The sequence below is a fragment of the Paenibacillus aceti genome, from assembly GCF_003614185.1.
GTDB lineage: Bacteria > Bacillota > Bacilli > Paenibacillales > Paenibacillaceae > Fontibacillus > Fontibacillus aceti.
On the sequence record NZ_KZ987724.1, the window covers coordinates 704,660 to 762,330 of the forward strand.

45 protein-coding genes (2 of these 45 running past the window's edge) are annotated in these 57,671 nt (G+C 49.7%); 32 read left to right on the plus strand and 13 right to left on the minus strand.

What is annotated here, in order from left to right; translation table 11 throughout:
* Together BFJ94_RS03200 and BFJ94_RS03205 are read right to left on the minus strand one after the other, a co-directional pair.
* Positions 1-427 carry the start of a sensor histidine kinase gene (locus BFJ94_RS03200; protein ID WP_120461134.1) on the minus strand. It extends 1,037 nt beyond the left edge of the window, so the window shows 427 of its 1,464 coding nt (coding positions 1-427); its start codon is at positions 425-427; its stop codon lies beyond the left edge, outside the window.
* Positions 424-1,413: a sugar-binding protein gene (locus tag BFJ94_RS03205; protein WP_120461136.1), complete on the minus strand. Its 990-nt coding sequence runs from the start codon at positions 1,411-1,413 to the stop codon at positions 424-426. The genes BFJ94_RS03200 and BFJ94_RS03205 overlap by 4 nt, the downstream gene beginning before the upstream one ends.
* 258 nt (positions 1,414-1,671) lie before the next feature.
* Here BFJ94_RS03205 and BFJ94_RS03210 point away from each other — a divergent pair, with 258 nt between their 5' ends.
* On the plus strand, positions 1,672-2,127 hold the full coding sequence (locus tag BFJ94_RS03210) for a MarR family winged helix-turn-helix transcriptional regulator (RefSeq protein ID WP_229717095.1): 456 nt from the start codon (positions 1,672-1,674) through the stop codon (positions 2,125-2,127).
* Entirely contained in the window at positions 2,117-3,637 is a 1,521-nt protein-coding gene (locus BFJ94_RS03215; RefSeq protein WP_120461140.1) for a DHA2 family efflux MFS transporter permease subunit, read from the plus strand. Before BFJ94_RS03210 ends, BFJ94_RS03215 begins: the two co-directional genes overlap by 11 nt.
* A gap of 645 nt (positions 3,638-4,282) precedes the next feature.
* On the opposite strand, the gene BFJ94_RS03225 is transcribed toward BFJ94_RS03215, so the two are convergent.
* The 4 genes from BFJ94_RS03225 to BFJ94_RS03240 all read right to left on the minus strand — a co-directional run bounded on the left by BFJ94_RS03225 (position 4,283) and on the right by BFJ94_RS03240 (position 11,886).
* Positions 4,283-8,725 (minus strand): family 10 glycosylhydrolase, encoded by a 4,443-nt coding sequence (locus tag BFJ94_RS03225; RefSeq protein ID WP_120461144.1) that lies wholly within the window; start codon positions 8,723-8,725, stop codon positions 4,283-4,285.
* Between the two features lie 432 nt (positions 8,726-9,157).
* The gene (gene tnpA, locus BFJ94_RS03230) at positions 9,158-9,631 is read right to left on the minus strand and encodes an IS200/IS605 family transposase (RefSeq protein ID WP_120460925.1); all 474 of its coding nucleotides are present in this window, start codon (positions 9,629-9,631) and stop codon (positions 9,158-9,160) included.
* A gap of 198 nt (positions 9,632-9,829) precedes the next feature.
* Entirely contained in the window at positions 9,830-10,732 is a 903-nt protein-coding gene (locus tag BFJ94_RS03235; protein ID WP_120461146.1) for a molecular chaperone DnaJ, read from the minus strand.
* 230 nt (positions 10,733-10,962) lie between these two features.
* Positions 10,963-11,886 (minus strand): C40 family peptidase, encoded by a 924-nt coding sequence (locus BFJ94_RS03240; protein ID WP_120461148.1) that lies wholly within the window; start codon positions 11,884-11,886, stop codon positions 10,963-10,965.
* 189 nt (positions 11,887-12,075) lie between these two features.
* On the opposite strand from BFJ94_RS03240, the gene BFJ94_RS03245 reads away from it, so the two are divergent.
* Entirely contained in the window at positions 12,076-13,083 is a 1,008-nt protein-coding gene (locus tag BFJ94_RS03245; protein WP_120461150.1) for an aldose 1-epimerase, read from the plus strand.
* 88 nt (positions 13,084-13,171) lie between these two features.
* Here BFJ94_RS03245 and BFJ94_RS03250 read toward each other — a convergent pair whose 3' ends face one another.
* On the minus strand, positions 13,172-13,543 hold the full coding sequence (locus BFJ94_RS03250; protein WP_120461152.1) for a LytTR family transcriptional regulator DNA-binding domain-containing protein: 372 nt from the start codon (positions 13,541-13,543) through the stop codon (positions 13,172-13,174).
* A 158-nt stretch (positions 13,544-13,701) separates the two neighbouring features.
* On the opposite strand from BFJ94_RS03250, the gene BFJ94_RS03255 reads away from it, so the two are divergent.
* Positions 13,702-14,781, plus strand: a complete 1,080-nt coding sequence (locus tag BFJ94_RS03255) for a lactonase family protein (RefSeq protein ID WP_120461153.1) — start codon at positions 13,702-13,704, stop codon at positions 14,779-14,781.
* Here BFJ94_RS03255 and BFJ94_RS03260 read toward each other — a convergent pair.
* Positions 14,767-15,840 (minus strand): bifunctional 3-deoxy-7-phosphoheptulonate synthase/chorismate mutase, encoded by a 1,074-nt coding sequence (locus BFJ94_RS03260; RefSeq protein ID WP_120461155.1) that lies wholly within the window; start codon positions 15,838-15,840, stop codon positions 14,767-14,769. The genes BFJ94_RS03255 and BFJ94_RS03260 overlap by 15 nt on opposite strands.
* Before the next feature lie 557 nt (positions 15,841-16,397).
* Here BFJ94_RS03260 and BFJ94_RS03265 point away from each other — a divergent pair.
* Entirely contained in the window at positions 16,398-17,465 is a 1,068-nt protein-coding gene (locus tag BFJ94_RS03265) for an AI-2E family transporter (RefSeq protein ID WP_120461157.1), read from the plus strand.
* 56 nt (positions 17,466-17,521) lie between these two features.
* Here BFJ94_RS03265 and BFJ94_RS03270 read toward each other — a convergent pair whose 3' ends face one another.
* The gene (locus BFJ94_RS03270; RefSeq protein WP_120461159.1) at positions 17,522-18,031 is read right to left on the minus strand and encodes a hypothetical protein; all 510 of its coding nucleotides are present in this window, start codon (positions 18,029-18,031) and stop codon (positions 17,522-17,524) included.
* 154 nt (positions 18,032-18,185) lie between these two features.
* Between BFJ94_RS03270 and BFJ94_RS03275 the strand changes: the two genes are divergently transcribed.
* The 8 genes from BFJ94_RS03275 (at position 18,186) to BFJ94_RS03310 (ending at position 28,866) form a co-directional block, all read left to right on the plus strand.
* A complete protein-coding gene (locus BFJ94_RS03275; protein ID WP_120461161.1) occupies positions 18,186-19,220 on the plus strand; it encodes an FUSC family protein in 1,035 nt (344 codons plus the stop codon).
* Between the two features lie 25 nt (positions 19,221-19,245).
* On the plus strand, positions 19,246-21,585 hold the full coding sequence (gene helD, locus BFJ94_RS03280) for an RNA polymerase recycling motor HelD (protein WP_120461163.1): 2,340 nt from the start codon (positions 19,246-19,248) through the stop codon (positions 21,583-21,585).
* 87 nt (positions 21,586-21,672) lie between these two features.
* Complete coding sequence (gene bcbE / locus BFJ94_RS03285) at positions 21,673-22,911, plus strand: bacillibactin exporter BcbE (RefSeq protein WP_120461165.1); 1,239 nt, start codon at positions 21,673-21,675, stop codon at positions 22,909-22,911.
* Positions 22,912-23,023: 112 nt separating this feature from the next.
* Positions 23,024-23,701 (plus strand): DsbA family protein, encoded by a 678-nt coding sequence (locus tag BFJ94_RS03290; protein ID WP_120461167.1) that lies wholly within the window; start codon positions 23,024-23,026, stop codon positions 23,699-23,701.
* A 173-nt stretch (positions 23,702-23,874) separates the two neighbouring features.
* Positions 23,875-24,549, plus strand: a complete 675-nt coding sequence (gene rpiA / locus BFJ94_RS03295; RefSeq protein ID WP_120461169.1) for a ribose-5-phosphate isomerase RpiA — start codon at positions 23,875-23,877, stop codon at positions 24,547-24,549.
* A gap of 22 nt (positions 24,550-24,571) precedes the next feature.
* Positions 24,572-25,015 (plus strand): GNAT family N-acetyltransferase, encoded by a 444-nt coding sequence (locus BFJ94_RS03300; RefSeq protein WP_162944148.1) that lies wholly within the window; start codon positions 24,572-24,574, stop codon positions 25,013-25,015.
* 240 nt (positions 25,016-25,255) lie between these two features.
* A complete protein-coding gene (locus BFJ94_RS03305) occupies positions 25,256-25,714 on the plus strand; it encodes a MarR family winged helix-turn-helix transcriptional regulator (RefSeq protein WP_120461173.1) in 459 nt (152 codons plus the stop codon).
* Positions 25,711-28,866: an MMPL family transporter gene (locus tag BFJ94_RS03310; protein ID WP_120461175.1), complete on the plus strand. Its 3,156-nt coding sequence runs from the start codon at positions 25,711-25,713 to the stop codon at positions 28,864-28,866. Before BFJ94_RS03305 ends, BFJ94_RS03310 begins: the two co-directional genes overlap by 4 nt.
* Before the next feature lie 261 nt (positions 28,867-29,127).
* Here BFJ94_RS03310 and BFJ94_RS03315 read toward each other — a convergent pair whose 3' ends face one another.
* Positions 29,128-29,808, minus strand: coding sequence for a tetratricopeptide repeat protein (locus BFJ94_RS03315; protein ID WP_120461177.1), 681 nt, complete (start codon positions 29,806-29,808; stop codon positions 29,128-29,130).
* A 98-nt stretch (positions 29,809-29,906) separates the two neighbouring features.
* On the opposite strand from BFJ94_RS03315, the gene BFJ94_RS03320 reads away from it, so the two are divergent.
* The 7 genes from BFJ94_RS03320 (at position 29,907) to coaD (ending at position 40,375) form a co-directional block, all read left to right on the plus strand.
* Positions 29,907-30,506, plus strand: a complete 600-nt coding sequence (locus BFJ94_RS03320) for an HD domain-containing protein (protein WP_120461179.1) — start codon at positions 29,907-29,909, stop codon at positions 30,504-30,506.
* Between the two features lie 70 nt (positions 30,507-30,576).
* Positions 30,577-31,326, plus strand: coding sequence for a 2,3-diphosphoglycerate-dependent phosphoglycerate mutase (gpmA, locus tag BFJ94_RS03325; RefSeq protein WP_120461181.1), 750 nt, complete (start codon positions 30,577-30,579; stop codon positions 31,324-31,326).
* A 397-nt stretch (positions 31,327-31,723) separates the two neighbouring features.
* Positions 31,724-36,355, plus strand: a complete 4,632-nt coding sequence (locus BFJ94_RS03330; protein WP_162944150.1) for a polysaccharide lyase family 8 super-sandwich domain-containing protein — start codon at positions 31,724-31,726, stop codon at positions 36,353-36,355.
* Between the two features lie 264 nt (positions 36,356-36,619).
* Positions 36,620-38,791: a 1,3-beta-galactosyl-N-acetylhexosamine phosphorylase gene (gene gnpA / locus BFJ94_RS03335; RefSeq protein ID WP_120461185.1), complete on the plus strand. Its 2,172-nt coding sequence runs from the start codon at positions 36,620-36,622 to the stop codon at positions 38,789-38,791.
* Positions 38,792-38,939: 148 nt separating this feature from the next.
* Complete coding sequence (locus BFJ94_RS26035; protein WP_268238242.1) at positions 38,940-39,065, plus strand: hypothetical protein; 126 nt, start codon at positions 38,940-38,942, stop codon at positions 39,063-39,065.
* A gap of 190 nt (positions 39,066-39,255) precedes the next feature.
* Positions 39,256-39,810, plus strand: coding sequence for a 16S rRNA (guanine(966)-N(2))-methyltransferase RsmD (rsmD, locus tag BFJ94_RS03340; protein WP_120461187.1), 555 nt, complete (start codon positions 39,256-39,258; stop codon positions 39,808-39,810).
* 49 nt (positions 39,811-39,859) lie between these two features.
* Positions 39,860-40,375, plus strand: coding sequence for a pantetheine-phosphate adenylyltransferase (coaD, locus tag BFJ94_RS03345; RefSeq protein ID WP_120461189.1), 516 nt, complete (start codon positions 39,860-39,862; stop codon positions 40,373-40,375).
* Between the two features lie 26 nt (positions 40,376-40,401).
* Here coaD and BFJ94_RS03350 read toward each other — a convergent pair whose 3' ends face one another.
* Entirely contained in the window at positions 40,402-41,637 is a 1,236-nt protein-coding gene (locus BFJ94_RS03350; RefSeq protein WP_120461190.1) for a nucleoside recognition domain-containing protein, read from the minus strand.
* Between the two features lie 116 nt (positions 41,638-41,753).
* Here BFJ94_RS03350 and BFJ94_RS03355 point away from each other — a divergent pair, with 116 nt between their 5' ends.
* Entirely contained in the window at positions 41,754-42,779 is a 1,026-nt protein-coding gene (locus BFJ94_RS03355) for a SepM family pheromone-processing serine protease (protein WP_120461192.1), read from the plus strand.
* On the opposite strand, the gene BFJ94_RS03360 is transcribed toward BFJ94_RS03355, so the two are convergent.
* Entirely contained in the window at positions 42,769-44,016 is a 1,248-nt protein-coding gene (locus BFJ94_RS03360; RefSeq protein WP_120461194.1) for a nucleotidyltransferase, read from the minus strand. The two genes, BFJ94_RS03355 and BFJ94_RS03360, sit on opposite strands and share 11 nt — an antisense overlap.
* Positions 44,017-45,193: 1,177 nt before the next feature.
* On the opposite strand from BFJ94_RS03360, the gene BFJ94_RS03365 reads away from it, so the two are divergent.
* From BFJ94_RS03365 to rnc, 10 genes are all read left to right on the plus strand, one after another.
* Positions 45,194-45,709, plus strand: coding sequence for a YceD family protein (locus BFJ94_RS03365; protein ID WP_120461196.1), 516 nt, complete (start codon positions 45,194-45,196; stop codon positions 45,707-45,709).
* A gap of 143 nt (positions 45,710-45,852) precedes the next feature.
* On the plus strand, positions 45,853-46,026 hold the full coding sequence (gene rpmF / locus BFJ94_RS03370) for a 50S ribosomal protein L32 (RefSeq protein WP_018750828.1): 174 nt from the start codon (positions 45,853-45,855) through the stop codon (positions 46,024-46,026).
* A 277-nt stretch (positions 46,027-46,303) separates the two neighbouring features.
* On the plus strand, positions 46,304-46,900 hold the full coding sequence (gene fapR, locus BFJ94_RS03375; RefSeq protein ID WP_120461198.1) for a transcription factor FapR: 597 nt from the start codon (positions 46,304-46,306) through the stop codon (positions 46,898-46,900).
* Positions 46,884-47,885: a phosphate acyltransferase PlsX gene (gene plsX, locus BFJ94_RS03380; protein WP_120461200.1), complete on the plus strand. Its 1,002-nt coding sequence runs from the start codon at positions 46,884-46,886 to the stop codon at positions 47,883-47,885. The genes fapR and plsX overlap by 17 nt, the downstream gene beginning before the upstream one ends.
* The gene (locus BFJ94_RS03385; RefSeq protein ID WP_120461202.1) at positions 47,882-48,868 is read left to right on the plus strand and encodes a beta-ketoacyl-ACP synthase III; all 987 of its coding nucleotides are present in this window, start codon (positions 47,882-47,884) and stop codon (positions 48,866-48,868) included. The genes plsX and BFJ94_RS03385 overlap by 4 nt, the downstream gene beginning before the upstream one ends.
* A 40-nt stretch (positions 48,869-48,908) precedes the next feature.
* Entirely contained in the window at positions 48,909-49,853 is a 945-nt protein-coding gene (gene fabD, locus BFJ94_RS03390; protein ID WP_120461204.1) for an ACP S-malonyltransferase, read from the plus strand.
* A gap of 158 nt (positions 49,854-50,011) precedes the next feature.
* Positions 50,012-50,761 carry a 3-oxoacyl-[acyl-carrier-protein] reductase gene (gene fabG, locus BFJ94_RS03395; RefSeq protein ID WP_120461207.1) on the plus strand — a complete coding sequence of 250 codons (750 nt, stop codon included), beginning with the start codon at positions 50,012-50,014 and terminating at the stop codon, positions 50,759-50,761.
* Positions 50,762-50,828: 67 nt separating this feature from the next.
* The gene (acpP, locus tag BFJ94_RS03400) at positions 50,829-51,062 is read left to right on the plus strand and encodes an acyl carrier protein (RefSeq protein ID WP_068780664.1); all 234 of its coding nucleotides are present in this window, start codon (positions 50,829-50,831) and stop codon (positions 51,060-51,062) included.
* Positions 51,063-51,187: 125 nt separating this feature from the next.
* Entirely contained in the window at positions 51,188-52,426 is a 1,239-nt protein-coding gene (fabF, locus tag BFJ94_RS03405) for a beta-ketoacyl-ACP synthase II (RefSeq protein WP_120461209.1), read from the plus strand.
* 12 nt (positions 52,427-52,438) lie between these two features.
* The gene (rnc, locus tag BFJ94_RS03410; RefSeq protein WP_120461212.1) at positions 52,439-53,131 is read left to right on the plus strand and encodes a ribonuclease III; all 693 of its coding nucleotides are present in this window, start codon (positions 52,439-52,441) and stop codon (positions 53,129-53,131) included.
* 192 nt (positions 53,132-53,323) lie between these two features.
* Here the strand turns inward: rnc and BFJ94_RS03415 are convergent, their stop codons facing one another.
* Complete coding sequence (locus BFJ94_RS03415; protein WP_120461214.1) at positions 53,324-54,748, minus strand: serine hydrolase domain-containing protein; 1,425 nt, start codon at positions 54,746-54,748, stop codon at positions 53,324-53,326.
* Between the two features lie 173 nt (positions 54,749-54,921).
* On the opposite strand from BFJ94_RS03415, the gene smc reads away from it, so the two are divergent.
* On the plus strand, positions 54,922-57,671 hold the 5' portion of the coding sequence (gene smc / locus BFJ94_RS03420; RefSeq protein WP_120461216.1) for a chromosome segregation protein SMC. It continues 823 nt past the right edge of the window; the window shows 2,750 of its 3,573 coding nt (coding positions 1-2,750); its start codon is at positions 54,922-54,924; its stop codon lies beyond the right edge, outside the window.

The window sequence follows — 57,671 nt, forward strand, 5'->3', positions numbered from 1 at the left end:
CGGCGATTTTCTCCGTCTCTTCATATAGGGCGACATAGGATTGCAGCCCCTGTACATCGGAAGCTTCCAGCACTTCGATTTCCTTCTCCAGGAAGGAGTCGAGCATATTCTCATAGTTCGTAATCTGGGTCAGATTGATGCTCGTGTGCATCTTGCTCCTAAGCGTACGCTGGAGAGCCTGCAATTCCCCCCGCTGCTTCAGAATATCGTGATACGTCGATTCCTCCTGATTGATCAAGTAGTTGCTCAGTGTACGCAGATTGTCCTGGGTCTGGCTAGAGATCGCTTTATAGACGAGAATTCGCTCCATCATCAGGTTATAGCTCTCTTGAATGGTCTTGCTGCTATGAAAAATAAAATAAGTGACACTGCTGACTAGAATGACCAAGATCGGAATGAATACGAATAATTTCGTGCGGATATTCATGGCTGCTGCTCCTTCAGGAGCGGTGGTGCGCTCAATACCTCATAGCTGGTGTAGTGGTTCCCGGCAGGATGTTCGCCCTGTAGTACCAGGTGCAGCAAGCTGAGTGCTTCATGGCCCATCTGATAGGGCTTCTGCACGATAGTCGCCCGAATCTCGCCACGCTGAAGGGCCTCCTTCGTTCCTTCGGAATCATCGAAGCCGAAGATATCGATCTTGCCTTCCAAGCCGGAGTTGCGGACGGCCTGCAGGATACCGCCGGCGTCCAGTTCGCTTAAGCCGACGATAATATTAATGTCTGCATGCATGAATAGCATCTCGGCCGTCTTCTGTGCAGCTTCGATGCGGGATAGGTTCGAAGCACGTATATCTACGATTTGTAAATCCCGCTGTGTGCTGATGACCGAGCGGAAGCCCTCCAGCCGCAGCATTTGATTCTCGGCAAGATTGCTGCCGAGAATGATGCCGATCTTGCCCGGACCAGTATGGGTATCCTTGACCAGGCGTCCGAGCCTCGCTCCTGAAGCGATATTGTCGGAGCCGACATAGGCGATTCTCTTGCTATCCGGTGAGTCGGTATCGACCGTAATGACGGGAATTCCTTGCTCGACAGCTTTATTGATCAAACGGCTGTAGGCGATACTGCGGACACCCTGGAGCAGGATCGCATCGACCTTAGCGGCGATGGCCTTCTCGAGCAGCTTCGTCTGTTCATCCTGATTCAAGCGTAACGGGCCGACGTATTCCAGGGCGATGCCGAGCTGATCGGCTGCGTCCCGAGCGCCCTTCTCCACAGTCCGCCAATAAGGATTGTCAAGCTCCTGGGAGATTAACATGACATGAGGTCTGGAGCGCGGGTTCGTTTCATTCTCGATCAATCTCTGAACAAGAGCTTGGTTCTTATAATTCGACATCATAAATTGTACTAGTAAATAGATGAAGGCCATGAACAGAACGGCTAGAGCCAAGGCCCATTTCTTGTCTGACATTACCATTTTCCCTCCCTCTAATTTGTATGCGTTTTCAAAGATGTATTATAACGCTGAATACTACAGATTTTAAGTACTTACGTGGACAAGCAGAAATAAAAGGAAATTAGCAAAATATGTTAGAAGTATGAAAATCAATCGAGAAATTTCAGAAAAAACTATTGACAATTGGACTTTAAAAAAGTTAAATATGTAATGCAAGATATTTCGTATACGAAATATTAATTTATATAAATAAAATTAAAAGGATGGTTGAAGTTGGAGGAGAGAAGCATAATACAGGAGGTCCTGGACTCTTTTCGCGAGATTAAACGGGGCTCTTATCAATTATTGTCCTCGCAGGCGGATCAGCAGGGAATTACAGCGATTCAATATATGACATTGCGGGCAATCATCAAGCATCCGAATATCGGCATTACAGAACTTGCGGAACGAATGAAGCTGGGCAACAGCACGGTGAGCGGGATTATCGATCGGCTGGTGAAGGCGGGGATGGTGGAGCGCACCCGTTCAGAGACGGACCGAAGATCCGTGATTCTATGCGTCACAGAGAAGGGGAGAGAGGCAGAATTTCAGATAGAAATGAAATATACAGAAGCCGTTTCTGGCATCCTAGATATAGGAGAGGATGATTTGAGGCAGATGTTAAGCACGCATCGCAGGATTATAGAAATTTTTGACAAAATGAGAGAAGGAGCTATAGATGAACAATAAATCAAATACTTCAAATACATCAGGATTACCCTTTAAAAGATGGCCCATCGTCATGGCCTTGATGATCGGGGCATTTGTTGCTATTTTGAATCAAACCTTAATGAATGTGGCACTTCCTAAAATGATGGCGGATCTAAATGTCTCAACGACCACGATCCAATGGCTGACGACCGGCTTCATGCTGGTCAATGGGGTGCTGATTCCGGTCAGTGCTTATTTAATGGAGCGCTTTACGACGCGCGCCTTATTCATTTCAGCGATGAGCTTGTTTGCACTAGGGACGCTGGTGTGCGGGATCGGCTCGAATTTCACCATCGTATTGATCGGACGTCTTATTCAGGCTGCGGGCGCCGGGATTTTAATGCCGATGATGGCGGTCGTCTTTCTGACCATCTTCCCGATTGAGAAGCGCGGACAGGCGATGGGGACGATGGGGATTGCGCTGAACTTCGCTCCAGCCATCGGTCCGACTCTATCCGGTTGGGTCATCCAGCATCAGTCCTGGCATACTTTATTCTGGATTATCTTGCCGTTTGCCATCCTGTCGATTATCCTAGGCATGATCTTCATGAAGAATGTGACGGAGGTTTCTCGTCCCAAGCTGGATAAGATGTCAGTCATTCTGTCGACGCTGGGCTTCGGCGGAGTGCTGTATGGATTTAGCGAGGCGGGAAGCAAGGGCTGGGGATCGCAAATTGTTATTATTACTCTAGTGATTGGCATCGTTGCCCTGGCATTGTTCCTGCTGCGTCAACTTCGAAGCGAGCATCCGATGCTCGAATTCAGGGTATTCAAGTACGATATGTTCTCTCTAACGACGGTGATCAATGTGGTGGTGACGATGGCGCTATATGCGGCTATGATATTGCTGCCGATTTACTTGCAGAATATTCGCGGCTTCACACCGCTGCAGGCGGGGTTGCTGCTCATGCCCGGCGCTTTACTGATGGGGCTGATGTCACCGATTACCGGTATGATTTTTGATAAAATCGGGGCCAGATGGCTGGCAGTTGTCGGTCTGGGAATTACGATCGTGACGACTTGGGAATTCAGCCGATTGACGGATAGCACAAGCTATCTTCATCTGCTGATGATGTATACGGTGCGGATGTTCGGGATGTCGCTGTTGATGATGCCGATTCAGACGGCTGGGCTGAATCAGCTTCCGGCGAAGCTGAACGCCCATGGTACCGCGATGTCCAACACCTTGCGAACCATCGCCGGCGCCTTGGGTACAGCGCTGCTCGTGTCGGTGATGACCGCACGGACGAAGAGCGAGGCGACAGCACAGGTTATCGCTGCAGGCATCGATCCGCAGGATCCGGCGAATGCGCAGCAGCTGGCGCATATTACGAAGGAAGCGACGATTGTCGGCATCGATTATGCCTTCGTAATTGCGACCGGAATTACCGCAGTGGCCTTCATCCTGTCCTTCTTCATCCGCAAGGTGAAGATTGACCGTGGGCAGAAGGGTGCGGAAGGCGTTGCCGCGAAGCCGGCGAGGGCGTAATCGAGCGCCAGATCAATTGGCTCGGCGCGTTTGGATCACGTGGCCCGATAATTCCTGCAAAAATGCAGCTTTTTGCCCGTGGTGAGCGGGTGAAATAGGAAATTCCTGCAGAAATGCAGGCTTTTCATAAAATGGAGCTCGATTCTGGCTGAAAGTGACTAAAAGCCTGCATATTAGCAGGAATTTCATAAAAATAGGCGGTTTGGTGCTCAAAAGCCTGCATATTTGCATCCTTTGGGCTCAGCGAGCGATAAGCAAATGGGGCTGTCTCAAAAGTCGAGTTTCCGACTTGAAAGGCGCCCCTTTTGCGTGCCCTAAAATGTGAACATCCCCCTGTTCTGGCCGGATCACTCGGACACGGACATCATTGTCCGTTAGCGTTGATCCTGTGGCATCCTTTCCCTTGTAACGGACAATGATGTCCATTACAAGGGGATTTGTCGCGAGAAATTGCATTTTGTGCTTCTAAGGGTCAAAAGTGTCCGTTAGAAGAGCGTAGTTGTTGTTTTCATGCTCTAACGGTCATTTTTGACCGCTTGTCAGTGGAAAGTCCTGGCTCGTTCCGTCGGTTCTCCTTGCGGGGGCTAGAGAAGGTTCATACTGAGTTTGGGATTGTGGCTTTGGCCCACAGAAAAGTTACCCCTATTACTCCATAAACTGCAGCATGCGCAAAATCATCACGACAGCCTCTGCGCGAGTAGCACTTTCATTCGGAGCGAAGGTCTGATCGGCTCTGCCCTGAACGATGCCCGCGTGATACGCGGCAGCTACATATGGACGGGCCCATGCTGGAATGGATTTCTCGTCAGTGAATGGCAGCTCTTGCTCTGCCTTCGCATCAGGCTCGATCCCTAATGCCCGAACGATCATAGTCGCCAATTCCGCGCGGTTGATCGCTTGATTCGGCCTGAAGGTATGGTCTTGATAGCCGTTAATAATGCTGGCCTCGATCACTCTGGCTATATGCGGCTTTGCCCAGGCCGCTATTTTGCCCGAATCGGCAAATGAGATATCGGCTCCAGCACCCTCCAGCTTCAAGGCTCGGCTCAGCATAACAGCGAATTCTCCGCGATTGACGCTCTGATCAGGCCTGAAGCTTCCATCATCATAGCCGTTGATCAGTCTCCGTTGAATCGCTTGTTGGATGTACTTCTCAGCCCAGTGGCCAGAAATATCGGATAAGGTGACGCTCGGAGACTCTGGGGACTCACTATCTGGAGATGTGCTATTGTCAGTATCCTCTCCCTCAGGGGGACTTGTAGGCGGATTGGTTGATGGACTGCTTCCAGAGTTATTACCTGAACCTCCTGAACCTCCCGAATTTCCCGAGCCGCCAGAACCGCCGGAATCTCCGCCATCGGTGCCGCTACTTAAGACAGTGAGCTCATAGGAGGCAGACCATGATTGATATTTCACGGTAAGTGTCGTTTTACCTGCGGCGATCGCCTTGACCAATCCGCTCTGGTCGATGGTCGCCACATTCGTATGGCTGCTGGAGAACTCTACATCAGCACTGATCGGCAGCAGCTCTGTTCTATCCTCATATACCGCCTTAATGGATGCTTGATGGGTATTGCCTGGATACAATGCAGGTATCTTTTCAAACTCGACGGATTGAATCGGTTCCTGCTCCTTGGCCTCAACAGTAACAGGCTGGCTTGCGGCGCTTTCCTGATGCGCGCGATTGAGCGATGTAATCCTGTAAGTATAGCTCTTGCCTTGTTCCACTTTATGATCGATAAATTGCTGTTTCTGACTATCGGCTCTATGCACCTGTTGATAAATATGACTCGGATTATCGATATCTGGAGCTTGATCTCCAATACTTCGGTAGATCACATAGTAATTCGCTTCCTCCTGCGTCTCCGGCCAGCTCAGCTGAATTCCTGAGGCTACAGGGGTTCCTGTCACTTCCGTCGGCGCTTCCGGCTTGCCTAGCTTAAGCCAGTTCATCTCGGGAATCAGCGCCGGGGCAGCATAGAGGTCTTCCCGCAGCTTATCCTGGAAGCCTAACGGATTATTGCGCAGGCTTTGCGTCGAGAAGAAGATGCTGCCTTTTACATTGTCAAAATTCCGGTTGAATAGAATCTGATTCGGCATCTGCTCTGGATCGAGCCAGTTCGGATCATCCGCCCCGATTCGATAGGCGGCATGACCGATGTATAAGTGCACATTCTTGCCCTCTACCTGCTGCGCCCACCAATCCGCCAGATTCTCATAGGCGGCAGGCCCATAATTGAAGTACCAGTAAATCTGCGGAGCAATATAGTCAATCCATTCCTCCTGTACCCATTTACGTGTATCCGCATAGATCGCATGGTAGCTCTCGGTGCCTTTAGTATCCGAGCCTTCCGGATCAGAGGACATATTCTTCCAGATGCCAAATGGGCTGATCCCGAATTGTACATAAGGCTTCTCGGCTTTGATCGCTTTGGATAAATGCTCGATCAGCGTATTGACGTTATTCCTGCGCCAATCGTCGCGGTTCATCCCGTTTCCATACTTACTATAGGAAGCATCGTCGGGGAAATTGACCCCTGCGACCGGATAGGGGTAGAAGTAATCGTCGAAGTGCACGGCATCAATATCATAGTTGTGCACGACTTCCAGGATGCTATCGATAATATATTGCTGGGTCTCAGGCAGGCCAGGATCCATAATGAGCTTACCGCCATAGGTAAGCAGCCAATCCTCATGCTGGCGCAGCGGATGCTCCGGAATCAGGCTATTGATATCCGGCTCCATGCTTGCCCGGTACGGATTGAACCAGGCGTGAAATTCCAAATTCCGCTGATGTGCCTCTTCGATCATGAAGGCGAGTGGATCATAGCCAGGGTCCTGGCCTTGCTTGCCCGTCAGCCATTTCGACCATGGCGCATATTGCGAAGGATAGAAAGCATCGGCCGTCGGCTTAACTTGCATGACGATGGCATTCATCCCGTCTGCCTTCAATTCATCGAGGATTTTGATGAAATCCGCCTTCTGCTGCTCAGCATCGAACGCTCCTTTGGCCGGCCAGTCGATATTCTCGACCGTAGCGATCCAGGCGGCTCGAAGCTCCCGCTTTGGTGTCTCCGTCTCTCCATTTACGACCAATACATAGCTGTGGGATTTCCCCTGATAAGTTGATGTAATCATCGTCGCTCCTATACTTTTGGCCATGACCATTCCTTGGGCATTGATGTCCGCCACCGCTGGTTTGCTGCTTTTATAAGTAGTCTCCGCAGTTACGTCCTTATCCAAGTCCTCGCGATATTGATCAAGCACGGTATATTTGGCCGTGACTTTTGCCTGTTGTTCTTCACCTAGCATCATGGCACTCAATTCTGATAGCACAATCTTGTCAAGCACAGGCATAGGCTCGATAACTTCTATAGAATATTGCGCCTGCTGCCCGTTATATTCCGCCGTAATTGTGGTGGTCCCTGGGAGATGTCCCGTCACCTTCCCGCCAGGCTCTATACTGGCAATTTGCGTGTCCAAGCTATTGAACTGCACTTCATCGGTCACATCGATATTCCCAGGATAATTGCTATATCTCGCCAAAACCTGGACATCATCCGTACGACCTTGCTCGATCTGCTCAGGTCCATAGATCTCAATCGTCTCGAGAGGCGGAGTTTCTTCCGTGACGGAGAGCTCGAATAGAGCCGGCTGTCCACTGCCATATAGCGCTACAATGGTCGTCTGCCCAGCGCGATGGGCCTGAACCCGTCCGTTATCATCGATGGATGCCACTTCAGGATGACTGCTCAGGAAGGTAATGCCGCTATCTACTCGTTCCGGCGCGGTACTACCATTTTTCGTAATATAGACCTTAGCTTGCTTCGACTCATTCGTTGTCATGGGTGTCAGACCTTTCAGATCTATGCCCAGGATATCTGTATCAGAATAGAAGGCGCTAAGCCGATCAAAATACAGAACACCGGCATTTTTATTCTCATTTTTCGTCTCTACCAGGTATATGTCGCTGATCTTGAATGGTTCTGTCAGATCATTTGGCAAGATGGCCGTAACATACTTCCATCCTGCCCAAGTGAAGCTAGAAGTCGAAGTAAAGTCAATCGTCGCCACCAATTTATCGCTAACATCGCGAATTCTGGCCCGGAGCCAATGCGCACTCTCATCTCCATATACCCACAGGCCAAGCTTGATCGGATAACCTTCCAGTGGTCGATACAGCGTATCCGTTTCCAGGTTATGCAGGCTGACATAGGCGGCAGAGGTTCCCGAGGTGCCCGACATATCGTATGTAAACCTCGCTGCATGCTCACCGTGCATTACCGGATCAGGCCGGGTGGACAATTCGACGCTGGACGGGTTGCTATTAATGACGCCCGTGGACAAACTTGTTACTCCGTTATGGCTCATCGTCTCGAAATCTTCAATGACGACAGCCACTTTGCCGACCAGGACGAGGGCTTGAGCGGATAGCTCACCATATTTTGCCGTCACATAGCCGTAGTTCACCTGCCCTAACAGGTTATTTGCGGAAAAGAGACCGTCACCCGTGATGTGGCCAATGGCTGGATCAGCGCTCCACTCTAGTCCTTCAGCTACTTGTACTTCCTCACCGTTCTCATCATAGAAGCTTGCTGCAAATTGCTGCTCTGCGCCAGGCTCCATCATGAGCTGATGCGACGAAATCGCGATGTCGCTTACTTCTGCTAAAATCTCGGCGGGTTCTTTCTGTATGTTCCCATCTCCATCATTGCTAGTCTCGGTTTCTGGAGGCAGGGGAGCTTCCTCCGGGGCTTGCGCTTCGGGATCAGGACTTTCCGGGTCGGGCTGAGCAGGGGAGGGGGCTGTGATATCTACGTCGGGATCTTCCTGCTCTGGTGGGGTTCCTGCTTGATCTGTATCTCCCGGGGGTGTTTCGTGATCAACGGGTTCCAGTGCTTCTGGTGTTTCCGGTGTTTCTGCGACGGCAGAATCGGTTTCAGAGATGTCTTGGGCAGCCGTCACTCGTGGGGCAGAATTCGACCTTATTGGTGAAGCGCTTACAAGAAGACTCGTAAACATACTCAGCAATAACAATAAGACAATGATCATGGCCAGTTTACTTTTTAATCGCGGGTAATTGAACAATGAATTCCCTCCTTCATTCTACTGGATAACTGAAAGCTAGCCCTGGTAGCCCTGTAAGTAAAAATCACCCCCTTGCTATAATGAAAAAAGCAGTTCAACACAACGAAGAGAGGAACATATGGCGGTCTAATCCAGCTGTAGAATAGAAGTATAGGTTGTAAATTAATTTCGAATTAAAATATTATATTGAAAATATATTATACAATGAAATTTCATTTCGAATTATACCAGAAGCGTTTAATCTCATCAATATCAAATTTAAATTTTACGGGGACTCCAGCGATAAGAACAATCATGACCACCCGTCCAACGGGTGGTTTGCACTTGGGGTATAACCCCCTGTTGCCAAACTGCGCCTAAAGACGCTAGCCTGACCACAAATCTGTTCAGGCTCAGTGTAATTTGTCACTTTCACTAACCAGTTAAACTGGTTTATTTCTTTTTGCTCCTGTTACTGCTAAACGGATCTTCGTACTCTTTTACACTCAACTTATCTATTGCTTGGTCATGTGCTTCTTGTTCACGAATGTATTTTGCTACGGTTGCTTCATTTAGGCCCACTGTACTTACATAATAGCCTTCTGCCCAAAATTTTCGATTCCCATATTTATACTTTAGTTGCGCGTGCTTTTCAAAGATCATTAGCGAACTTTTCCCCTTCAGATATCCCATGAATGTGGACACGGCTATCTTTGGGGGGATCGCTACCAGCATGTGTACATGATCTGGCATCATATGACCTTCCAGGATGTCCACTCCCTTATACTTACATAAACGTTTGAAAATTTCGATTAAGTCTTTCCTCACTTGATTATAGATCTCTTTCCGTCTATACTTCGGGGTGAACACAATGTGGTATTTGCACATCCACTTCGTGTGAGCTAGACTATAGCTCTTGTTTGCCATCTAAGACCATTCCTTTCAATTGAGCCTGAACATCTCAATTCTATCGGGATGGTCTTATTGGTCAAACCCTCGATCCCTCCACCCGCATAGCGGGTGGTTTTTTGTTTCGCGCGTTTCACGCACTCAACTGGCTAAAGCCATAATAAAAAAACCTGCATGCCTGCAGGTTTCCTCTATATTGCTATTCAAATATATTTTTTACTCAGTTTTTGACTCTTGCAGATAGCGCTCGATGAATTGAATCGCCTTGTCGCGATTTTCAGAATCTACCCGCAGTCCCACATACATTTGCTGTTTAGCGAGTGGAAGCGCGTCGGCAAGCTTGCTGTTTGTCACATCGATCGCATAGATATGATCTTCGGTATCATCCGGGCTACGGCCGAGAATCTTGTTATTCTCCTGCAATAGCGGCTTCAGATCACCGTCCGCATCCGCATCGAGTTTGTCCAGAACACCGCTGCCATCGACCCAATCATAAGAGCCCTGATCCATAATATAAATATCCGGCTTCTCGGTCGCCAGCATAGCCATCGCTTTCTGCTGATAGGCCACCTCGGAACCGCCCATGCTCTGATCGCCTAAAGGCAGATAAGTCATAATCAGCTTGATCCGCTTCCAATCCGGGAATTGATCCAGCATCGCTTGCTCCAAGGCAGCATCGCCGTCATTGCTCATATCAGTCATGAAATTGCCCAGATACATGATCGACAGGTCGATTGGAGGAAGGGCAGCCAGACGCTTCTGCTCCTGACGGTGATTAATGAAGGTGATGGAAGCTGCAGTAAGAACAAGGACTGCAATAATGCCAACAATAATATGGGTACGATAGATTCGGAAGAAATCATCAGCTTTCTCGGCGGTCCCCGCAAACCGACCCCACTTCTGGAACCGTTCGCGGCTCATCTCCTCGATCCTCTTGCGATCCTCAGCCTCGGTAATCAGCTTATAAGCTCTCAATTTCATATCGAACTCATTCTCGCCGTCCTCTGAAGATTTGACGCGCGATTTCCTCAGTTCAATATCGAATACACGCTCAACTTCCTCCCGTGAGGCATCTTCGGGGAGACCCAGCAATTCATAAGCTTTTTTCAAATCACTCATTATTATCTCCTCTAACTTAACTATTATTATGTAGAAACTAGATTAACTCTATTAATTTATTATACTGTGAATCATGGTTGAATGGAATTGTTGGCCCTGATTATCGTAATATGATCTGCTCTGAATGTTCATCGAAAAGTCGTAATTGGCGCAAAATGTAGGCAAAAAATAGCCGGGGATCGATGAAACCTTCGCCGATCCCCGGATAAGAAGTGAATCGTATGATCTTTCTAGGATATTCTGCGCATCGACAATAAATGCTCTTTCCAGTAGCCTTGATCGACCGAGCTGATCTGAACGCCGGGGTCCCCCCAGGTGTGAATCATCTCGCCATTGCCGATGTATATCCCGACATGGCCCACGATCTTATCACTCTCGAATCGTCCCGGGACGCTGAAGAAGAGCAGATCACCGGGCTGAAGCTGACTTCGAGATACGGAGCTTCCCCGCTGGGCCTGTTCTCTGGCCAATCTTGGCAAGGATTCACCGAACTGCTTGAATACATGCTGGGTGAAGGAGGAACAGTCGAAGGTCTTCGATTGCTCGTAGGGCTTGGCCCCAAATTCATAGGGGACACCCATGAATCGCTTGGCATAAGAGATCAGCTCATCCTTATTCTCCGAAATACTGAGGATATTGACACGGTTGAATCTCTCCGGTTCCGTATTTTCTGCATTCGATGAATGCAGGCGGGAAGCATCGTTGCCCAGCGCACCAAGCTTGACATAACGTCCATCCTGACCGTCCGTCCGTACATTAGTGCCGAGCAGCTTGGCCAAGGATTTGGCGGTGACATAGATTTTCCCGTCCTGGCGGATCGGAGCATTCGGCAGGGAGACCGTCTCGCCGTAGGACTGCGCCTGATCATGATCCGCCTCAAGCTCATACATGACATCGGTATAGCCGAGCTTGATCTTGCCGTCAGTCTCTTGCATGCGCAGGCCGAGATCCTTGGCTACCTGCTGCAGTGGAATCCAGTGGATGCCATTCGTATCTTTGACTAGATCAGCCTGGATCCGATGTTCATTTGCGCCATGATCTTGTACTGAGGAAGCCTTTGGCCCGGCAGGTTGTCTCAAACAGCCAATGCTGGCCGTAAGCAAGAGCAATATCGCTGCCGATAGCATCATTTTTTGACTTATGGATCTCTTCATGATTTGCAACACTCCATTCATTGAATGTTTTATCGAGCAGAACAGTGGTGCTTGGCAGGGGGAAAATTCAGTCATTTGAAGTATGTAATTATTGATGACTTTTATGCGCATTGTGGGTGACTTTTAAAGTTTGATTCTGTATAATCCTTACCAGTCAGACTTGTTATCAGCGAAGGAGGATGCATTCAAGTGACGAAGAATCAGGCCTTTAGAGGAGATTATCAAGGTGAGCCAGCGGTTTGGCTTAGATATGGAAAATATGAAGCAGCCTTATTGCCGGGAATTGGCGGCAACTTAATCGCTTTTCGAGATATAGAGCATGGTTACCGGTTCTTGCGTGAGCCAGCAGAGGGGGAGATGGAAGATTTCAAGAGCAATCCCGGCGCTCACGGGATTCCGATACTTTTTCCGCCGAATCGCTATGAAGATGGTAAATTTCCTTGGAAGGGCAAGGTGTATCAGCTTCCGATTAATGAACCGGCGACAGGCAATCACCTGCATGGCTACTTACATACTAGCGCTTGGGAAGTAGTTGATCTGGGACAGACGGCGGAGGAGAGCTATGCGGTTGTGAGAATCACGGTGGATGAGCAGCATTTCATGTATCAATACCTGCCGTTTAAATTCACAGTGAAGCTGAAATATTCGCTGAGTGATGCAGGCTTATCACAGCAGCTATTCGTGAGGAATGAGGGGGAGGCCGAAATGCCTTGCTTATTCGCCTTCCATACGGCGGTGAATGCACCGTTCGCGCCGAACAGCGCAGAGAGCGATTGTTCTATGAAGCTGACGATCGGGGAACGCTGGGAATTGAATGAGCGCCAGCTGCCAACCGGGAGATACCAGGTGTTGACCGAGGGAGAGCAGTTGATGAGAACGAGCGGAGTATTCCCTTATTTCACCTCGTTGGACAATCATTATACGGCAGTGCCGCAGAACGGCAGAAATCGCATGGAGCTGAGCGATGCGAGGCAGGGAGTTACCTTGGTATATGATGTAGGAACCTCCTATAAGCAATGGATGATCTGGAATAATGGGGCCGGCGGGGGCTTCTTCTGCCCGGAACCGCAGATCAACCTGGTCAATGCGCCTAATATGAATTTACCTGCCGATGAAATCGGCCTGTTCAGTCTTGCTCCGGGGGAGATTTGGGAGGAGACAGCGAGATTCTATTTGAAGTCAAATACAGCTCACTAGAGCTGTGAAACGTGAAAACAGCCGGATCACGTCTAAGCTGACGCTTTCCGGCTGTTTTGCTGTCCGTTCCGCTAAGACGGGAACACATTCATCCGACCTGATGGACCGGATCAGTCTCTACGTCTTTGCTGTGGTTACGAGGGATTAGCCGCCTGATCTGTTCCAGATTTCTGCGGGGAACATTAATCGTCTTGATCCCGTGAATTTCATCGCGGAATAACAAGGTGTTATCCCGGATTTCAGAAATCTTGAACAGGTTGACGTAGCAGTTCGTGCTAATCCGATAAAACGAAGAGTCCGAGATCATCGTTGAGGTTTGTTCGGCAGTAAGTCTCTTTTTTATACTGTAGTTTCTGCCATGAAAGCAAACTAAGCCATGACCTCCAATTTTGAAGAAATATGTATCATGGGGATCCAGATCCTCATATACATTCCTTTCTTCCAGTCCGACAGTCATCATTCTAAAACCCCCTTCAGAAGATGTTGTGGAAGCGCTTACAGTATACCATATTTTCAAGCTTTTGAACAGGAAATTTTTTCGGGCAGGACTGGACTTTTTGACCAAAGTGAGAAAAAATAAGAAGATATGTAGGATGATTAAAAGGAGGCGTGTTCTTGATGTCAGAGAAATTATCGTTATTCATAGGTTCATATGCCGAGGCAGCGGACCCCGGAATATATATGTATGAGCTGGACTTGGCTACTGGGGAGATGAAGTACCTCGATAGTGCGTCGGGGTTGAAGAATCCGACTTTTGTCAGTGTGGACAAGCCAGGTAAGAAGCTCTATGCCATTTCGGAGACGAAGAATGAGCATGGAGAGAGAATCGGGGAAGTAGCTGCTTACTCCATTGATCCAGAGCAGGGCAAGCTGACCGAGCTTAATCGGGCTCTTACTATTCAGCCTTCGAGCTCCCATATTCAGATCGATCATCATCATAAGTACTTGGCCGTATCCGGCTATCATGGCGGCAATATCGGCCTGGTTCAGATCGCTGAAGATGGTACAGTCGCCGGGCTGGTCGATGTGCAGCAGCATACAGGCCATGGCGCTGATCCGGTTCGTCAGGATCGCCCGCATCCGCATTCCGTCCAATTTAGTCCGCATAACCGGTTTGCTCTCGTTGCCGATTTGGGTCTGGATTTGATTCGTATCTATGAACTGGACCAGGAGCAGGGCAAGCTGATATACCGCAGTGAGGCAGTCATGAAGCCAGCAAGCGGACCGCGTCATCTGGCTTTTCACCCTAACGGGAAATGGCTGTATTCCATTAATGAGGTAGGTTCTACGATTACCGCCTTTGCCTTTGATGCTGAGCAAGGCAGTTTGACGGAGCTGGAGACCCTCTCATCGCTGCCCGCCGATTTTGCAGGCGAGAATACGACGGCGGAGGTGGCGGTTTCCCAGGATGGTCGATTCCTCTACGGCTCCAACCGTGGACATGACAGCATCGTGCAATTTGCCATTGATCCGGCGAGCGGAAGATTATCCCTCGTGCAATTTGTCTCGTCCGAGGGAGGGCATCCGCGTCATTTCACCATCACACCGGACGGTGAGCATTTGCTTGCCGCTAACCGTGATTCTAACAATCTGGCATTGTTCCGAATTGATCGGGACAGCGGCAAGCTGACGTTCACCGGGCATACAACTGAAGTATCTAAGCCCGTCTACGTAAAAGCGGAATTATTCCGTAAATAAACCGGATTTCCGGATTCCATCCCAGAGCTGTTGGAATTGCGGAATGTCAAGCTGCTGGGCGGCATCGGACAAGGCGGTCTGTGGATCGGGGTGAACCTCGACCATCACACCGTCGGCACCGGCCGCCAGAGCTGCTTTGGCGCATGGGAGCAGTATATCCTTGCGTCCAGTGGAGTGGCTGACATCGACGAGAACCGGCAGATGAGTCTCCTGCTTAAGCAGCGGAACAGCAGAAATGTCCAATGTGTTGCGGGTCCATTTCTCGTAAGTCCGGATGCCGCGTTCGATCAGCATAAGCTGGCTATTGCCTTTAACGGCGATGTATTCAGCGGCATGGACGAATTCCTCCAGCGTCGCGGCGATACCTCTTTTCAGCAGCACCGGGATTTTAGCTTCGCCAGCCGCTTTCAGCAGCTCGAAGTTCTGCATATTGCGTGCGCCGATCTGGATAACATCGATGTATTGCTCAGCAAGCTCGATATGAGCCGGATGCACAATTTCGCTGATCGTCACGAGACCGAATTCATCGGCGACTTCCTTGAGCATCTTCAATCCTTCGACACCAAGCCCTTGGAAATCATAAGGCGAGGTTCTCGGCTTGAAGGCGCCGCCTCTCATGATTTTAATGCCCGCTTCTTTTAGCGCTGCAGCTACGGTTCTCAGTTGCTCGTAAGATTCCACGGAACATGGTCCGGCGATCATGACCTGCGCAGAGCCACCGATCAGCGTCCCTTTGATATCGATTACAGTATTCTCAGGCTGCTTCTTGCGGCTGACCAGCAATTGACGCTTATGCTCCTCCTCTTGCAGATTCAGGGACGCTTTGAATATTTCCTTGAAAATATGCTTGATAGAAGCATCTCTGAATGGTCCAGGATTGAGTTCAGCCAGTTCATCCAGCATTTTTCTTTCCCGTACCGGATCGAATTTAGGCACGCCTTGCTTCTCTTTGATTTCTCCAATCGCCTGAACGACCTCAGCCCGCTCATTAAGCAGTCTTAACAGCTCCTTATTCACAGTATCCAGCTTGGTGCGCAGTTCCTCCAAATTTGTGTTCATGCCTCAACACTCCTTAAATTTTTGTATTTTTACACAGCGTATTTCTAAGAATGATAGGATGCAAGTTGTTCGACAGGCCTCTCTAAAACAAAAAAAGGCAGTCCATCAAGGGACGGATTTCTCCGCGGTACCACCCTTGTTAGACAACCTTATTGTTTCTCAGCTTAGGACACAGATAACGGTGTGCGGCCGGAATTCCCTACTGTCCGAGCATGTCGGTGTTCAGGAACCAACTCCAGAGTGAACTTCAGCAGCGCGGCTCCCGCGGGGTGCTCTCAATCTTCGGCACCACCGTCCCTGTCAGGACGCATCCACTTACTTTTCTCCATCATTGTCAATTAACAGTATATTCTAAAAAGTTATTGTACGAAATTATATGCCTCGGACTATAAAATGGCAAGTACCTACGGTGTCGCGTTATAACTTTATAGTTTTACTTCAATAAATTAAAGGAATGTAAAATTTGCAGCTAAGTTCTTGCTTTGTCGCAGTCGCTGGCTTAAGATTAGTCATATATATTCGCTTTAGTTTACTGGTGAAGGAGCAGGTTGCTTATAATGACGTTCTTTAGAGAATTATTTCAACTCCCCGGATTTCGCAGAGTGATGGCCTTGCTTGTGGCCGTGTTCATCCTCTATTCAGCTCGCAGTATGTTAAATATGATTCTGATTACTTTTATCCTAACATATTTAATTAACCGCCTGCACCGATTCATAACGAGACATGTTGACAAACTGTTCAGAATTAATCGGAAAATTACCGTATTACTTATATATGTACTCATGGTGGGCGGTCTAGCAACCGCAATCTACTATTACTTGCCTGTCTTCATCGAAGAGTTGACGGATTTAGTCAATCAGGTGATCTCTTTCTACAGTAACCCGCCGACCAATCTGCCGGATAATATTATTCTTAATTTGCTGGTGGAATCGATCAGGGACATCGATATTACGAAATATATCGGGCAAGGCTTTGATTTTCTATTAAAGACGGCTACAGATATCGGGCAGTGGAGCCTCAATTTATTCATTGCGATCATATTAAGCTTGTTCTTCCTGCTTGAAAAAGAGAAGGTCACGAAATTTACGTCCAAATTCAAGGAAAGCCGCTTAGCCGGACTGTTCATTGAGCTTGAGTTCTTCGGCAAAAAATTCGTACATTCCTTCGGCAAGGTGATCGAGGTTCAATTTCTGATCGCGCTGGTTAATGCCTCGATCTCTACGGTATTCCTGTGGATCTTCGGGTTTCCGAACTTGTTCGCCCTCGGTATCATGATCTTCCTGCTCGGTCTGATTCCGGTCATGGGGGTCATTATATCGCTGATTCCACTATGTGCGATCGCTTTTAAGATCGGCGGATTGATCAAGATTGTCTACGTGCTGATTATGATCGCTATCGTTCATGCGGCCGAGACGTATGTATTGAATCCGAAATTCATGTCTAACAAGACGCATCTGCCTATCTTCTATACCTTCCTTATCCTGCTCATTTCTGAGCATTTCTTCGGAGTATGGGGGCTCATTGTCGGAGTTCCAATCTTCATGTTCCTGCTTGATGTACTAGAAGTCCCGGTGGAGGGGATATCACCGAAGCGGCTAAGACGCAAGGTCGCAAAGGCGGATTAAAATATAAAATTTGAACAGGGTGCCGATGCTAAATGTCGGCACCCTGTTTTCATGACTCAAGCCTGTGGCGGAATCCAGTTAATTTTGTTATTCTGATAATCTGTGGTCGGCTTGCTGCGAAGCTTGTCCTTCCAGTTGCGATGGACGGCCCTCTTCAACTTGTCAGGCAGCTCCGCCTTAATCCTGTTGGCCTTCTCCTGATTTATTCTGCCTTCGGCCAGAGCTTGATCGATACGAAGCGTTGCCGATTCCGTCAGCCTCTTGACGAGTTCTGCTTCACTCCAGCCTTTGCTGGAATGGGCGATCTGCAATAAGGTCTTGCCCTGCTTAAGCTGTTGAACAAGAGCCTTAGGCTCTAAACCAAGCAGCTTGGCGGCATCCCTCATGATAGAACCGCTATGGCAGCGGCCATGCCGATGAGCATGCGGGCCATGATCCACTCCGGTCAGCGTCTTGCTCTGCCCAACGGCTCCTTCTGGAGCAGCGGCGGATACAGACGGCAGGGAGATGCTCAGCAGTAATAAGCAGACCAACCCGCTCAGCAGCATTGTATGCAGTTGTTTCATAGACTTTTTTCACCCCTTCGTTTAGAATATTTTGGGCCTTACCATTGTTCAGTCTTGACCAAATTGATGAATGATATCTGAAAATTAGCTTAATATCAGCTAAAAATTTGCAGCACACTATATTGGGGTTATGCGTTCGTTAGGAGGAATGTAGATGACATTTGGCGCAAGGATGCTGAAGACAGGACTCGCGGTTACATTGGCGCTATATGTGGTCATGTGGCTTGATTTATCTCCGCCACTAATGGCAGGGATCGCCGCTATTTTCGCTATGCAGCCCTCCATATACCGCTCCTGGAGATATTTAATCGATCAACTGCAGACGAATGTTCTCGGTGCCGTCTTGGCTATGCTCGGGGGGATGCTATTCTCGAATGCACCGATTGCAGTGGGACTAGTCTGTATTATCGTCATTATGATCTGTCTTAAGCTGAAAATGGGAGAGACAATCGGCGTTACCCTGGTAACCGTAATTTCTGTGATGGAAGCTTCAGGACAATGGGCGTTTGCTCTCAACCGCCTGTCGCTCAGCTTGATCGGGATTTTATCCGCATTTATTATCAATATCATCATTTTCCCGCCGAAACCACAGGTTCAGTATGAGGATCAGGTCAAGAAGACCTTCGGGCAATTATCCTTGCTGCTGCGGACTGCGGTCTCGGATGAGATGAAGGAGACGGTCTCCCATCAGGAGAAACGTTCGCTTGAGGATGCGATTAATTCACTCAGTGAGAAGTACAAGCTAATGGAAGAGGATCAGAAGCGACTAAGGACGCCGAAGTTTAGCGAGAGCCGCCAGTTGGTCATTTATAAGCAAATGCTGAAGACCTTGCATAAAGGGTATGAAGCATTGGATGCTATTGAGCAGCATTATTTCCAGGCGGTTCGTTCTCCAGAGCTGAATCAGGAATTCGATACCCATCTGGAGCGCATGATAAAATTTCATGAACATATTATGTTGAAGTTTGAGAATAAATTGAAACCGAATGTGCTGGAGGCGCAGAGATTTGAAGAGCAGAATGACCGCTTCCTCGCCACCATGCTGGAGCATTATGCTGACCATACGGATGGAACACTACGGTTGTCGATCGTATCGGCGGAAATTTATGAATATGGCTATCAATTGCAGAGGCTAAACCGCCTTGCGGAGCATTCTCCGTCTCTGGAGAGTAAAGAGGAAGACAAATAGATATTTCACAAAAGGGGCGACTATTTTGAATAATGATAAGGAATGGCAGGAGGAGCAGCGCCGGGTAGATTATGTTGAAGATCTGATCGAATCTAGAATTTCCCGACTAGAGGCGGAGGTCGGCGCGATCCGTGGCGATGTGGTCTCGATGCGGAAGGACTTCTGGGATGAGGTTACGGTCAATTTCAGTGAAGCGGATGATGTAGGAGAGACCTCGACCAGCTTAAGGCAGCAATCCGAAGTGCTGTCCGAGCGTGAGAAGCGTCACCAGCATGCGTATAATTCGCTGGTTAAGCTAAAGCGGCTGCAGCAGTCGCCCTACTTCGGCCGTATCGACTTTGCCGAGCATGGGGAGAAGAGCGAAGCGATCTATTTAGGAATTGCTTCATTGCTGGACAAGGGGGAGGACGCCTTCCTGATTTATGACTGGCGGGCTCCGATTTCCAATCTGTATTATGACAGCGTTCCCGGCCCCGCCTCTTATGAGACGCCTTCCGGCACGATTGAAGGGGATATGACGCTCAAACGGCAATTTGTCATCCGGGGCCGCAAGCTGAAGGTGATGTTCGATACCGGTGTGACCATCGGTGATGAATTGCTGCAGCAGGTGCTGGGGCGCAGCTCTGACGCGCAAATGAAGAGCATTGTCGCGACGATCCAGAAGGAACAGAATCGCATTATCCGTAACGATACCTCACGCATGCTGATCGTTCAGGGGGCGGCTGGCAGTGGCAAGACATCTGCGGCGCTGCAGCGAGTAGCCTATCTGCTCTATAAGCATCGTGATACACTGCGCGCGGATCAAATGATCCTGTTCTCGCCGAATCCGATGTTCAACAGCTATGTCTCGACCGTATTGCCTGAGCTGGGCGAAGAGAATATGCTGCAGACGACATTCCAGGAATACCTGGAGCGGCGTCTTGGCCGGGAGTTCCAGCTGGAGGACCCTTTTGTACAGATCGAATATGTATTGACGGCGGAAGAGGATGCGTCCTATCAAGGGCGCATGAATGGGATTCGCTATAAGTCTTCTCTGTTGTTCTTTGAGGCCATAGGCCGATATAAGCTGCTCCTCGAGCAGAAGGGAATGAAGTTCAAGCCGCTGCGTTTTATGGGCCGGGAGATCATCAGCGCCGAGGCTATATCCGAGCGGTTCTATCAATATGATTCAGCGATTACCCTCGCTAACCGCTGTGATTTGCTCAAGGAATGGCTACTGAAGCAAATTGCCGTCTTTAGCAAGGAAGAGCTTCAGCAGCCTTGGGTAGATGAGCAAATTCAACTGCTGGATACCGAGGATTATCAGCGTGCCTATCAGCGGATGCGGCGTCAGCAGCAGCGGGGCGACAGCCAGTTCAGTGAATATGAAGAAGAGCGGACCATCCTGGGACGAATGGTGGTCAGCGATCGTCTGAAGCCGCTAAGGAAATGGATCAAGTCTTTGCGCTTTGTCGATGTGACCCAGCTCTACCGTCAATTATTCGAGCAGACCGACATCGCTTCGGAGGTACATATGGATGATTTGCCAGCGGACTGGGCGCTCGTATGCGAGCAGACGCTCGCCAAGATCAAGGCGGGTGAGCTGTTCTATGAGGACATTACACCTTATCTGTATCTAAAAGAAATGATCCTTGGCTTCCACTCCAACCATGCGATCCGCCATGTCATCATTGACGAGGCTCAGGATTATTCACCATTTCAGCTGTTCTTCCTGAAACGGCTTTTCCCGCGTGCCAGAATGACGGCGCTTGGTGATCTGAATCAGGCGATATATGCTCATTCCTCGGTATTGCAGCAATCGGCTGTATTGACCGAGCTGTATGGGCCGGACAATAATGAGCAGATCATCCTGCAGCAGAGCTACCGTTCGACCCGGGAAATCGTCCTGTTCACACGCGGTATGCTGCCAGGCGGAGAAGCGATCATTCCGTTCAACCGGGCTGGGGAGAAGCCTGAAGTTATTGAGGCATCGGATCAGGCGCAGCTCTACGCGCAGATCCGTCATGATATCGCTGCCCTCCAGCATGAAGGGTACGAATCGATCGCGGTGATCTGCAAGACGCAGGAGGAGAGCAGGCTGGTCCATGAACAGCTGTCATCCGACTTGGCTGCCAGACTGATTAAGAAGACGACGCTCTCCTTTGAGAAGGGGGTTCATATTATCCCGGCTTATCTGGCCAAGGGGGTAGAATTCGACGCCGTACTCCTGTTTGACGGCTCCAATCATCAATATACCCGAGAATCGGAACGGAAGCTGTTCTATACCGCTTGTACCCGGGCCATGCACTTGCTGCATGTATACTCCTTAGGCGAGCCTAGCCGCTTTATTACAGAGGCGGATCAGGCTACTTATATCAAGCGATAAGGAAACAAATGTATTCAGAATATTTTACGAAAATAACTCCACACTAACCATGAATGTTGTTTACATGAATGGAAAGGGTGGCTAACCATGGGTGACAAGAAGGGGGATCTGGCGGCTCTGGCCTCGATCCCGCTGATTATGACTTTGGGCAATTCCATGCTCATTCCGATCTTGCCGCTAATTTCACGTGAGCTGAAGATTTCTTCATTTCAAGTCAGTATGCTGATCACGGTCTATGCCGTAGTGGCCATCCTACTCATTCCCATCGCCGGTTATCTGTCAGATAAAATGGGTCGGAAGTCAGTCATTATCCCGAGTCTGATTATAGCGGGGATCGGTGGGGCGGTTTGCGGTGTAGCCCCCTGGTTTGCTAGCGGGACGATGCTGTACTGGATCATCATCGGTGGCAGATTCCTACAGGGGATTGGAGCCTCGGGAGCGTTTCCAACCGTACTCCCGCTAGTGGGGGATATGTTTGATGATGATAAAGAGGTCAGTCGAAGCCTCGGCATTATCGAGACATCCAATACGTTCGGCAAGGTGCTTAGCCCGATTCTGGGCGCATTGTTAGGCGCTTGGCTATGGTATATGCCTTTTTTGGCTATACCTGTGCTATGTTTATGCTCCTTGCTGCTCGTGATCTTCCTGGTCAAGGAGCCTGAGCGCAAGCACAAGCCGAAGCCGCTGAAGGAATTCTGGGGCGCAGTCAAGGAGGTGCTTTCCTCCCAGGGACGCTGGCTGTATGCCATATTCGCGATCGGCGGAATTTCCATGTTTCTGTTGTTTGGCGTTCTTTTTTACTTATCCGAGCAATTAGAGAAGAAGCATGGCTTGGATGGCGTCCTCAAGGGCTTTGTTCTGGCGATTCCCCTCGCTTCTTTATGTCTCGCTTCTTATTTCACCGGCAAGAAGATCGGCAAGAATAAATTGCTGATGAAATGGTGTGGCGTTATCGGCTTATTATTGTCCACGGGGGCACTATTTGGAATCGGCTTCTTCAACAATATTTATTTTGTTGTCGCTTGCCTTATCGTATGCGGAGCGGGCATCGGGATGGTGCTGCCAAGCTCTGACGCGCTTATTACCGAAGGGATTGAGAAGGAGCTGCGCGGTACGATTACTTCACTCTATAGCAGCATGCGCTTTATCGGCGTGTCTCTGGGGCCGCCGGTCGTGTCATTGCTTGTGAAAGCGGGTCATATGACGTTATTCTTCGTGATTGCCGGTGTCTCTCTGGTAGCTATGATCCTGCTCTGGGTAATGGTTAAGCCAGAATCCGACAAGGGGAAGGGCGGTCTGACCGACGCGCTACGACCTCAAGGTTAGGAAATAATTAGCATAAAAAAGCGGACTAAGTGACATTTCTCCTAGTTATATTTCTCCGAAACAATTACAATCAGCACAAAATATTACTATTTTGTGTCCTGGGAGGAAGATTATGAGAAATAAGAAGTGGGGATTATGGTTGCTGGCCGCTGCGGCGGTAATCCTGATCGTCGTGCTAGTGCTTATTCGCATAAATGGGAACAACTCACAAAAAGCTGAATTTCCAGATTTAGAGCAGGTCGAGGCCGGACAAGTACCAGAGGGGTTCGATGAGGCTAATCAGCCGTATATCGGCAACCCGGATGCCGCGATTAAAATTGTGGAATTCGCCGATTACAAATGCCCTGCGTGCAAGCGCTGGGTCGAGGAGGTCTTCTCTAAGATCAAAAGCGAATATCTGGACACGGGCAAAGCCGTCTATTACTATGTGGATTTCCCGTTCCTGGCGCCTGATTCCACCTTGGCTGCATTGGCTGGCGAGACCTTATATCAACAGGATCAGCAATATTTCTGGACCTACTATGATCTCATGATGGAGAAGCAGGGCAGCAAAGACTCGGCCTGGGCCAATAAGAAGTTTATAATGAATTTGGTCAAAGAGAATATCCCCGGGGTTGATCTGAAGCAATTCGAGCAGGATCTGGATGAACGGAAGTACATCGCCAACATCAAGCGCGATCTTCTCATCGGGGAGAATCAGGGTGTGGATGGAACACCTTTCGTATTTGTGAATGGACAGGCTGTAGACGATATTTCCTGGGAAGGAATCCAGGCGGCAATCGAGCAATAGCTTGTGGAGAAGAACGGTTGGCCTAAGGCTGCGAATAAGCGGAAGCCTGGGCTGTCCGTTCTTTTGTTTTCTGCAGGTTTCGCCGGGGTCGAAGTGTTTTTCTGGCCACTTTTTTGATATGATATAAGCTGATTCGGGACGACTCGGACACACCATATAGGAGGGGAAAAGCAATGAATGCCAAGCAAGCAGCAGGATACCGTGCAGCGGATTGGGTAGAAGATGGAATGATCGTCGGACTGGGGACAGGCTCGACAGCTTATTATGCGATAGAGAAGATCGGGGAGCGCGTAGGCCAGGGCTTGAAGATCAAAGCGATTGCGACTTCGAATGCTTCGGAGGAGCTGGCCAAGCAATACCATATTCCGTTGATTCATGCCTCGGAAGTGGAGCAGCTTGATCTGGCTATCGATGGGGCGGATGAAGTGGATTCGAATATGGCGCTGACCAAGGGCGGCGGCGGCGCTTTGCTGCGTGAAAAGCTGGTTGCCATCAACAGCAAGCAGTTCATCGTTATTGCTGATCATAGTAAGATGGTGCCGCACTTGGGGAGCTTCAAGCTGCCGATTGAACTTGTCCCATTCTGCTATGAGTGGACGCTGGGGCAATTGCGCAGGAACTATAATGTGCCTATCGAGATGCGTACTCGCGACGGAGAACTATATGTAACGGATAATGGCAACTATATCGCCGATGCTGCCTTTGGCGTGATTTCCGATCCGGGCAAGCTTAGCCAAGAGCTAAAGGCGATGACTGGAGTCGTCGAGCATGGCTTGTTCGTGAATATTGCCGATATGGTCGTTGTCGGTTATGAAGACGGACGGACCGAGGTCATCGAGAAGAAGTAGTAATGAAGGGGGCCAGAGAAGAATGCTCGTTCGATTGACAGACAGCCACTGGGAGCAAGAGGTACGCGAGCTGCTGGAGGATGCCGTTTATTATGATGCTGACCCGTCCGAGGTGGACGAGGTAATGAAGCAATACCAAAGTCCAGGCTCGCAGGAGATGTATGTATTCGAGGATGAAGAGGAATTCATCGGCATCATCGGCTTTACGATGGATGAACAGAAGCAGCTGGAGATTATGGATTTAGCGATTCATCCTCAGGAGCGCCTGCAGGGATACGGGCGCGGCATTATTTTAGAGACCATTGTATTGAAAAATCCTAGCCGCATTATCGCAGTTACGGATGAGGATGGCGCGGATTTCTTCCGCAATATCGGCTTCCAGGTCATCGGTGAGACCAGCGACGAAGAGGGAGTGGAGCAGTTCCGCTGCACCTATGAAGTCGAAATAGAGGCCGAAGAAGACTAGATAAGTGAGATGATGGGCGAGAAGGAGCATAGGACGACAGAGTGATCTGCGGCCTGTGCTTTTTTGTTATGGTGAAAAATGCAGGCTATCGCGAGGTATGGCGAAGGATAGAAGGTTGGATTTTTCCAAAAAAGTGAGATATAGTTCTTATATAAAATAGTTCTATGATACAACTATTCGATCATAGAATAGTTCCAGTGGAGAATCATTGCGACAATACACTTAATAGCGGGGGATATCATGAACGAGTTGGACGATCAGTTACGGCAATTAGTTGAGCGCTACATGACAGCCTATTTCGTACTATTCAAAAATTTGAATACACAGATGGCGGAGGTGATTCAGGAGGATGCGACAATAGAGCAATATCAAATCATCGCTTATATTGCGACCCATGAGAACGGGACGTCGACGGAGCTTGCTGAAGTGTTCTCGGTGGGGAAAAGCTCGATTACAGCCATTATTACCAGGCTGGTAGACAAAGGACTGATCGAACGGACGAGGGATGTTCAGGACCGGCGCGTCGTCTATCTATCGTTAACAGAGCATGGGAGAATGATATATTCCAAAATGCAGGAATCAATCATAGATATGATGTCTTCTTATATGATTCATTTTACGAAAGAGGATATCGATGGTTTTATCCAGCCTTTTGAGAAAATGGCGAAGCTGGTTGAGGAGGGGAATCGAAGTAAATGAAGTATATTCTGAAGGCAAAATGGGGGCTTCTGTTACTGTGGCTAGCTGCGACAGTATTGCTCGTTATTACAGCGCCATCTATGACAGAGCTCGTGCGGGAGAAAGGTGAAATCACAGTTCCCAAAGGTTATTCGTCGGAGATTGCCAGCCGGATACTAAATACTGCCGCAGAACAGGAGGGGGACGGGAGATTAAGCCATATGGCACTGGTCTTCCACCGGAATGGCGGCATGACGGCTGACGATAAGAAGGACATTGAAGGGGCTCTTACCAAGCTGCGAGCTTCGATGGGACGGATCGGGATCAGTTCCATCGTCGATCCGTTTGATACGCCGGAAGCAGAGGATAAAATGATTGCCTCAGATGGCAAGACGCTTCTCGCTCAACTTAGCGTACAGATGGATAAGCGCCCCTTGAAGGAAATTGAGCAGGATATTCGTAGTGAACTCTCGTCGCTTAAGGTTGATCATTACTTGACAGGTGATCAGCAGATTAATCAGGATGTAATTCTAAGTGCGGAGCGTGGGCTGAAGAAATCGGAATATTTCACAGTCATCTTTATTCTAGTGATTCTATTTATCGTCTTCCGCTCCGCAGTAGCACCCTTCATACCTCTACTTACGGTCGGGATCAGCTATCTGATCTCCCAGTCGATCGTAGCCTTTCTAATCGATCAATATAACTTCCCAGTCTCAACATACACCCAGATATTTATGGTCGCGGTCATGTTCGGGATCGGTACAGATTATTGTATTCTCCTGATCAGCCGCTTTAAGGAAGAGCTTCAGTTAACAGATAATATCCCAGAGGCGATCATCCAGACCTATCGCAAAGCAGGAAAGACAGTGTTCTTCTCTGGTCTTGCTGTATTGGTCGGTTTCACAACGATCGGTCTCTCTCAATTCGTACTCTATCGTTCAGCCGTAGCAGTTGCCGTCGGTATCGCCGTTATGCTGCTTGCGCTCATTACGATTGTACCGTTCTTTATGGCCGTGCTCGGCAAGCGGCTGTTCTGGCCCATGAAGGGGACGATTGAGCATAAGGATAACCGATTCTGGGGAGGAATCGGAACATTTTCGATTAAGAAACCGTGGGCTGCTGCTCTGCTCGTTGCTGTCTTTACAGTTCCATTTATTATATCCTATAGCAACAATGTATCCTTCAATAGTATGGAGGAGATCGGTGAGCAATATGAATCGGTAAAAGCCTACAATCTAATTGCGGATAGCTTCGAGCCTGGTGAATCATTGCCAGCGACGATTGTCATTAAGAGTGATCAGACGATGGACGATCCGGAGGATATCATGCTGGCGGAGAAGATTAGCCGCGCTGTGATGGAGGCTGACGGAGTTGCCAGTGTGCGCAGTCTCAGCCGTCCGACGGGAGAGATTCAGAAGGATTTCGAACTAACGAATCAAGTAAAAACCGTTGGTGAGGGGCTTGGGGAAGGAAATGAAGGACTGTCGCAAATCAAGAATGGTCTCGCTGAAGCGAGTCAGGCGCTGAATGAGAATGAGCCCAAGCTGACCGAAGCGGCGGAGAGCACGGGCAAGCTGGTTGCGGGAACCGCTGCGTTGAAGGAAGGGATCGCTGCTCTCTCGAACGGCTTGTCGGAGATTCAGAAGGGGATTACGGACAGTTCCAAAGGAGCTGGCGGGTTGAAGCAGGGAATGAAGCAGCTCAAGCAGAGTGCGGAAGAGCTGACCGGAGCTAACAGCAAGCTGCTGCAATCCTATCGATTGATCGCTGCTGGACTCGGCTCGCTTGGTGAAGGATATCAACAAATTCAGCAGCAGCTGGGCGAGATCGCGAAGGGCTTCTCACAGCTGGACGCCTCCTTCGCCAATCTGGAACAGAAATATCCGGAGCTGGCTAGCGATAAGGATTATTTAACGATACGCGGTACGGTTGCGGCGTCTGGCCAAGGCCTGGAGCAGCTTGCTGTCGGTCTTGGCACCGCGACTGGCCAGCTTCAGCAAGTGAAGGCCGGCTTGGAGCAAGCGAATTCGGGCTATGCCGAGGCGGCTAAGGGAAGTCTGCAGCTCGCTGGTGGACTGGATCAGTTCATATCTGGCTTGTCTCAGCTTGAACAGGGGCTGAATAAGGCCGGCAATGGCCAAGGGCAAATCGTGAAGAAGCTGCCTGAGATCGTGGACGGTCTCTCGCAAATTCAGCAAGGTCAGGAACAGATACAAGACGGCTTCTCTCAATTCTCTGGACAGATTACACAGCTCACCGATGGACTCGATCAGAGTGTTGAGGGATTGGGTCAGGTGTCCGGCGGACTGGACACAGCCAAGCAATATTTAAGCGAGGTTGGCGCTAATGATCATGGCCTCGGCGGTTATTATGTGCCGCGGGAAGCGATGGAGAATGAGGCGATCGATCAGCTCTTCGATACTTATCTGTCGCCAGACCGTAAAGTAATGACTCTGGACGTCGTCTTCTCCAGCAATCCATACGGACGCGAAGCGATCGATCAGATCAGCGAGGTGCAGGCAGCGGTAGATAAAGCCGTCGCAGGCACGAAGCTTGGCAATGCAGAGATCGCTATCGGCGGCGTATCGAGTACATTTAACGACTTGAAGACGATCTCCGATGCGGACTATACTCGCACTGTTATTTTCATGCTGGCTGGTATTTTCATCGTGCTGCTTCTGCTGCTGCGTTCCGTAGTAATGCCAATCTATATCATCGCTTCATTAGTGCTGACGTTCTTCGCTTCGGTCGGCTTCACCGAGATCATCTTCGTTGATCTGCTCGGGTACTCTGGCGTGAGCTGGGCGACTCCGTTCTTCGGCTTTGTGATTCTGGTAGCCCTCGGCGTGGACTACAGCATCTTCCTGATGGATCGCTTCAATGAACATGGGGAGCTGGATATCTCAGAGGCGATGGTCCATTCGATGCGGAAGATGGGTACCGTAATCTTATCTGCTGCTGTCATTCTTGGCGGTACGATGGCATCGATGTACCCGTCAGGCGTATTGTCGATGCTGCAGATTTCAACCCTCGTTCTGACCGGCTTGTTCTTGTATGCAGTTATCGTATTGCCCTTCCTGATGCCGGTGTTTGTAAGAATATTCGGCAAGGCGAATTGGTGGCCGTTCCGGCGGGAACACGGGCATGCCGCAGATCAGAGTGTTGATATGTAATAAAGTTGCTGGGATGTGACGGGAAGGGGCTGTCTGGAAAGTCAGTAACAACTGACTACTAGACAGCCCCTTGCTAATGTACAGATTTGTAGAACGCGAAACCGCGCTCACCCAAATGGTAACGAACCTAGGTAACGCTATTTACCTCAAAAAAGGCGCTTTAAAAATCTAAGGAAACGTGGTGCCGCTATTTGGGCATATTGCCGTCTTAAACCTTGGATTTCATCAAAATAGCGATATGGAGTTTCGTTAGAGCTCCACCTAGAGAAAATTCCGCTTGATCGTGCTTCGCAGCGCCCACCCGCGTTCATGCCGCTTCTTATACTTGGGCAGCGAGCGATATACAGAGATGGCCTCTGTTAGCGCCTGTCGGGCCTCATCCTTACGACCTAACGATTGATACAGGCTACCGAGTAAATAGTAAGCTTCGCTGGAGGAAGACTGGATATCACCGAATTTGGCGGCGTAATCGAGTGCCTTCTGCGGATCTTTGTCCTTGAAGGCCGTGGCCAATTGTAGATAGGGCTGACCGTACTTCACCCGCTCATTCAGGCTAAGCGCCCGCAGCATCTGCTGCTCTCCTTCTTCCAGACGGTTCAGGCCGAAGGATGTGGCCCCTAGATCACTCCAATATTCGGCTGAGTCCTCGGATGCGTCCTTGACCTGTTCAAGCAACTGGTGAGCTTCTGCGAATTTCTTCTTCTCGAGCAGGAGCCTGGCCAGCTCACGCTTGGAGGAGACATCAAATGGACTGGCAGCGAGCTGTGCCCGTAACTTACGGATATTGCTTGAACGGCGAAAAGGCTTGGAAATGCTAGGCATGACACCGATATAACGGCGATCCAGGAAGTAGACAACAGCGAGTATAATAATGATAGCAATCAGAGGATTTCCGGTAACCCAAGATAATAATAGAAATAATAAAAAAGATAATTTACCCATTTTTAAGCCACCATCCGTTATAATGATTACCAATTATATCATATTCATGTTATTAATGTAGATAGCAGAAATTTAAGTCGAAGAGAGGCTACAAAACGATGATAGAGCAGAGAGAAAGACTGAAGAAACAGATTGAATTTATCAAGGAAATTGACAAGCTGAAGCTGATTTTGCGGCAGACGGTGCTGATGGATCAATCGAGACAGGAGAACGATGCGGAGCATACCTGGCATCTGGCCATGATGGCTCTGGTGCTGCTGGAGCATACGACGGAACCTCAGCCTGATTTGTTGAAAGTATTCAAAATGCTGCTTGTTCACGATATTGTGGAAATTGATGCTGGCGATACATTTGCCTATGATGTGGTGGGGTATGAGGATAAGCAGGAACGGGAGATGAAGGCGGCTGAGCGTATCTTCGGCCTGCTGCCTGAGGATCAGAGGCAGGAGCTGATGTCGCTGTGGCTTGAGTTCGAGGAGTGCGACAGTCTGGATGCCAAGTATGCCGCGGCGATTGATCGCACCCAGCCTTTGTTGCATAATTACTATACAGGTGGTGTAGCCTGGAAGAAGCATGGCGTGAGAAGTTCCCAGGTGCTTGCCCGTATTTCTGGAGTAGCTGAAATCTCGCCCGCTCTATATGAGCTGGTGACAGAGCTGATCCGGGATGCAGTGAAACAAGGTTACTTGCAGGAATAGATGGATCATATGTAGCGGGACGAACCGGCAGCGTATGCTGGACATCCCTAAATGGAAGGAGTGTCATCTCATGTATCAATTAGTGTTGGTCAGGCACGGAGAGAGCGAATGGAATAAATCTAACCTATTTACAGGCTGGACTGATGTAGAACTGTCGGAAAAAGGGATTCAGGAAGCGGAAGAGGCGGGAAGGCTGCTGAAGGCAGCGAATTTCAAGTTCGATATGGCCTATACCTCCTATCTGAAACGGGCGATCAAGACACTCTATCATATTCTCGATGAGATGGATCAGCTGTGGATTCCGGTTCATAAAACCTGGCAGCTCAATGAACGGCATTACGGAGCGCTGCAAGGCTTGAGTAAATCGGCTACCGCCGAGAAATACGGCGATGAGCAGGTACTGCTCTGGCGCAGAAGCTATGATGTACTGCCGCCGGCGCTAACGAAGGAGGATGAGCGTTATCCTCGTCATGATCCTAAATATAATGAGCTCACCGATGATGAGCTTCCGTTGACAGAGAGTCTCAAGGAGACCGTCGTTCGCGTAGAGGAATATTGGGAGCGGGAGATCAAGTCACAGATCGTTCAAGGCAAGCAGGTCATTATAGCAGCGCATGGCAACAGTCTGCGCGCCCTGATCAAATATTTAGAGCAGCTCAGCAGCGAGCAGATTGTGGATGTGAACATCCCGACGGGTACACCACTCGTGTATACGCTGGACGAGCATTTCAAGCCGATCGAGAAATATTATCTGGGCAGTCAAGGGAAGATTGAGCAAAAAATCGAGACCGTTGCTGATCCGGATACGATTATGGAGTAATTAACAAGTCGTCGGGTAAAGAAAAAACAAAAGGTCGAGTATGGGGACAAATGCCCCCTGCTTTGACCTTTTTTTATTTAAAAATTATTATACCTGCTTAATCACCAGCGCAAACAATAGCAATTGTGAAGTCACTTAATGGGTCAAAATAGTTATCGTACAAGCACAAAATAATACACGTAAGCAAGAGGCAATCATATTACTCTAAATGTAAGCGTTAACAATTACCTTGATTAATCATATATCCAGTTCATTAAGGATATTAATGTGGAGCAATTTTTTGGTGATTAGCGCCACTTAATGACTACTAAATCATTAAAAAGAGGTGAAAGCGGAAGATAAGTAATGATGGAGGACATTTTGGAAGAGAGGTAATCATGAAATGGAGGTAAGAGCGGTGAAGAGAGTACTATCCGTGTTACTAGTCGTAACGTTAGTTGTTACGCTGCTACCCGTTGGAACAAGTGCGGCGATATCATCAGATGAAGGGAATTGGCAGCAAGATATGAAAGGGCTTGCAATTGGAAAGAACGATGTGGGCATAAGCAATGCAAATGAACTTGAAAGTGATACTATCGATGTTGATGGAAATGAGGACAACTATAGTATTTTCGAGAATAATGGTCAAGCGGAGGAGAACATGCTAGGCGAAAGCGAGAACGTAAAGGAAAGCATCAAACAGTTGTCACCAGCTGATGTGCCTTTCCAAGTATCCGCCAATGCTAATTTAGTGCCGAATGGTGATTTTGAATTAACCGCCGCGCCGAGCGGTACTTGGACTCAATATACCGATACGAACCCTGTACCTGTTAATTGGGACACATGGATACCGGTAGGTTCTGGTAAACCAACGGGTAGAACAGTAAGTGTAACGACCGATACTTATAACTACTGTAGTGGTCAACAATCGATGCTGATTGATGCTTCCAGCACAAGCCGTGTGTCCCTTAATGTGAAGGCTCCGGTCGAAGCCGGAAAATCGTACCGCTTGAAAGTGTGGTATAAGACCGAAAATGTTGCAGGCGGCAGCGGCGTTTATTTTCGCAGTTCTCTGCCGCATCCCTCGGACTCACAAAAAAATGTAGCTGGTCCTAACTCAACTAAAGTGTATGGTACGAATGATTGGACGATGCAGCAAGGTTTCATAACGGTACCAAATGGTTATGATAAATTTCTGATTGAATTGTTTCTAGAAAATTCCACCGGCAAAGTGTGGTTTGATAACGTTCAACTTGAGGAGTACGACGGCATAACAGGGTTAACGCTTGAACCGACGGCAATGACGATGACAGTTGGAGAGATGAAGCCCCTAACGTTGAACGTAACCCCGAGTAACCTGCAATCTCCCGATGTCATATGGAGTACTAGCGATCAGAATGTAGCTACTGTTGATAACAATGGTAATATTACAGCAGTTGCTGCGGGCGTGGCCACAGTTACTGTTGCTACACAGGACGAGACGATAAAGGCGCAAAGCAAAATTAGCGTGGATTCTGCAGAGACGGCAGCTGCTTACAATCAATTGCGTGTACGCTGGAAACAGAAGCTGGTTGGCGCCGCAGATGCCGGCCTTGCTGCGGATCCTGTTATTCAGGCGCTGGTAGCTGAGATGGACAAGAGTGTATCCAATGCCGCGAAGACAGGTTATCTTGATACATTAAGCGCTAATGATAGCAGCCGCCAATACTTATGGTCGGATTTTACCGATAGTGCAGATACGAAAGAGCAGCATGCCAACAACATCGTTAGTGAGTTTACTCGTATTAAAACAATGGCAACCGCTTACAATACAGAATCTTCTCGTTTTTATCATGATCCACAACTGCGGGATGCAATTATCGGGGCCTTAGATTGGATGTACGCCAAGCGTTATAATGAACGGTTATCCTACAGCACTGCCAGCAGCTGGTGGGGATTTGAAATCGGTGCACCGCAGCTGCTGAATGATTGTCTAGTTCTTATGTATGATGAACTGAACGATCAGCAAATAGCCAATTTTATGCGTGCCATTGATAAGTATTGCCCTGACCCAACAAAGCGGGTACAAAATAGCAACGTGATCGAGACCGGTGGTAATTTGCTGGACAAAGCGCTTGTTGTAACTTTGCGTGGTGTTATTGGCAAAAATAGTGCCAAGATTACGCAAGGACGGGATTCGATTGGTTCAGAATTCAACTATGTCACCAGTGGTGACGGTGTATATGAAGATGGATCACTGGTGCAGCATGCGAATATCGCCTACACGGCCGGCTATGGAGCGGTCTGGCTCAGCCGCACGGCGGACATCACTTATTTGCTCAACAATTCACCTTGGCCTGTGACTGACCCGCGTGTAGCTAACATTTACAAGTGGGTAAGCGATACTTTTGAACCTGTTATTTATAAAGGGCTATACATGGATATGGTTAACGGACGAGGGATTTCCAGAAGCGATTCCGGAACGGCGCGCAGTACGATTGTAGCCTTGGCAAGTTTAGCAGAAGGGGCACCACCTGAAATCAGCGCTAATATTCGCAGTATGGTTAAGGAATGGGTAAGCAAGGATACAACCTTTGCTGATTACTATAAAGGCTTGCCGATTTATAGCGTGATGTTATTGAAGAGAGTCATGAATGATGATACCGTTGTAGCGCGCGGCGAGCTTTCGCAAAGCTATATGTTCAACGGCATGGCCCGGGTTACGCATCACCGTCCGGACTACGCTTTTGGACTAAGCATGTTCTCAGACCGCATCTCTGACTTTGAAATGGGCAATAAAGAAAATTTAAAAGGCTGGGATACCGGGCTTGGCATGACCTATATTTACAACAATGACTTATCGCAATATCGCGATGGATTCTGGGCGACGGTGAATAGCTTCCGCTTGCCAGGCACGACGACAGACGGCTCTGGAGAAGGAAAGATGCCAGGCGAATGGGCCTATTATTATAATACGGAGAGTCATGTTGGTGGTGTAACATTAGATCATTTGTATAGCACAAGCGCAATGAATTTCTCATTAAAGAAAGTAACTGGCAGTGATTTAAGTGGCAAGAAATCATGGTTCATGTTCGATGATGAAATTGTTGCCCTAGGGACAGATATCAGTAAAACGTCAGCGGCAACAAAAACGGTGGAAACGATTGTTGATAATCGTAAATTGAATAGCAGCGGTGATAACGAATTTCTAGTTAACGGTGTACCGGTGCCAACAGCATTGGATTATGCAGAGGATATTAACAGTGTAAATTGGGCGCATTTGGCGGGTAACAGCTCGGATTCCGGTTCAGATGTAGGCTACTACTTCCCAACCGCGCCTACTCTACAGGTTATACGTGAAGCAAGAACAGGATCGTGGTATGACATCAATAACGGGCAGTCGAAGGATAAACTGACACGCAACTATGCTAGCATCGCTTTTGAACATGAGGACAATCCACAATCAGCCAGTTACGAATATGTACTGCTTCCCGGCAAGACGGCGGCACAAACACAAGCTTATAGTGAACAACCATCAGTAGAAGTACTGAGCAATACATCAACAGTACAGGCTGTGAGCAACAAACAGCTTGGCATCACCACTGCGAATTTCTGGAATGCGGGTTCTGTGGAGAGGATCAGTGCCAAATCTGCCGCCGCTGTCATTATGCGAGAAGACCATGGTGAAATGAAAATTGCGATATCTGATCCAACGCAAAAGCAAAGCACAGTGACGCTTGAAGTCCATCAACCGGACTTGGCATTGCTTACTGCAGATATCGGCATGAAGGTTGCACCGATAGAAGGCGGAGTAAGTATTTCGGTCAACACTTCTGGCTCTCTCGGTAAGACGTACACCGCTGTATTTGATCTCGAAAAGTCCAATAACATAACCATGGAAGGTGCAACAGCAGACAAACAAACTGCGAAGAAAGGTGAAACCGTAACCGTAACGCTGAATACACCGGTAGGTAAAGAGTTCGACAAGTGGATCGTAGCACCAGCAAACTTGACGTTAAATCAAGATGCAACGAACGCCAATGTTTATACATTCATCATGCCGGATGAAGCAGTTAAAATAACAGCAACATATAAAGAGGCTGCGATTGTAGACGGAACTGAACCAGCCTGGCCGTCAGGAGCACAATTATCAGCTTCAAGTATTGGCAGAACTAGTCTAATGCTTTCATGGAGAGAAGCAACGGATAATATAGGAGTAGTAAGCTACAAGATTTATAAGAATGGTCATGAAATAATTCAATTGCCAGGCAATATTACTAGCTATACAGTCAGTGGTCTTTTACCAGACACAAGTTATATCTTTGTGGTTAAAGCAGGCGATGCAGCAGGAAACTGGAGTGATGGTCTCCGTGTAGCTGTAAGGACAGAAGCTAACTCTTCGAGTGGGGGATCGACGCAAACACCGAATCCGGCACCAGCTCCAACAGCTCCAACAACACCAACGCCAACTGAACCCAAAAATCCAATAGATCCAATAGAGCCAGCGAAACCTGTGGAGCCAGAAACTCCTAAAGTAGATTTGTCTGATATCATGAATCATTGGGCCAAGGCTTCCATTGAAAAATCAGTTGAACTTGGGTTTGTAAAAGGTTATGGGGATGGAACGTTCAGACCCAATGGGGCTGTAACCCGTGGTGAGGTTTCAACAATGCTGGCAAGAGCGCTGAAATTAGAGCAAGCTAATACAGAATTTGACTTCATGGATCAAGACCAAACACCTGCCTGGGCACAACCCTTCATACAGGCACTTGTTAAAGCGGGATATATTTCAGGCTATAAGGATGGGACATTCCGTGCGAACAATGAAATCAGCAGAAGTGAATTCGTTGTTATTATTGTTCGTGCATTGGGTCTTGAATTAAATTCTGAGCTAACCTCAACATTCGATGATGTAGATCAGATTCCAGTATGGGCTACACCATATGTAGCAGCAGCTGCAGAAGCGGGTCTGGTAAAGGGAAATGGAAACGGTAAATTTAATCCTAATGCTCCTATAACTAGAGCTGAAGCGGTAACTTTGATACTAAGTATGTTAAATCAATTACAATAAAGAGATGCTGCAGCGATTCATGTGAAAATAATTCAATCGAAAGCCAAGGTCTGATGCTTAGGATCTTGGCTTTTGATGTTGAAGTTCAAATATTGCATATTTCTCGTTAGGCTGACCAACCACCACAAAGGCAACAGTAATGATCTGCATTCGCTTGAAAGGTCAAAATTTTACTCGTGGAAGGTCATAATTCGTCCTTGGTTCTCTCAGGCTTGCTAAGTATGATGGGATCAACGATCAGTTATTTGGAAGGAGCAATTTCAAATGAGCGAGCAGAACCAGAACAAACCAACTAGAGGGCGCCTGACAATCCCTACCGACCTTGATGTCGTAGGCGAAACACTGAAAACGATGGAGCTGTGGGGAGCTGATGCGGTACGCGATGCAGACGGCACCACCTTTCCGCAGGAGTTAGTTGATTGTGGAGCAAAAATATATGCTACTTACTATACGACCCGTAAAGACAATAATTGGGCAAAAGCAAACCCTGATGAAGTACAGCAGTGCTATATTTCAACGAGGTTTGTGGCTGCTACAGACGCAACGCTGTCCATTCGACTATTGGAAGGGATTAGCGAAGACTTATTGCAAGTGAACAACCGTGATGATATTTACCGTTGGTGGGAGGTTATCGATCGTACTACCGGCGAGGTTGTACCGACGAATAACTGGAGCTATGATGAAGCGAGTGGCTCAGTAATCATTAATAATACGATACCTTACCATGAGTATAGCGTCAGCTTCTTGACCTATCTTATTTGGGATCCCGTTCATATGTACAATGCTGTGGTCAACGATTGGAAGGATTTCGAACGGCAGATTACGTTTGACGTACGTCAGCCTAAAACGCGGGAGTATTCCAAGGGCCGACTCCGTGAATTTTTGCGTGAGAAGTCTTATGTCAATGTAGTGCGGTTCACAACGTTCTTCCATCAGTTCACCCTTGTATTCGATGAATTGCGCCGGGAGAAATATGTGGACTGGTATGGCTATTCCGCCAGCGTCAGCCCTTATATTCTCGAACAGTTCGAGCGTGAAGTGGGCTATAAGTTCCGTCCGGAATTTATTATTGACGAAGGCTATTACAACAATCAGTACCGGATTCCATCCAAGGAATATTTGGACTTTATGGCTTTCCAACGGCGTGAGGTAGCACAACTTGCTAAGGAACTCGTTGATATTACCCATGAAGAGGGCCGCGAAGCGATGATGTTCTTAGGTGACCATTTTATCGGTACGGAGCCTTATATGGACGAGTTCAAAACGATCGGGCTAGATGCCGTCGTCGGTAGCGTTGGCAATGGTTCGACATTGCGATTGATCAGCGATATCCCTGGGGTGAAATATACAGAAGGGCGTTTCTTGCCATACTTCTTCCCGGATACGTTCCATCCTGGTGGCAATCCAACGGCGGAAGCGCAAGAAAACTGGTTAACGGCAAGACGAGCTATTTTGCGTAAGCCTGTGGATCGTATTGGTTATGGCGGTTACTTGAAGCTGGCGTTGGACTTCCCGGACTTTGTGGATTATGTCACGCAGGTGGCCGATGAATTCCGCGACTTATATGAAAAAGCACGTACGAAGCCATTATGCTTGGCCAAAGTTGCTGTTCTGAACTGCTGGGGTAAAATGCGCTCTTGGGGCTGTCACATGGTGCATCATGCGCTGTATCAAAAGCAAAACTACAGCTATGCGGGAATTATTGAAATTTTGAGCGGCGCTCCATTCGATGTATCCTTCATTAGCTTTGACGATATTCGCGAGCAGCCGCAGCTGCTGGAAGATCTCGATGTCATTATTAACATCGGTGATGCGGACACGGCGCATACTGGCGGCGAGAACTGGAAAGATCCATTTATTGTGGAGCAAATCCGGGCATTTATCGCTCGCGGAGGCGGCTTTATCGGTGTAGGCGAACCTTCTGCGGTTCAACATCAAGGTCGTTTCTTCCAATTAGGCGATGCTCTTGGCGTAGAACTGGAGCGCGGCTTCACCCTCGGCTATGATAAATATAATTGGGATGTTAAGCCGTCTCACTTTATTACTGCCGATATGGATGGGGAAATTAACTTTGGTGAAGGCAAGAAAAATATATATGCGACGAGTGCTGATATTTTAGCTTGCGATGATAAGGAAGTACAGTTTGCAGTCAATAACTACTTCGACGGTCGCTCTGTCTATATCGGTGGACTGCCGTATAGTGCGGAGAACGCCCGCTTGCTGCATCGTGCCATCTTATGGTCTTGCGGCAAAGATACTGAATTGCATAATTGGTTCAGTTCGGATGCTCATACGGAAATCCATGTTTATCCGGAGACAGGCACATATTGCGTCGTTAATAACACCGCAGAGCCGCGTAACACGACCGTGTATGCTAATGGCAAGAGCTTCGAATTGGAGCTTAAGGGCGGCGAATTACGTTGGTTTAACATGTAAGTCTAAGTTTATAGCGAGTAGATAATCAATCAATATTCAATATCCCTCTGAAGTGGCAGTGATGTCTTATTTCAGGGGGATTTTTGGCGTGCATTTGGTGGATCAGTAAACGACAAAAAGTCAGGGCCCCCTTACGAGGGCCCCAATCATGGGAGAGGAGAAACCGGACGAAGAGCTTATGGGGAAACGTAAGTCTTCTCCGCGGTTGTCTACGACATTTGGTGATGTCGATAGTTCAAGTTTGCCCGGGGCTGGAGGATTTATACATGAATAACCGCAAAAAGTAATGTGAAATTACATTTTTCATTCTACCCGGGATTATGGTACGATATCGACAGGCTATTTTAGAAGCCTGAAATCTATATATTTGCTCTATTTGGATGGTGTTCAAAACGTTCAGTTTTCGGTGGACTTTGGATTACCTCTTACGTAGAGCGGCATTGCGCAAGGGTGTGTGAACTAGCATGAGAATCATATCGGGCAGTGCCCGGGGCAGGACGTTGAAGGCGGTTCCCGGGATGGGGACAAGACCGACGACAGACAAAGTTAAGGAAGCCGTGTTTAGCATGATCGGGCCGTATTTCGATGGTGGTGCCGTGCTTGATTTGTTCGCGGGAACAGGCGGATTAGGCATTGAAGCGCTGAGCCGTGGCATGGACAAGGCGGTATTCGTGGATCTCGATTACAAGAGCATCGAAGTTGTACGTGCCAATTTGAAGACCGCCGGTCTGGCGGAGCGTGCAGAGGTTTATAAGAATGATGCGGCAAGAGCGCTGAAGGTGTTGTCCAAGCGCGAGGCGACATTCGAGCTGGTATTTCTTGATCCGCCTTATCGGCTTAAGAACGGAGATAAGCTGATGGAAGCGATGGACGAGCTGAAGCTGCTTGAAGATCGCGCGACGGTTGTGTTGGAGTATGAATCTTCCTATGTCTATCCGAGCTGCTTCGGCAATTTTACAGAGCTGCGCAAAGCGGAATATGGGGAAACCTCCGTATCCATTTACAGGTATGAACCATAGAAGTTCAGACTAGGGACACCCGTCATAATTAAGGAGGAAAACAGAACCTATGGAACAGCACAAAGCACCGCGAATCGCCGTATATCCAGGCAGCTTTGACCCTATTACCAATGGACATCTGGATATTATTCAGCGGGCTTCCCGTCAGTTTGACAAGCTCATTGTAGCCGTGTTGAACAACCTGAGCAAGAAACCTCTCTTTACGGTGGAGGAGCGCAAGGAGTTGATCTCTTCAGTAACGAGCCATTTGCCTAATGTGGAGGTGGACAGCTTCCGCGATCTGCTCGTTAACTATGTAGATTACAGAAAGGCAGATGTCATCGTACGAGGGATTCGCTCTGTGACCGATTTCGAATACGAGCTGCAGATGGCTTCCCTGAATAAGCAGCTTAATCATAATGTAGAGACGATTTTTATGATGACGAATCCCAAGTATTCTTATTTAAGCTCGAGTGTCGTGAAGGAAATCGCTTGCTTCAACGGAGCGCTTGGCGATCTGGTTCCGCTTGAGATTGAGCAAGCATTAAGGAAGAAATACGAAGGCCTGCCGAAGCTGCAACAATAATAAGAGGCCGAAGGCTTCATGTAAATCTATTGCCTGGAGCTTCTTCTCCAGATGAGAGAGATTGTGATCCATAATGCGATTAGAGCGATTAATAGCCACATAGAGATACGGAGCGAGCCAGCCGCTTGCTGCCAGTTTGGAAGGGCCGCTTCCATTCTTGCGGCTAGCGGGTGGTTCATTTCCTTATAGGCGGGAACGGCATCGGGCCAAATTGCCGTCAGTGGCCGCCATAGTATTAAGGTGAGCAAGAAGGCGTATGCCCCATGAATTAAACGCTGAATGATGAAGCGTACGCCGCTGATCCCTGCGGGTTTCAGCACCGCCTGTACCTGAAGGAAGGAACAGATTCCGCTCCAGCCGAGCGCGGTGCCGAGCAGAGCGGCAATTATAGGCTGGGAGACAGGCAGTCCTGCAACCGCATAGGTTCCCAGGTGGACCTCCATCAAGGCGGCAATGAAATAAGAAAATACAGAAGCGGGTAAAAAAGAATTGACGACATGGATCATGACCGCAAAAATTAACATATAGCCGCCGATCGTCATCAGAGTCTGGACACTATTGGCGACGGAGTCACCGAGCAGCTTCCCGAAGCTGCGGCCGTCCTCCTGCTGGGCTTCCTCCATTCGCCGCAGTGCCGATCTCATCAGACCGGGCTTGGCCGTGCGCGTTGATGTTTGGACTGCAGCTTGCCGCTGGGCTGGTTGGGAAGAACTGCTATCAGCCGTCTTTTTCCAGAGCAGATGGCTTAGTGTGATCGCCGCCGCGAAGCCGGATAGCCAGTGAATGACGAGCAGTAGCAGACCCAGATCGGGATTGTTCAGATAACCGGCACCGATCACGATGATGATCAGCATCGGGCTGGCAAAGTGGGCGGTGGCGGCCATTCTTTCGGCTTCGAGGGCTGTGATTTTTCTCTGCTTATATAGGGTTGCTGCAGCCGCGGCAGAGGCTGGAAATCCGGCTGTCATGCCAAGCGGAAGTATCCAGCCGAAGGAGCCGGGAAGTCTTAAGATTCTGCGTGTGAAGGGTTCCAGAATAACACCGAGCCCTTGCGGGAATCCGCCGGCGATCAGCATCTCGGAGAGCACGAGAAAAGGCAGGACCGCCGGAAACACGATCCTCCACCAGAGGGAAAGTCCTTGTCCAGAGGCCTGGAAGGCAGGCCCGGGAGCAGCAACGATACAAATAACGAGTAATATTGCAATACTGGCAAACAGTATAGTTGACGACATTTTGCCGTTTGTGGCCTGTTCGCGATGCATAAGCGTTCACCTTCTTCATATGTATATCGAAATGGACGGCTAGTACAATGCATATGCGGGACAACCAGGACACAGACCATCGATATACCAGCCGTGTCCAGAGGGGGGAATTTCAGATGCGAATGAAGAAATCACCAGTCATCAAAATAACGCTTTATTTAATTACCTTGGTCGTCCTTGTATATGTCATGGTCTATATGCCGACGCCGTATTTGATTAATCGGCCGGGACTCGCTGAGGAGATCAAGCCGATGGTGAGCATACCTGCTGCGGACCCGGAAGAGAAGGGGACATTTATGCTTACGACGGTATCTGTAAGCTACGCCAATCTGGCCATGCTGGCGACGGCGCAGTTTAATAATCAGGCTGAGGTGGTCCGGAAGGAGCCGGATCGGGATGAAGAGGAATATCAGACGCAGCAGCGGTATTATATGAGCAATTCCCAATCAAGCGCAATTATTGCCGCCTATCATTTAGCGGATATTGATTATGACATCGTTCCAGAGTACGTGTTTATTGTCGGACTGTTTAAAGCGGTCGAACCTAAGGGGAATTTTCATCCTGGGGATATTATCCGTAAGATCGACGGGCAGCCGATTGGGAAGTTCGAGGATCTGGCGCTGCTGTTAGCTGATAAGAAGCCGGGGGATCGGGTGACTGTCCAGCTGGAGCGCAATCAGGAGAGCCTGGATGAACTGGTTGAGTTGATCGATATTTCGGAGGATTCCAATACGCCAAAAGCGGGGCTCGGGGTGTCTATTGGTGAGGTGCGCAAGGTTGAGCCTGCTATTGAGGATAAAGAGGTCAAGTTCATTGAGACGGGGATCGGAGGCCCTTCCGCGGGCCTGATGTTTACGCTGGAGATCTATAATCAGCTTACCCCCGGAGATTTGACGAAGGGCTACCGCATTGCCGGTACAGGGACGATTGATGGAGATGGCAGCGTCGGGGAAATCGGCGGCGTGCAATTCAAGATCGTGGCCGCTGAGCGGCAGCATGCGGATATTTTCTTCGTCCCGGTGAATAATTATACCGTCGCCAAGGCCAAGGCTGATGAAATCGGCAGCGACATGAAGCTGGTTCAGGTCAAATCGGCGCAGGAGGCGGTAGAATACCTGCAGCAGCTTGAGCCTAAAGCCTGATCGGCGCCTGGCGATAGTCGCGGAACAGGTCGAAGCCTGTCCGCTTAGGCATAGCATTAGCATAGACGGCTGAGGCCCGGATATCAGCATCGAGCTGCGGATGAGATAGATCCGCAGCGCGGGTGATAACCGGGAGCTTGGCCGTCTTTTTCATTTGCTTCAGCAGCTGTTGGCCGCGCTCGTTGAAGCCGAGCACTCGCAAATAATGCGGCCCAGCGGATAGAATCTCGCGGGAGCCCATCTGCTGCGAGTGTCCGAGCAAGGTATGCAGGAGCGTGCGCTGAAGCTTGGTGTGGGTGTAGCGCTTGGTCTTTAGTAGGCCGACAAGCTCGGTTACGGTCGCTTGCTCCAGCTTGGGCAGGACCTTGCGGATACGGTATTCCAGCCCCTCGTTCATCTCCAGCTGCCCGGCCAGTTCCTCTGGCGCGGCCGCGAGCAGGCGGCTGAACAAGGGCTGGGAGAAGCGGTCCCAATGCATCGGACCGCGGCCCGCCGCGAATTCACGCTGGAGAATCTCCAGCGTGAAGGGCGGCAGGTAGGCGGCGGCTGCGTCGAGCGAGCCGCCGCCCGTGATGAGCCGGCGCACGGCCGTGGCGCTGGCGATGCTGGCATCGCGCGGCCGCTCGTCGCGATAGCCGGCGCCCTGGCGCTGCAAGGTGAGCGGCGTGATGCCGCTCTGTAGCCGTCGCAGCGCGATCAGGTAATGCAGCCCAAGCGAGTTGTTGGGCTGCTCGAGCAGCAGGCGGGCGGCGTCCACGTCGCCGCCCAGGCCGCCTGCGGCGGCGAAGGCGCGCGCGGCAGCTGCCGCGAAGGCGCGCGGGTAGCTCGCCCCGGTGGCGAGCTCCTCCGCGAGCGCCGCCTGGAGCGCGCCGCTCTCGCTGGCGAGCAGCGCCGCCAGCTCGCTCAGCACCGGCAGCTCGCCCGACTCGCTGCCGAAGCACAGATGCGACACGACGCCTGTCGCATCCAATAGCGCCGCCGCTCCGTGGGCGAACCACTCCGCCGGCTGCACGGCATAGGACACTGGTAGCTCCAGCACCAGGTCTATGCCGAGCTGCAGCGCCATTTCGGTCCGCGCCCACTTGTTCACGAGCGCGGGTTCGCCGCGCTGCAGGAAATCCCCGCTCATGACGGCGACGGCCGCATCCGCGCCCGCCCGCCGCTTCGCCTCGCGGAAGTGATAAGCATGTCCATTATGCAGCGGATTATATTCAACGATCAGTCCAACAATATTCAACGTGATCACCTTTTACATCAGAATTCAAATCTAACGAAACACCATATCGCTATTTCCGCAAAATCCACACCATTTCAGCTCTAACGAAACACCATATCGTTATTTGAGTAAAAGCCCGTCTTTTAGCCCCCTTTTCGCCGCAATAGCGATACCTAGTTTCGTTAAACTTTTAAATCGCTCCTTTTGGAGCAAATAGCGATACGTAGTTTCGTTACAACCCAGGGCAGCCTCTGTTTCGCGTTCTCAAAGCCATGCATTTATCGAAAGACTGCAAAAATGCAGGAATTTCCTAAATATTTCGACCCGTAGAGAAAATTCCTGCTAAAATGCAGGCTTTTACTCCACTTTGGCCCGATTCTAACGAAATATGAAGAAAAGCCTGCATATTTGCAGGAATTTCTTAAGAACAGGTGGTTTGGGGCGTGAAAGCCTGCATATTTGCAGGCTTTTTGCTTGCGGCGCTAACTTATAGTCCCCCGCCGCTATCTTAGCGCCACTTAGCATCGGGTAGCGCATACAGTGCGTGAGGAGCCCTGTGCCCAGTACGCGTGAATTGCCGTAACACCGCCCAGGAACCTTACGCAATACACGTGCGAATTAGTGTACCCTGTTCAGGAACTTGTGCAGTACGTGGAAATTTGCCGAATACCCATCCAGTCTCCGTGCCAAGTACATAGGAATTTACCGTAACCTCATCCAGGAGCCCTGTGCCCAGTACGTGTGAATTAGCGTAACCCCATCCAGAGCCTTGCATCCAAGTTCGTGAGAGTTTGCCACACCGCCACCCAAAGCCCATGCCCAGTACGAAAAGAAGGGCTAACTCCTGGCTGTTCGAAGCATATTTTATTTTTTAGCCCTACTTGAAACGCGCAAATAATGCGCAAAATGCCATAGGCCACTTGGTCGCCTACTGTAATGTCGTATACCGCGATATAGCCACTTTAATCTTCCATGGTTTAAATGGTACCGATTAATAAAGAATATATCATAAACAGGGTGGTATCAAACGGGGAAGTCCAGTTATAATGGGGAGTATGCAGTGCTGGCTGTTTGGAAATGGCCCTCATTCTGAATAGCTTCAGTAGTGCTGGCTTTTAGGCAAGGAATACGGGATTGTAGTTGACAAAACTTAGCCTAGATCGGTATAATTATTTTTGTTTGTTTGGAGTGATTGCTCATGATTATTAATTTTCGTCAGATCTCTGCATCCGAGGCTCCGGTGGAATTCCACCAGACATTGGATGTCGATCATGTGGTTCAGGGACGTAAGGACATTATGGGGATTTCCCCGATGCAAGCCGATCTGCAGGCTGAGCCAGCAGGTGGCGGTGTCATTCACGTGACCGGACGCTTGTCGGCGGAATTGGACATGTCCTGTTCCCGATGCTTGAAGCCACTGAAGCATCATGTGGACGTCCGATTTGAAGAAGCCTTCAAACAAAGCGACGAGGAAAGCGTAGAGCTGGATGAAGCGGAAGAGGAACTGGTGCTCGTATCTGACGAACGCCTGAATCTGGTGCCTTATCTGGAGGAAGCATTGTTGCTTGAACTGCCTTTTTCCGCCGTTTGCAAGGAGACCTGCAAGGGACTTTGTCCGTCCTGCGGGACCGATCTGAATGAACAGCAATGCGGCTGCAACACGGAGCGGATTGATCCGCGACTGGCTGCGCTGGGTGACTTTTTCAAGAAGTAAGTAGGGTAGAAAGTACGTCGACAGACGTTTTTCTTAATAATTTCCAGGAGAGATGTTAACTATCTCACAGGTTACCGTTTCTGCTCGAAAATGACATTATGAAACACCGATGCAGGGTTTATTTGATAAGGAGGTGGAGAACCATGGCAGTACCTCAACGGAGAACGTCCAAAACGCGTCGCGACAAACGCCGTACGCATTTCAAATTGGCTGTGCCGGGCATGGTAAAATGTGAACAATGCGGAGAATTGAAGCTTGCTCACCACGTATGCAAAGTATGCGGAACATACAAATCGAGAGAAATTATTAACCAATAAACTTGATTTAGGCGCAGTAGAGTAGCACTTCACTTTGATGAAGTGCTACTTTTTTTGTTACTATGGTAATTGAGCGATCTTGGGCTTGAATAAGTATAAGCATCGGTTCAGCGTCTCCGTTTACGAAGATACTTTCTTTTTGCTCTAAGTTGATTTATACTATTTTAGTACCAGGTTCTAAAAATGAGCGGATCTAGGCGTTAGCAGGCCTTACTGAATGGCCTTTTTAATATAAATTGCAGTTGTTCTATGAGGGGAGGGATCATCCATCGAACGCTTGCCGAAAAAAGCGAGACAGCAGCAGCTTTCTAAAATTATTGAAGAAAACCCTTTTGTCACCGACCAGGAGTTGACCCGGAAATTGAAGGTCAGCATACAGACGATCCGTTTGGATCGGATGGAGCTAGGCATCCCTGAGCTAAGAGAGCGGATGAAGCAGATGGCTGAACGCTCCTATGATCAGGTCCGGTCGCTGCCTCTGCATGAGGTGATCGGGGAGATCGTTGATTTGCAGCTGGACAAGAGTGGGATCTCTATCTTTGAAATTCGTGAGGAGCATGTATTCTCAAGGACCGGTATCGCGCGGGGGCATCACGTGTTCGCTCAGGCCAATTCCTTGGCGGTCGCGGTAATCAATGATGAAATCGCCCTGACCTTCTCGGCGGACATCCGCTTTATCAGATCGGTTCATCTGGGAGAGAAATGCATCGCCAAGGCCTATGTTCGCCCTTCATCGGCGAATAAGGCGAAGGCCAAGGTGGAAGTATTCACTTATGTCGGTGAGGAAATGGTGTTTCAAGGAAACTTCGTTATTTACCGTTCAACAGGAGATGACAATCATGAAGGGGGAAATACACATGCGGATCGCCATTGATGCGATGGGCGGTGATTTTGCACCGGATAGCACTGTGAAGGGAGCGATGGCCGCGGCTCAGGAATGGAGCGATACCCAGATCATACTGGTCGGGCACCAGGATCGCCTCAAGCCGCTGATGACGGATGCCCCAGCCAACCTCATTCTGCATCATGCAGAAGAAGTGATCGAGGCGGAGGATGAGCCGGTTAGAGCGGTGCGCCGGAAGAAGGATTCATCGATGGTCGTGGCAGGACGTCTTGTGCATGATAAAGAAGCCGATGCGATGATCTCGGCAGGGAATACCGGGGCGCTGATGACCACCGGTCTGCTTGTCGTCGGCAGAATGGAAGGGATCGAACGGCCGGCGCTCGCTCCGATCATCCCGACGATGGATGGCCGTGGCGTGCTTGCGCTGGATCTGGGGGCCAATATGGACGCCAAGCCGGAGCATCTGGCCCAGTACGCCCTGATGGGCAGCATTTACCGTGAGAAGGTGGCCGGAATTTCCAAGCCTCGTGTCGGCTTGCTGAATGTCGGCACTGAAGCGAAGAAGGGCAATGAGCTGACCAAGGCGGCATATCCGTTGTTGGCTGAGCTGCCGATCAATTTCATCGGTAATGTAGAAGCGCGGGATGTTCTGACCGGAGCCTGCGACGTGCTGGTCTGCGACGGTTTTGCCGGCAATATTCTGTTAAAATCACTGGAGGGTACCGCTGGAGCGTTATTCTCTGTGCTGAAGCAGGAATTCACGAAGTCACTGAAGAATAAGCTGGCCGCCGCTGTACTTATGCCTTCCTTGCGCGGTATGAAGCAAATGATGGATTATAAGCAGCATGGTGGCGCGCCATTGCTTGGGTTGAGCGGCCTTGTTGTCAAGAGTCACGGCTCCTCGGATAGCGAAGCGATCAAGAACGGAGTCCGGCAGGCCCGACTGGCGATTGAGAACCGGTTGACGGAGAGCATATCACAAGAAATTAGCGGGAAGAGAGTGGAGAGTATATGAAAATGCGTTCCGTAGGCATTATTGGAACCGGTAAATATGTTCCAGAGCGAGTGTTAACCAATGCAGATTTGGAAAAAATGGTAGATACCAATGATGAATGGATCGTGAGCCGTACCGGGATCCGCGAGCGTCATATTGCGGCGCCGGAGCAAGCGACCTCTGATCTGGCTTATGAGGCGGCAGTGCGCGCCTTGAAATCGGCTGGGATGACAGCTGATCAGCTCGAGCTGATCATCGTTGCTACCATTACACCGGATACGTCTTTTCCATCAACGGCCTGTATTTTGCAGGATAAATTGGGGGCGAAGCGTGCTGCTGCGTTTGACTTGTCTGCGGCTTGCTCTGGGTTCGTCTACAGCATGGCGACAGCCAACGGCTTTATTAAGACCGGGATGTACAAGAATGCGCTCGTGATCGGGGTGGATACCCTGTCGCGAATTACGGATTATACCGACCGTAACACCTGTGTCCTGTTCGGCGATGGAGCCGGCGCAGTTATCGTAGGAGAAGTGCCTGAGGGCCGCGGATTTCTGTCCTTTGATCTAGGTGCAGAAGGAGCCGGAGGCGAGCTGTTGAAGCTTGCTGCGGGTGGTTCTCGTCTGCCCGCTTCTGAAGAAACCGTGAAGGCCAAGCAGCATTATATCTATATGAACGGTCGCGAAGTCTTTAAATTTGCGGTCCGCGTGATGGGATCGGCAACGGAGGAAGTGCTGCGCAAGGCAGGCAAGACCAAGGAAGACATCGATCTATTCGTTCCACACCAAGCTAATATCCGTATCATTCAATCCGCGATGCAGCGGCTTAATCTGCCGGAAGAGAAGTGCGTCATCAATGTAGACAAGTATGCCAATACATCGGCTGCTTCCATTCCGCTTGCGCTTGTGGAGGCGGCGGAGGACGGCCGCATCAAGGAAGGCGACACGGTTCTGCTCGTCGGCTTCGGCGGCGGCTTGACTTGGGGTGCTTCTGTTCTCGTGTGGTAGTTGTATCAAGAACGAATAATAAGGAGTGCAGGTTAATAATATGGGAAAAGTGGCATTTGTTTTTCCGGGACAAGGTTCCCAGACCGTCGGCATGGGCAAGGATCTGTTCGATCATGCTCCGGATGCCAGACGATTATTCGAACTGGCGGATACGAAGCTTGGCTTCCCGCTGACTAAGCTGATCTTTGAAGGGCCGGAGCAGGAGCTGAAGCAGACGGCCAATACGCAGCCAGCCTTGCTTACTACGAGTGTCGTGATGTATGAAGCGCTCGCTGCCAGAGGGATCAAGCCGGATTATGTAGCCGGTCATAGCCTGGGAGAATACAGTGCGTTAACAGCTGCTGGAGTGCTATCTTTTGAGGATGCGGTGTCGATTGTCCGTGCACGCGGCGAGTTCATGGAACAGGCCGTTCCAGGTGGACAAGGGGCGATGGCTGCGGTTCTCGGCGGAACGCGCGAAGGGTTGGCCGAGCTATGCGCCGATATAAGCCGCGGCGGACAACTCGTAGAGCTTGCGAACGTCAATTGTCCGGGGCAAATCGTCGTCTCCGGCAGCAAAGAAGGCGTTGGCCAGGTTGTCGAACGAGTCAAGGAAATCGGTGCAAAACGGGCGATCCCTCTGGAAGTAAGCGGTCCGTTCCATTCTTCACTTATGCAGGCGGCCGCAGAGCGTCTAGGTGATAAGCTGAATAGCATGACCCTTCAGGATGCGCAGGTTCCAGTCGTGGCCAATGTAACAGCTGGCCCTGTAGGACAGGCCTCTGAGATCAAACGGTTGCTGGTAGAGCAGGTGTATTCTCCGGTCCTTTGGTTGGACAGTATTACCTGGTTGATCGAGCAAGGCGTCGATACCTTTGTCGAGCTGGGACCTGGCAGTGTACTGGCAGGCTTGATCAAGAAAATCGATAGAAGTGTAGCTATTTACAACGTCAATGGGCTGGAGAGTCTGGAGACGACGGTAGCGGCTTTGACTAAAGACAACTAAATGTCAAGGATTCAGGAATAATATGCATATATTATAAGATTTTTATCGGTTTGCATTTTTTTAGTTGATTTCTGGCGACAAAGATCGTATCATTGTTTCTCGTACTACGAGGAAGTATCCCGGAATGACTGTTGCATTCTAGGAAAGGAGATGGATGTATGAGCAAATTACTGGATGGACAGACTGCTCTTGTTACGGGGGCGTCGCGTGGGATCGGACGTAGCATCGCTCTCGCTCTGGCAGGTGCCGGCGCTAATGTAGCTGTGAATTATGCCGGTAACGAAGCGGCGGCGGCCAAGACCGTAGCTGAGATCGAAGCGCTTGGAGTCAAGGCATATGCGGTTAAAGGGCATGTCGGCGATAGCGAGCAGTTCGATGCCATGGTCAAAGGCGTACTCGAAGCATGGAGCCGAATCGATATTCTGGTGAATAATGCCGGAATTACTAGAGATAATTTGATCATGCGCATGAAGGAAGAAGAATTCGATGAAGTCATAGCGACGAATCTTAAGGGTGTTTTTAATGGCATCAAATCCGTAACCCGCCCGATGATGAAGCAGCGTTCAGGAAGGATTATCAATATTTCCTCCGTAGTCGGCGTGTTGGGCAATGCAGGACAAGCGAATTATGTTGCAGCCAAAGCGGGCGTCATCGGATTGACGAAGTCGGCGGCGCGCGAGCTTGCTTCTCGCAATATTACCGTGAACTGTATCGCTCCCGGATTCATTGAGACCGATATGACGGAGCAATTGCCGGAGGAAATGCGTCAGAGTATGCTTGGAAGTATTCCGCTGGCTCGTCTTGGACAGCCGGAGGAAATCGCTAAGGTAGCTTTGTTCCTCGCATCAGATAGCGCGTCCTATATGACAGGGCAGACGCTGCATGTGGATGGCGGAATGTATATGTAAATTGCTTCTTCCTTCTATGGCTTTTTAACTTAGATTCTCGTATAATACCAAAGAGGAGGTGAACCGGATGTCCGATGTATTTGATCGCGTAAAACGCATTGTAGTGGATCGCCTCGGCGCTGATGAAGCCGAAGTAACGCTTGAAGCGTCTTTCAAGGATGACTTGGGTGCTGATTCTCTTGATGTTGTTGAACTGGTTATGGAATTAGAAGATGAGTTCGATCTGGAAATTTCAGACGAAGATGCAGAGAAGATTACGACTGTAGGTGAAGTTGTTAACTACATACAATCTCATACCTAATGTCATGACAAGTCCCGTACCTCCTTACAAGCAGGCGGGACTTCTCCTCTTCTACCCGCGTTTCGTCAATAAATGAACATGTATAATTGTAATTACACATGAAGTCTATTATGAGGTGAGTGTGTTTGAAACATAGAGTAGTCATAACTGGAATGGGTTCTGTAACGGCCCTAGGCAACGATTTGGATACGCTCTGGAATAATCTGATCCAAGGAAAATCTGGCGTGTCGCAGATCGAGGCCTTTGATGTTAGCGAATATACCACTCGGATTGCTTCTTCGGTTAAGGATTTCAATCCTGAGGATTATATGGATCGCAAGGATGCACGCAGGATGGATCGTTTCGTCCAGTTTGCCGTCGCTGCTGCCAGCCGGGCGCTGGCTCATAGTGGTCTGAACATTGCGGAAGACACTGACCCGGAACGGGTGGGTGTCATGATCGGTTCAGGGATCGGTGGCCTGGGCACTTGGGAAGATCAACATTCTATTCTACTGGAGAAAGGTCCGAAGCGGGTCAGCCCGTTCTTCATTCCGATGATGATTGCGAACATGGCTTCTGGCCAGGTGTCGATTCTGTTCGGAGCGAAGGGGCCTAACAGCGCTACGGTGACTGCGTGCGCGACCGGAACTCATTCCATCGGCGATTCGTACAAGCTGATTAAGTACGGGGATGCAGATGTGATGATTTGCGGCGGCGCGGAAGCAACGATCCGTCCAACTGGACTTGCTGGCTTCTGTTCGATGCGGGCGATGTCAACTCGCAACGATGATCCTACCAGAGCGAGTCGACCGTTCGATGCTGAGCGCGACGGCTTTGTTATGGGAGAAGGCTCTGGCGTATTGGTTCTGGAATCCCTGGAGCATGCTCAGAAACGCGGGGCCAAGATCTACGGTGAGGTAATCGGCTACGGATTGAGCGGGGATGCCTATCATTTGACTGAGCCGGATCCTAAGGGACCGGAGCGTTGCATGAAGATGGCGATTCGCGATGCCGATATCGATCCGAGTGAAATCGATTATATTAACGCGCATGGTACATCTACTCCTGTTGGAGACAGGTCGGAGACCATCGCTATCAAGCGTGCTCTAGGCGATCATGCTTATAAGGTAGCGGTCAGCTCGACCAAATCGATGACGGGTCATCTGCTTGGTGCGGCAGGGGGCGTGGAAGCGGTCATCTGCGGATTAACGCTTCAGCATGGAATAATAGCACCGACTATTAATCTGGAGCATCCAGATCCGGAATGTGACCTGGATTACGTCCCTAATGAAGCAAGACAAGCAGATGTTAGAATAGCTATGTCTAACTCTTTTGGATTTGGCGGGCATAACGCCACCATAATCCTGAAGAAATTCGAAGCATAAGGGGTCAGTCAGTTGAGTGGAGATTTGAAGCAATTACAGCACAAACTTCAACTGGTATTTCACAATAAGCAGCTATTAAGACAGGCTTTTACCCATGCATCTTATGTGAATGAGCATCGCTTCAACCAGCATGAGGACAACGAACGTCTGGAATTTCTCGGCGACGCTGTTCTGGAGCTGACGGTATCGGAGCATTTATATCGCTTGTTTCCGGACCGGCCTGAAGGCGAGCTTACGAAGCTTCGGGCTGCCATTGTCTGCGAGCCGTCATTGGTACGGTTCGCAGAGCGCCTGGAGTTCGGGAAATATGTACTGCTCGGTAAAGGGGAGGAAATGACAGGGGGAAGAACCCGGCCTGCCCTACTGGCAGATGTATTTGAATCTTTTGTAGGAGCTCTGTATTTGGATCAGGGCCTGGAGGCGGTCACCGCTTTTTTGCATCGCTATATTTTCTCGCAAATTGTGTTTGACGGGAAGCTTCAGACCACCGACTATAAAACGGAGCTTCAGGAGTTAACCCAGCATCATAATATGGGAGCCTTGGAGTACCGGATTGTTGAAGAACGAGGCCCGGCGCATGAACGTGAATTCGTCTCGGAAGTATGGATGGACGGACGCAGTTTGGGGCGCGGGTCCGGTAGGTCAAAGAAGGAAGCCGAGCAGCAGGCAGCGCAGATCGCGCTGGAAAGACTGAAGCAGGCTTAAGTTTTATAAAAAAGAGTTCAAAAAGTTGGTTTTCTGCATCGAGAAGTTGGATGAAGCTAGGAAAGCGAGTTTTTTGAACTTTAAGGGGCTGTCCTATTACCATTTGTATGGCAAAGGATAGCCCCTTTTTTGCGTCGCATCTGTTGTTGTCCGCTGACACCATGACAGGAGTTGCTATTAGCTACTGTCCGCTTAAGGCGTAAGCAATTGGCGAATATCTCTCATGATCGTTAGCGTATCTACGCCACCGTGATTGCCTAATAGAATGATCGTCAGGCCGTCGCCTTGCTCTCGGGATAGCCCCGTGGCGTAGCCTGTACCGCTGCCATTGTGGAACACGACTGGCCTATCGCCCGTCTGGTCCATCATCCAGCCGTAGCCATAATTTTTATGGGAGTAGGGAGTAAGCATTTTATCAAGAGAGTCCTGGCTTAATATGTCAGTCGTATTTAAGGCTCTATCCCACTTTAACAGGTCGTCGACCGTCGAATACAGGCCGCCAGAGCCGGGTTGAGTGTAATACTTGCCAGCCAGCGTCCATTGATCGGATTTCGATACATACCCTTTGATCGTAGGCGTGTGCTCATCGGCAACTCCGGTGTGAGTCATTTGCAGCGGCCCGGTGAATTGCTGGTGGATGTAATCGGCGTAGCTCATGCCGGACGCCTGTTCGATGATATAGCCTAGCAGCATATAACCGCTGTTGCTGTATTTGAAGTCTGTGCCGGGTTCGAAGGCTAACGGTTTATTTTTGATCGCCTCCATCGTTTGTTGCAATGACAAGCCCTCGGTACGCGGAAAATTGGATACAAGCCCAGATGTATGGGACAACAGCATATGCAGCGTAATTTCATTTCCTTGTGGAAATCCGGGAATATAAGTATCCAGCGTGTCGTCCAGATGTAGCTTGCCGCTCTCAACCAGCTTCATAATAGCTGCCGCGGTGAAGGATTTGGTCAAGGAGGCGATTCGCGATGGGTCATCAGGTGAATTTAAGCTCTCAGGACCGCTCAGGCCATAGCCTTTGCGAAGCAGCACTTCGCCATGATCAGCGATGAGCGCGATGCCTGAAAATTGATGCCGGATGAGATAATCATCGGCCTGGGCTGCGGCTTCCGCAGTAATCGTGCTATGATCCGTCGTCAGCTGCAGCTGGCGAACCGGATTTGCGGAGCTCGAGATTTCTGCTCCGAGCGCTTCGACAAGCGTGCGCAGCGGAACCATCGTAGTGCTATCGATGGACAGAGAAGGAGCGGGCGCTTGTATACGGGTATAGCCGTTTACGATGAAATCTCGGGTTTGTGGACGGTGAACGATCGTATTTCCATGTAGCTGCAACTCGGTCGCACGTTTGTCCTTATTCCAGCTAACCTTGGCCCCTAGCAGCTCAGCAGCTTCGCGCAGCGGAACATAGGTCGTTCCCTGATAAATGAAAGGCCGGGAGCTCGTCCAGATGATCTGTCTGCCGTCAAGCAGCATGTCTGGAGCCACAGTCGTCTTTGTAGCCGTCGTGACACTCTTCGCGTTGGCTTGAGAAGGGGCTCCAGCTAATGTACCGAGGAGCATGGAAGAAATTACAATCGGAAGCAAGATGGCGCGTCGTAGAGATTGGTTCATGTTGATCTCCTTTATCCATAGTTGTCTATCAGACTAGCAAACCTGCTGGAAGATTTCAAGATTCATAGTGCTCTGAAAAAAGCACTGAAAAAAGCCTGTCCCCATGCCTTTCGTCCTTCTGTCCCATGGGGTAGGTGTGTGTTACAATAGTCGTTAGAGGTGATCGTGAACGTATGTTTTTGAAAAGGATAGAATTAGCGGGTTTTAAATCATTTGCCGACAAGACGGAGATGGAATTCGTCCGCGGCATTACCGCTGTTGTAGGACCTAACGGCAGTGGGAAGAGTAATATCTCCGACGGGATCCGCTGGGTGCTGGGAGAGCAGAGCGCCAAATCTCTGCGCGGCGGCAAGATGGAGGATATTATCTTTGCCGGCAGCGATGCGCGCAAGGCGGTGAACTATGGCGAGGTTTCTCTGACCCTGGACAATGGCGACCAGGCTTTGCCGCTGGATTTCAGCGAAGTTACGGTAACGCGCAGAGTCCACCGCAGTGGAGAGAGCGAGTATCTTATTAATAAGCAATCCTGCCGACTAAAGGATATTACCGAGCTGTTCATGGATACCGGGATCGGCAAGGAAGCCTATTCAATTATCGGACAAGGGCGGATCGAGGAAATTCTGAGTACGCGTTCCGAGGATCGCCGCGGTATTTTCGAGGAGGCTTCAGGGATTGTTAAGTATAAGAACCGTAAGCGGGACGCCAAACGCAAATTAGATGACACGGAGCAGAACCTGCTGAGAATTCACGATCTGGTCAGTGAGCTGGAGGATCAAATCGGACCGCTCCGGGAGCAGTCCGAGAAGGCACTTAAATATAAACAATTGCGGGAATCGCTTAAAAATATAGAAATTTCCTTGTATGTGCATCAGATTGAGCAGATCCATGAATCATGGAGCGTAACGAATCAGCGGCTAAGCGAGCTGAAGGAGGAAGAGCTGGCTCTGTCGACGGTCGTGTCTGCCCATGATGCGAAGCTGGAGAGCGATCGGCTGGCACTCCGTCAAGTTGAGGACAAGATTGAGATTCTGCAGAATCAGCTGTTGGAGAACAGTGAAAAATATGAGAAAAGCGAAGGCTTCGGTGAAGTTCTAAAGGAGCGATCCAAGAACCTGACTCAGAACCGCGAGCAGCTGCAGCAATCTCTGGCGGCGAGCGAGGAACGCTTTGCTCAGCGGGATGCAGAGATGAAGGCGCTGGCTGAGAAATTCGCCGCTGCCGAGCAGCAACTGCTGGCGCTGCGCGAAGAGCTGCAATCTGAAGAAGTGAAGCTGATCGGGGTTACCGGCGGAATCAGTCAGGAGCAGGAAGAAGGCTTGAAGGGTCAATTGCTGGAGATTATGAACCAGATGGCCGGGATGCGTAATGAGATCCGCTACAATGAACAGCAGAAGGAAGCTGTGCAGCGCCGGATGCAGCGTTCCGAGGAAGAAGGAAGCAAATGGCAGGAGCAGCTGGAGCAACTGAAGGATAAGAAGAGCCAATTGGAGCATGTTCTGCAGCAGCTTGGAGCGGAGATCGCCGAGCTGCGCGGTCAATATATAACGGAGAGCGAGCGCTGTCAGTCCCTGCATCGATTAGTCGAGGAGAGTCAGAACGGCATCCGCAAATGGGAGCAGAAGCGTGAAGGCCTCGTCTCAAGACGCGATACGATGAAGGAGATGGAGGAGGACTTCGACGGCTTCGCCCTCGGCGTCAAGGAAGTGCTTAAGGCCGCCCGCAAGTCCGTGCTGCACGGGGTTCATGGCGCGGTAGCCGAGCTCATCCGCGTGCCGGAGAAGCTGGAGATCGCGGTGGAGACAGCGCTTGGCGCTGCTATGCAGCATATCGTCATGGAGAATGAAGCGGTGTCGCGGCAGGCGATATCGTTCCTCAAGCAGCGGCAGCTAGGCCGAGCGACCTTCCTGCCGCTCGATGTAATCCGACCAAGGCAAATCTCGGTCGCTGATAAGAGGCTGATGGAGGACGCAGACGGCTTTGTCGGTATCGGTGCGGAGCTGGTAGGCTATGATCTGCAGTACGGCAATATTGTCGGCAGCTTGCTTGGCAATGTGGTCTTTGCCAGTGACCTGGAGCGGGCCAACAAGATGGCTGCTCGCTGCCAGTACCGCTTCCGGATCGTGACGCTGGATGGTGATGTCGTTAATGCCGGTGGCTCGATGACCGGGGGCAGTCAGCATCGCAAGAACAGCAATTTGCTCGGACGTAAGCGTCAACTGGATCAACTGGCCACAGACATCCGTGAGGCGGATGAAATGCTGGACAAGCTGCGCAAGGGCCTGACCGATGTGCGCGAGCAAGTCAGTGCTTCTGAGCAGCTGCTCGAGAAGCTGCGCGAGGCAGGTGACCATAAGCGCAGTGAGGAGCAATCCATCGCTGGCGACCTGAAGCAGGTTGATCATGAATGGAGGCATGTCTCTGAGCAATTCGAGCTATATGGTCAAGAGAAGAGTCATTATATCAAGGAGATCGAAGAGCTGAAGCAAGCGAAGGAGCAGGCCGAGAAGAAGCTGGTCGAGCTAGAGAAGCAAGAGCAGCATGTCCAGCAATCGATTCAAGCGGCTGAATATGCTCGCAAAGCGAATGAATCAGCGAAGGAAGAGCTGCAGGATCGGCTGACCGGACTTAAGGTTCGTGAAGGCAAGTTGGATCAGGAATGCTTCTCGATACGTGAGCAATTGCGGCGCTCGGAGGAAGACTGCAGTATTCTGAAGCGGGAGCTGGATCAGAATCGCAGTATTTTGCAGTCGATTGTGGCAGACTTAGAGAAGAATGTTCAGCAGAGCGCAACGCAGCGTGAAGAGCTGAATGAATATAAATTGAAAAAAGAGCAGGCCGGAGAGCAGCTTGAGCTGGAAAGAGCCTCCCGGGTGGTGCTCGTCAAGAAGCTGGCTGACGGTGAGAATGAGACGAAGGAGCAGCG

What these genes read in the sequence shown, in the direction of transcription:
- BFJ94_RS03205 (WP_120461136.1), bottom strand. Translation starts at nt 1,413, where the DNA reads ATGTCAGACAAGAAATGGGCCTTGGCTCTAGCCGTTCTGTTCATGGCC.
- BFJ94_RS03215 (WP_120461140.1), top strand. Translation starts at nt 2,117, where the DNA reads ATGAACAATAAATCAAATACTTCAAATACATCAGGATTACCCTTTAAA.
- tnpA (WP_120460925.1), bottom strand. Translation starts at nt 9,631, where the DNA reads ATGGCAAACAAGAGCTATAGTCTAGCTCACACGAAGTGGATGTGCAAA.
- BFJ94_RS03235 (WP_120461146.1), bottom strand. Translation starts at nt 10,732, where the DNA reads ATGAGTGATTTGAAAAAAGCTTATGAATTGCTGGGTCTCCCCGAAGAT.
- BFJ94_RS03240 (WP_120461148.1), bottom strand. Translation starts at nt 11,886, where the DNA reads ATGAAGAGATCCATAAGTCAAAAAATGATGCTATCGGCAGCGATATTG.
- BFJ94_RS03250 (WP_120461152.1), bottom strand. Translation starts at nt 13,543, where the DNA reads ATGATGACTGTCGGACTGGAAGAAAGGAATGTATATGAGGATCTGGAT.
- BFJ94_RS03255 (WP_120461153.1), top strand. Translation starts at nt 13,702, where the DNA reads ATGTCAGAGAAATTATCGTTATTCATAGGTTCATATGCCGAGGCAGCG.
- BFJ94_RS03260 (WP_120461155.1), bottom strand. Translation starts at nt 15,840, where the DNA reads ATGAACACAAATTTGGAGGAACTGCGCACCAAGCTGGATACTGTGAAT.
- BFJ94_RS03265 (WP_120461157.1), top strand. Translation starts at nt 16,398, where the DNA reads ATGACGTTCTTTAGAGAATTATTTCAACTCCCCGGATTTCGCAGAGTG.
- BFJ94_RS03270 (WP_120461159.1), bottom strand. Translation starts at nt 18,031, where the DNA reads ATGAAACAACTGCATACAATGCTGCTGAGCGGGTTGGTCTGCTTATTA.
- BFJ94_RS03275 (WP_120461161.1), top strand. Translation starts at nt 18,186, where the DNA reads ATGACATTTGGCGCAAGGATGCTGAAGACAGGACTCGCGGTTACATTG.
- bcbE (WP_120461165.1), top strand. Translation starts at nt 21,673, where the DNA reads ATGGGTGACAAGAAGGGGGATCTGGCGGCTCTGGCCTCGATCCCGCTG.
- BFJ94_RS03290 (WP_120461167.1), top strand. Translation starts at nt 23,024, where the DNA reads ATGAGAAATAAGAAGTGGGGATTATGGTTGCTGGCCGCTGCGGCGGTA.
- rpiA (WP_120461169.1), top strand. Translation starts at nt 23,875, where the DNA reads ATGAATGCCAAGCAAGCAGCAGGATACCGTGCAGCGGATTGGGTAGAA.
- BFJ94_RS03300 (WP_162944148.1), top strand. Translation starts at nt 24,572, where the DNA reads ATGCTCGTTCGATTGACAGACAGCCACTGGGAGCAAGAGGTACGCGAG.
- BFJ94_RS03305 (WP_120461173.1), top strand. Translation starts at nt 25,256, where the DNA reads ATGAACGAGTTGGACGATCAGTTACGGCAATTAGTTGAGCGCTACATG.
- BFJ94_RS03310 (WP_120461175.1), top strand. Translation starts at nt 25,711, where the DNA reads ATGAAGTATATTCTGAAGGCAAAATGGGGGCTTCTGTTACTGTGGCTA.
- BFJ94_RS03315 (WP_120461177.1), bottom strand. Translation starts at nt 29,808, where the DNA reads ATGGGTAAATTATCTTTTTTATTATTTCTATTATTATCTTGGGTTACC.
- BFJ94_RS03320 (WP_120461179.1), top strand. Translation starts at nt 29,907, where the DNA reads ATGATAGAGCAGAGAGAAAGACTGAAGAAACAGATTGAATTTATCAAG.
- gpmA (WP_120461181.1), top strand. Translation starts at nt 30,577, where the DNA reads ATGTATCAATTAGTGTTGGTCAGGCACGGAGAGAGCGAATGGAATAAA.
- gnpA (WP_120461185.1), top strand. Translation starts at nt 36,620, where the DNA reads ATGAGCGAGCAGAACCAGAACAAACCAACTAGAGGGCGCCTGACAATC.
- BFJ94_RS26035 (WP_268238242.1), top strand. Translation starts at nt 38,940, where the DNA reads ATGGGAGAGGAGAAACCGGACGAAGAGCTTATGGGGAAACGTAAGTCT.
- rsmD (WP_120461187.1), top strand. Translation starts at nt 39,256, where the DNA reads ATGAGAATCATATCGGGCAGTGCCCGGGGCAGGACGTTGAAGGCGGTT.
- coaD (WP_120461189.1), top strand. Translation starts at nt 39,860, where the DNA reads ATGGAACAGCACAAAGCACCGCGAATCGCCGTATATCCAGGCAGCTTT.
- BFJ94_RS03350 (WP_120461190.1), bottom strand. Translation starts at nt 41,637, where the DNA reads ATGCATCGCGAACAGGCCACAAACGGCAAAATGTCGTCAACTATACTG.
- BFJ94_RS03355 (WP_120461192.1), top strand. Translation starts at nt 41,754, where the DNA reads ATGCGAATGAAGAAATCACCAGTCATCAAAATAACGCTTTATTTAATT.
- BFJ94_RS03365 (WP_120461196.1), top strand. Translation starts at nt 45,194, where the DNA reads ATGATTATTAATTTTCGTCAGATCTCTGCATCCGAGGCTCCGGTGGAA.
- rpmF (WP_018750828.1), top strand. Translation starts at nt 45,853, where the DNA reads ATGGCAGTACCTCAACGGAGAACGTCCAAAACGCGTCGCGACAAACGC.
- plsX (WP_120461200.1), top strand. Translation starts at nt 46,884, where the DNA reads ATGCGGATCGCCATTGATGCGATGGGCGGTGATTTTGCACCGGATAGC.
- BFJ94_RS03385 (WP_120461202.1), top strand. Translation starts at nt 47,882, where the DNA reads ATGAAAATGCGTTCCGTAGGCATTATTGGAACCGGTAAATATGTTCCA.
- fabD (WP_120461204.1), top strand. Translation starts at nt 48,909, where the DNA reads ATGGGAAAAGTGGCATTTGTTTTTCCGGGACAAGGTTCCCAGACCGTC.
- fabG (WP_120461207.1), top strand. Translation starts at nt 50,012, where the DNA reads ATGAGCAAATTACTGGATGGACAGACTGCTCTTGTTACGGGGGCGTCG.
- acpP (WP_068780664.1), top strand. Translation starts at nt 50,829, where the DNA reads ATGTCCGATGTATTTGATCGCGTAAAACGCATTGTAGTGGATCGCCTC.
- BFJ94_RS03415 (WP_120461214.1), bottom strand. Translation starts at nt 54,748, where the DNA reads ATGAACCAATCTCTACGACGCGCCATCTTGCTTCCGATTGTAATTTCT.